This is a genomic window from Lentzea alba, from assembly GCF_047445655.1.
In the GTDB taxonomy this organism is placed as follows: Bacteria; Actinomycetota; Actinomycetes; order Mycobacteriales; family Pseudonocardiaceae; genus Lentzea; species Lentzea alba_A.
Window position 1 is genome coordinate 91,034 of sequence record NZ_JAJAEG010000027.1, and the last position, 56,787, is coordinate 147,820.

At 70.5% G+C, this 56,787-nt stretch carries 52 protein-coding genes (2 of these 52 only partly in view); 17 read left to right on the forward strand and 35 right to left on the reverse strand.

Annotated elements, in window-relative coordinates:
* The 11 genes from ppk2 to LFM09_RS36410 form a co-directional block, all read right to left on the reverse strand.
* A protein-coding gene (gene ppk2, locus LFM09_RS36360) for a polyphosphate kinase 2 (protein WP_414101138.1) crosses the window boundary here: on the reverse strand, positions 1–365 show its start. 457 nt of this gene lie to the left of the window's left edge; 365 of the gene's 822 nt are visible here — the first part of the coding sequence; it begins with the start codon at positions 363–365; its stop codon lies off the left edge, out of view.
* Positions 365–2,890, reverse strand: coding sequence for a cation-translocating P-type ATPase (locus LFM09_RS36365; RefSeq protein WP_414101139.1), 2,526 nt, complete (start codon positions 2,888–2,890; stop codon positions 365–367). The genes ppk2 and LFM09_RS36365 overlap by 1 nt, the downstream gene beginning before the upstream one ends.
* Positions 2,871–3,266 (reverse strand): HPP family protein, encoded by a 396-nt coding sequence (locus LFM09_RS36370; RefSeq protein WP_414101140.1) that lies wholly within the window; start codon positions 3,264–3,266, stop codon positions 2,871–2,873. Before LFM09_RS36370 ends, LFM09_RS36365 begins: the two co-directional genes overlap by 20 nt.
* Entirely contained in the window at positions 3,263–3,718 is a 456-nt protein-coding gene (locus LFM09_RS36375) for a universal stress protein (protein WP_414101141.1), read from the reverse strand. Before LFM09_RS36375 ends, LFM09_RS36370 begins: the two co-directional genes overlap by 4 nt.
* Before the next feature lie 23 nt (positions 3,719–3,741).
* The gene (locus LFM09_RS36380; RefSeq protein ID WP_414101142.1) at positions 3,742–6,336 is read right to left on the reverse strand and encodes a GNAT family N-acetyltransferase; all 2,595 of its coding nucleotides are present in this window, start codon (positions 6,334–6,336) and stop codon (positions 3,742–3,744) included.
* Between the two features lie 33 nt (positions 6,337–6,369).
* Complete coding sequence (locus LFM09_RS36385; protein WP_414101143.1) at positions 6,370–6,879, reverse strand: universal stress protein; 510 nt, start codon at positions 6,877–6,879, stop codon at positions 6,370–6,372.
* A 76-nt stretch (positions 6,880–6,955) separates the two neighbouring features.
* Positions 6,956–9,034: a DUF4010 domain-containing protein gene (locus LFM09_RS36390; RefSeq protein WP_414101144.1), complete on the reverse strand. Its 2,079-nt coding sequence runs from the start codon at positions 9,032–9,034 to the stop codon at positions 6,956–6,958.
* A 3-nt stretch (positions 9,035–9,037) separates the two neighbouring features.
* Positions 9,038–9,253, reverse strand: coding sequence for a DUF1918 domain-containing protein (locus LFM09_RS36395; RefSeq protein WP_414101145.1), 216 nt, complete (start codon positions 9,251–9,253; stop codon positions 9,038–9,040).
* Between the two features lie 182 nt (positions 9,254–9,435).
* A complete protein-coding gene (locus tag LFM09_RS36400) occupies positions 9,436–10,314 on the reverse strand; it encodes a universal stress protein (RefSeq protein WP_414101146.1) in 879 nt (292 codons plus the stop codon).
* The gene (locus LFM09_RS36405) at positions 10,314–10,883 is read right to left on the reverse strand and encodes an HPP family protein (RefSeq protein ID WP_414101147.1); all 570 of its coding nucleotides are present in this window, start codon (positions 10,881–10,883) and stop codon (positions 10,314–10,316) included. Before LFM09_RS36405 ends, LFM09_RS36400 begins: the two co-directional genes overlap by 1 nt.
* A gap of 25 nt (positions 10,884–10,908) precedes the next feature.
* The gene (locus LFM09_RS36410) at positions 10,909–11,601 is read right to left on the reverse strand and encodes a hypothetical protein (RefSeq protein ID WP_414101148.1); all 693 of its coding nucleotides are present in this window, start codon (positions 11,599–11,601) and stop codon (positions 10,909–10,911) included.
* Positions 11,602–11,728: 127 nt separating this feature from the next.
* On the opposite strand from LFM09_RS36410, the gene LFM09_RS36415 reads away from it, so the two are divergent.
* The 3 genes from LFM09_RS36415 to LFM09_RS36425 all read left to right on the forward strand — a co-directional run bounded on the left by LFM09_RS36415 (position 11,729) and on the right by LFM09_RS36425 (position 12,966).
* The gene (locus LFM09_RS36415; protein WP_414101149.1) at positions 11,729–11,998 is read left to right on the forward strand and encodes a DUF1876 domain-containing protein; all 270 of its coding nucleotides are present in this window, start codon (positions 11,729–11,731) and stop codon (positions 11,996–11,998) included.
* A complete protein-coding gene (locus tag LFM09_RS36420; protein WP_414101150.1) occupies positions 11,998–12,228 on the forward strand; it encodes an SHOCT domain-containing protein in 231 nt (76 codons plus the stop codon). Before LFM09_RS36415 ends, LFM09_RS36420 begins: the two co-directional genes overlap by 1 nt.
* A gap of 81 nt (positions 12,229–12,309) precedes the next feature.
* On the forward strand, positions 12,310–12,966 hold the full coding sequence (locus tag LFM09_RS36425) for a response regulator (RefSeq protein ID WP_414101151.1): 657 nt from the start codon (positions 12,310–12,312) through the stop codon (positions 12,964–12,966).
* On the opposite strand, the gene LFM09_RS36430 is transcribed toward LFM09_RS36425, so the two are convergent.
* Positions 12,963–14,639: a GAF domain-containing sensor histidine kinase gene (locus LFM09_RS36430; protein ID WP_414101152.1), complete on the reverse strand. Its 1,677-nt coding sequence runs from the start codon at positions 14,637–14,639 to the stop codon at positions 12,963–12,965. The genes LFM09_RS36425 and LFM09_RS36430 overlap by 4 nt on opposite strands.
* A gap of 140 nt (positions 14,640–14,779) precedes the next feature.
* Between LFM09_RS36430 and LFM09_RS36435 the strand changes: the two genes are divergently transcribed.
* Positions 14,780–15,784, forward strand: a complete 1,005-nt coding sequence (locus LFM09_RS36435; protein WP_414101153.1) for an Acg family FMN-binding oxidoreductase — start codon at positions 14,780–14,782, stop codon at positions 15,782–15,784.
* Between the two features lie 4 nt (positions 15,785–15,788).
* Here the strand turns inward: LFM09_RS36435 and LFM09_RS36440 are convergent, their stop codons facing one another.
* A complete protein-coding gene (locus LFM09_RS36440) occupies positions 15,789–17,162 on the reverse strand; it encodes an MBL fold metallo-hydrolase RNA specificity domain-containing protein (protein ID WP_414101154.1) in 1,374 nt (457 codons plus the stop codon).
* A gap of 153 nt (positions 17,163–17,315) precedes the next feature.
* On the opposite strand from LFM09_RS36440, the gene LFM09_RS36445 reads away from it, so the two are divergent.
* Genes LFM09_RS36445 through LFM09_RS36460 form a run of 4 tightly spaced genes read left to right on the forward strand, consistent with a single transcriptional unit; the run spans position 17,316 to position 20,232 of the window.
* The gene (locus LFM09_RS36445; RefSeq protein WP_414101155.1) at positions 17,316–18,008 is read left to right on the forward strand and encodes a universal stress protein; all 693 of its coding nucleotides are present in this window, start codon (positions 17,316–17,318) and stop codon (positions 18,006–18,008) included.
* Positions 17,956–18,558 carry a hypothetical protein gene (locus LFM09_RS36450; RefSeq protein ID WP_414101156.1) on the forward strand — a complete coding sequence of 201 codons (603 nt, stop codon included), beginning with the start codon at positions 17,956–17,958 and terminating at the stop codon, positions 18,556–18,558. The genes LFM09_RS36445 and LFM09_RS36450 overlap by 53 nt, the downstream gene beginning before the upstream one ends.
* On the forward strand, positions 18,555–19,442 hold the full coding sequence (locus tag LFM09_RS36455) for an ABC transporter ATP-binding protein (RefSeq protein WP_414101157.1): 888 nt from the start codon (positions 18,555–18,557) through the stop codon (positions 19,440–19,442). The genes LFM09_RS36450 and LFM09_RS36455 overlap by 4 nt, the downstream gene beginning before the upstream one ends.
* On the forward strand, positions 19,432–20,232 hold the full coding sequence (locus LFM09_RS36460; RefSeq protein ID WP_414101158.1) for an ABC transporter permease subunit: 801 nt from the start codon (positions 19,432–19,434) through the stop codon (positions 20,230–20,232). The genes LFM09_RS36455 and LFM09_RS36460 overlap by 11 nt, the downstream gene beginning before the upstream one ends.
* On the opposite strand, the gene LFM09_RS36465 is transcribed toward LFM09_RS36460, so the two are convergent.
* On the reverse strand, positions 20,222–21,331 hold the full coding sequence (locus LFM09_RS36465; protein ID WP_414101159.1) for a lycopene cyclase family protein: 1,110 nt from the start codon (positions 21,329–21,331) through the stop codon (positions 20,222–20,224). The genes LFM09_RS36460 and LFM09_RS36465 overlap by 11 nt on opposite strands.
* A gap of 107 nt (positions 21,332–21,438) precedes the next feature.
* On the opposite strand from LFM09_RS36465, the gene LFM09_RS36470 reads away from it, so the two are divergent.
* Positions 21,439–22,044 carry a hypothetical protein gene (locus LFM09_RS36470; RefSeq protein WP_414101160.1) on the forward strand — a complete coding sequence of 202 codons (606 nt, stop codon included), beginning with the start codon at positions 21,439–21,441 and terminating at the stop codon, positions 22,042–22,044.
* Position 22,045: 1 nt separating this feature from the next.
* Entirely contained in the window at positions 22,046–22,468 is a 423-nt protein-coding gene (locus LFM09_RS36475; protein WP_414101161.1) for a hypothetical protein, read from the forward strand.
* 88 nt (positions 22,469–22,556) lie between these two features.
* On the opposite strand, the gene LFM09_RS36480 is transcribed toward LFM09_RS36475, so the two are convergent.
* The 15 genes from LFM09_RS36480 to LFM09_RS36550 form a co-directional block, all read right to left on the reverse strand.
* Positions 22,557–22,958 carry a hypothetical protein gene (locus LFM09_RS36480; RefSeq protein WP_414101162.1) on the reverse strand — a complete coding sequence of 134 codons (402 nt, stop codon included), beginning with the start codon at positions 22,956–22,958 and terminating at the stop codon, positions 22,557–22,559.
* A 481-nt stretch (positions 22,959–23,439) separates the two neighbouring features.
* Positions 23,440–25,314, reverse strand: a complete 1,875-nt coding sequence (locus LFM09_RS36485; protein ID WP_414101163.1) for a PA domain-containing protein — start codon at positions 25,312–25,314, stop codon at positions 23,440–23,442.
* A 121-nt stretch (positions 25,315–25,435) separates the two neighbouring features.
* Entirely contained in the window at positions 25,436–26,326 is an 891-nt protein-coding gene (locus LFM09_RS36490) for an oxidoreductase (protein WP_414101164.1), read from the reverse strand.
* Positions 26,327–26,336: 10 nt separating this feature from the next.
* Complete coding sequence (locus LFM09_RS36495) at positions 26,337–28,439, reverse strand: DEAD/DEAH box helicase (protein ID WP_414101165.1); 2,103 nt, start codon at positions 28,437–28,439, stop codon at positions 26,337–26,339.
* A 108-nt stretch (positions 28,440–28,547) separates the two neighbouring features.
* Complete coding sequence (locus LFM09_RS36500) at positions 28,548–29,534, reverse strand: NAD(P)-dependent alcohol dehydrogenase (protein ID WP_414101166.1); 987 nt, start codon at positions 29,532–29,534, stop codon at positions 28,548–28,550.
* Positions 29,531–30,205 (reverse strand): DUF2306 domain-containing protein, encoded by a 675-nt coding sequence (locus LFM09_RS36505; RefSeq protein ID WP_414101167.1) that lies wholly within the window; start codon positions 30,203–30,205, stop codon positions 29,531–29,533. The genes LFM09_RS36500 and LFM09_RS36505 overlap by 4 nt, the downstream gene beginning before the upstream one ends.
* Positions 30,206–30,300: 95 nt before the next feature.
* Complete coding sequence (locus tag LFM09_RS36510; RefSeq protein WP_414101168.1) at positions 30,301–30,972, reverse strand: response regulator; 672 nt, start codon at positions 30,970–30,972, stop codon at positions 30,301–30,303.
* Positions 30,969–32,105, reverse strand: coding sequence for a sensor histidine kinase (locus LFM09_RS36515; protein WP_414101169.1), 1,137 nt, complete (start codon positions 32,103–32,105; stop codon positions 30,969–30,971). Before LFM09_RS36515 ends, LFM09_RS36510 begins: the two co-directional genes overlap by 4 nt.
* A 63-nt stretch (positions 32,106–32,168) precedes the next feature.
* Positions 32,169–32,816 (reverse strand): TetR/AcrR family transcriptional regulator, encoded by a 648-nt coding sequence (locus tag LFM09_RS36520; protein WP_414101170.1) that lies wholly within the window; start codon positions 32,814–32,816, stop codon positions 32,169–32,171.
* Positions 32,817–32,833: 17 nt separating this feature from the next.
* The gene (gene atzF / locus LFM09_RS36525; protein WP_414101171.1) at positions 32,834–34,510 is read right to left on the reverse strand and encodes an allophanate hydrolase; all 1,677 of its coding nucleotides are present in this window, start codon (positions 34,508–34,510) and stop codon (positions 32,834–32,836) included.
* Positions 34,507–38,106, reverse strand: coding sequence for an urea carboxylase (gene uca / locus LFM09_RS36530; RefSeq protein ID WP_414101172.1), 3,600 nt, complete (start codon positions 38,104–38,106; stop codon positions 34,507–34,509). Before uca ends, atzF begins: the two co-directional genes overlap by 4 nt.
* Entirely contained in the window at positions 38,103–38,783 is a 681-nt protein-coding gene (locus LFM09_RS36535; protein WP_414101173.1) for an urea amidolyase associated protein UAAP2, read from the reverse strand. The genes uca and LFM09_RS36535 overlap by 4 nt, the downstream gene beginning before the upstream one ends.
* Positions 38,780–39,598, reverse strand: coding sequence for an urea amidolyase associated protein UAAP1 (locus tag LFM09_RS36540; protein ID WP_414101174.1), 819 nt, complete (start codon positions 39,596–39,598; stop codon positions 38,780–38,782). Before LFM09_RS36540 ends, LFM09_RS36535 begins: the two co-directional genes overlap by 4 nt.
* Complete coding sequence (locus LFM09_RS36545) at positions 39,599–41,119, reverse strand: APC family permease (RefSeq protein WP_414101175.1); 1,521 nt, start codon at positions 41,117–41,119, stop codon at positions 39,599–39,601.
* Positions 41,120–41,276: 157 nt separating this feature from the next.
* Positions 41,277–44,624, reverse strand: a complete 3,348-nt coding sequence (locus LFM09_RS36550) for a diguanylate cyclase (protein WP_414101176.1) — start codon at positions 44,622–44,624, stop codon at positions 41,277–41,279.
* Positions 44,625–44,987: 363 nt separating this feature from the next.
* Between LFM09_RS36550 and LFM09_RS36555 the strand changes: the two genes are divergently transcribed.
* On the forward strand, positions 44,988–45,554 hold the full coding sequence (locus LFM09_RS36555; RefSeq protein WP_414101177.1) for a hypothetical protein: 567 nt from the start codon (positions 44,988–44,990) through the stop codon (positions 45,552–45,554).
* Positions 45,555–45,623: 69 nt separating this feature from the next.
* Entirely contained in the window at positions 45,624–46,193 is a 570-nt protein-coding gene (locus LFM09_RS36560; protein ID WP_414101178.1) for a dihydrofolate reductase family protein, read from the forward strand.
* 15 nt (positions 46,194–46,208) lie between these two features.
* Here LFM09_RS36560 and LFM09_RS36565 read toward each other — a convergent pair whose 3' ends face one another.
* On the reverse strand, positions 46,209–47,210 hold the full coding sequence (locus LFM09_RS36565; protein WP_414101179.1) for an RNA polymerase subunit sigma-70: 1,002 nt from the start codon (positions 47,208–47,210) through the stop codon (positions 46,209–46,211).
* A 31-nt stretch (positions 47,211–47,241) separates the two neighbouring features.
* Positions 47,242–47,472 (reverse strand): hypothetical protein, encoded by a 231-nt coding sequence (locus LFM09_RS36570; protein ID WP_414101180.1) that lies wholly within the window; start codon positions 47,470–47,472, stop codon positions 47,242–47,244.
* Positions 47,473–47,659: 187 nt separating this feature from the next.
* On the opposite strand from LFM09_RS36570, the gene LFM09_RS36575 reads away from it, so the two are divergent.
* Together LFM09_RS36575 and LFM09_RS36580 are read left to right on the forward strand one after the other, a co-directional pair.
* Positions 47,660–48,568: a hypothetical protein gene (locus tag LFM09_RS36575; protein WP_414101181.1), complete on the forward strand. Its 909-nt coding sequence runs from the start codon at positions 47,660–47,662 to the stop codon at positions 48,566–48,568.
* A gap of 42 nt (positions 48,569–48,610) precedes the next feature.
* Positions 48,611–48,787 carry a hypothetical protein gene (locus LFM09_RS36580; RefSeq protein ID WP_414101182.1) on the forward strand — a complete coding sequence of 59 codons (177 nt, stop codon included), beginning with the start codon at positions 48,611–48,613 and terminating at the stop codon, positions 48,785–48,787.
* A gap of 1 nt (position 48,788) precedes the next feature.
* Here the strand turns inward: LFM09_RS36580 and LFM09_RS36585 are convergent, their stop codons facing one another.
* The 3 genes from LFM09_RS36585 to LFM09_RS36595 are packed head-to-tail and all read right to left on the reverse strand — an operon-like array spanning position 48,789 to position 51,477.
* The gene (locus LFM09_RS36585; protein ID WP_414101183.1) at positions 48,789–49,448 is read right to left on the reverse strand and encodes a response regulator; all 660 of its coding nucleotides are present in this window, start codon (positions 49,446–49,448) and stop codon (positions 48,789–48,791) included.
* Positions 49,445–50,581, reverse strand: a complete 1,137-nt coding sequence (locus LFM09_RS36590) for a sensor histidine kinase (RefSeq protein WP_414101184.1) — start codon at positions 50,579–50,581, stop codon at positions 49,445–49,447. The genes LFM09_RS36585 and LFM09_RS36590 overlap by 4 nt, the downstream gene beginning before the upstream one ends.
* Positions 50,578–51,477 (reverse strand): alpha/beta fold hydrolase, encoded by a 900-nt coding sequence (locus LFM09_RS36595; protein WP_414101185.1) that lies wholly within the window; start codon positions 51,475–51,477, stop codon positions 50,578–50,580. Before LFM09_RS36595 ends, LFM09_RS36590 begins: the two co-directional genes overlap by 4 nt.
* A 42-nt stretch (positions 51,478–51,519) precedes the next feature.
* On the opposite strand from LFM09_RS36595, the gene LFM09_RS36600 reads away from it, so the two are divergent.
* From LFM09_RS36600 to LFM09_RS36610, 3 genes are all read left to right on the forward strand, one after another.
* Positions 51,520–52,128 carry a TetR/AcrR family transcriptional regulator gene (locus LFM09_RS36600; protein WP_414101186.1) on the forward strand — a complete coding sequence of 203 codons (609 nt, stop codon included), beginning with the start codon at positions 51,520–51,522 and terminating at the stop codon, positions 52,126–52,128.
* Positions 52,129–52,186: 58 nt separating this feature from the next.
* Positions 52,187–54,901, forward strand: a complete 2,715-nt coding sequence (locus tag LFM09_RS36605; RefSeq protein WP_414101187.1) for a BTAD domain-containing putative transcriptional regulator — start codon at positions 52,187–52,189, stop codon at positions 54,899–54,901.
* A gap of 171 nt (positions 54,902–55,072) precedes the next feature.
* Complete coding sequence (locus LFM09_RS36610; RefSeq protein ID WP_414101188.1) at positions 55,073–55,735, forward strand: hypothetical protein; 663 nt, start codon at positions 55,073–55,075, stop codon at positions 55,733–55,735.
* A gap of 10 nt (positions 55,736–55,745) precedes the next feature.
* Here LFM09_RS36610 and LFM09_RS36615 read toward each other — a convergent pair whose 3' ends face one another.
* On the reverse strand, positions 55,746–56,787 hold the 3' portion of the coding sequence (locus LFM09_RS36615) for a fatty acyl-AMP ligase (RefSeq protein WP_414101189.1). 812 nt of this gene lie beyond the right edge of the window; the window shows 1,042 of its 1,854 coding nt (coding positions 813–1,854); its start codon lies beyond the right edge, outside the window — the gene reads right to left on this strand; the stop codon is at positions 55,746–55,748.

Here is a 56,787-nt window from a genome sequence, read left to right on the forward strand (position 1 = left end):
AGGAACAGCCGGTGCTCCTCCGGCGTGCAGTAGCCCATCACGTGCTCGACGCCGGCGCGGTTGTACCAGCTGCGGTCCAGCAGCACGATCTCCCCCGCGGCGGGCAGGTTGGCCACGTAGCGCTGGAAGTACCACTGGGTGCGTTCCCGTTCGCTCGGCGCCGGCAGCGCCACGATCCGCGCGACACGGGGGTTGAGGTGCTCGGTGATCCGCTTGATCGCCGAGCCCTTGCCGGCGGCGTCGCGGCCTTCGAAGACCACCACCAGCCGCGCCCCGGTCTCCCGCACCCATTCCTGCAGCTTCACGAGCTCCGTCTGCAGCCGCAGCAGTTCCTGCTCGTACACCTCGCGGTTCAGCCGTTGCATCAGGCTCCCCTCCGCCTGCGGTGCCACCACTTCTCCAGCTCCACCAGGACGTACGACACGGCGCTCAGCGCCACCACCACGAGCCAGGGCTCCCAGCCGAGAGGCGCGGTGTGGAAGAGCGAGTTCATGAACGGCACGTACGTCAGCAGCATCTGCAGCCCGATCGTCAACGCGACACCGACGAGCAACCACCGGTTCGGTCCGGTGCGCGGCCGGAACCGCTCCAGCGACCGGCAGTTGGACAGGTAGGCGATCTGAGCGCCGACGAACACGTTCACCGCCACCGTGCGCGCGACGTCCAACGACGCGCCCGACGACAGCTGCCAGCGGAAGGCACCGAACGAGCACGCGAGCAGAATCGCCGAGACGAACAGGATTCGGCCGACGAGCTGCTTGGTCAGCAGCGGCAACGACGGCGGCAACGGCGGCCGGCTCATCACGTCCGACTCACGCGGTTCGAACGCCAGCGTCAGTCCCAGTGCGACGGCCGTGGTCATGTTGATCCACAGGATCTGCACCGGCAGGATCGGCAGCGCCGCGCCGAGCAGGATCGCCGTCAGGATCACCAGGCCCTCGGCCATGTTGGTCGGCAGCGTCCAGATGATGAACTTGCGCAGGTTGTCGAAGACCGCGCGCCCTTCCTCTACGGCAGCGCGGATCGACGCGAAGTTGTCGTCGGTCAGCACCATGTCGGCCGCCTGCTTGGCCACCTCGGTGCCGCCCTTCCCCATCGCCACACCGATGTCCGCGCGCCTCAACGCGGGTGCGTCGTTCACGCCGTCGCCGGTCATCGCGACGACGTCACCACCGGCCTGGATCTCCTTCACCAGTCTCAGCTTCTCCTCCGGCGCCACACGGGCGTGCACAGAGGTGATCCCGAACTCGGCCGCGATCGAGCGCGCTGTGGCCGGGTGGTCGCCGGTGATCATCTTGACCTCGATCCCCGCGGCCTGGCAGGCGCGCACCGCCTCGATCGCCTCTGGACGCGCGGGATCGTGCATCGCGACGACGCCCAGCAGCTCCACGTTGCCCTGCAGGGCTTCCTCGGACAGCTCCACGCCCGCCGCGCGACCGATCGCCAGCACTCGCAGGCCGGCGTGGGCCAGTTCCTCGGCCTCGGCGCTGTGGTCGAGCCCCGCCAGCGCGAGTACCCGTTCGACCGCGCCTTTCACGTACACCACGTCGTTCGCGTGCCGGGTCGCCATGAACAGGCGCTCCGAGCTGAACGGCAACGCGTCCACCCGCTCCGGCACGTCGGCCTCGGAGAGCCCGGCCTTGCGCGCCACCACCACGAGCGCGGCCTCGGTCGGATCACCGACCGGCAACCAGCGTCCGTCCTCCTCGACGATCCGCGCGTCGTTGCACGCCAGCCCCGCCAGCAGACACTCGCGCAACGCAGGAGTCACCGGCGGCGCAACGGTTCCACTCGGGTCGTACCCGATGCCGGACACCTCGTACCGCGTGTCGCCCGCGATGACCGTGCCGACAGTCATCGCGTTGGCCGTCAAGGTTCCTGTCTTGTCCGTGCAGATGACCGTGGTGCTGCCCAACGTCTCCACGGCGGGCAGCCGCCGGATGATCGCGTTGCGCCGCGCCATCCGCGCCACCCCGATCGCGAGCGTCACGGTGACCGCGGCGGGCAGTCCTTCCGGGATCGCGCCGACGGCAAGAGCGACAGCGGCGGTGACCATCTCGGCGAACGGTTCGCCGCGCAGCAGGCCGACCACGACGCTGACCGCCGCGAGCGCGAGGATCACCACGGTCAGCACCTGGCTGAAGTGCGCGAGCTTGCGGGTCAGCGGGGTCTGCACGGTCGTGGTCGTGCTCACCAGGCGGTGCACCCGGCCGATCTCGGTGTCCGCACCGGTCGCGACCACGACGCCACGTCCGCCGCCCGCGGTCACCAGCGTGCCGGAGTAGGCCATGTTGGCGCGATCGGCCAGTGCGGTGTCCGACGGCAGCGCCACCGGGTTCTTCGTCACCGGCACGGACTCCCCGGTCAACGTCGACTCGTCGACACGAAGTTCCTTCGTGGACATCAGCCGCAGATCGGCGCCGACCTGGTCCCCCGCCTCCAGCACGACCAGGTCGCCCGGCACGAGCTCCGCCGAGGGAACGCGCGCGGTGAGTCCGTCGCGCACGACGGTGACCTCGGTGCGCACCATCTCGGTCAGCGCGTCCAGTGCACGTTCGGCGCGCGCTTCCTGGACGAACCCGATGATGGCGTTCACCACGACCACGCCGAACACCACCGACGCGTCCACGACCTCGCCGAGGACGGCGGTGATCGTCGCGGCCGCGAGCAACACGTAGATGAGCGGGTGGTTCAGCTGCCCGAGCAGCCGCACCACCCAGCCCGGCCCTCGGCGTGCCGGCAGCACGTTGGGGCCGAGCTGGGCGAGCCGCTGCCGCCACTGGGCGGTCGAGAGCCCGGCGCCGGAATCGGTCTCGGCGAGCAGGACGACCTCGGCCACCGGCAGTCCGTGGTGGACGACGTCCTCGCGGTCAGGCGCGGTGACCGGCATGGTCCACCCTCAGGTGCGGATCGTCGTGGCTGAGCGCCCGCAGCACGTCGAGACGGGTGACCACGCCGACGACCTGTCGCTGGTCCAGGACCGGCACGCAGATCGCCTCGTAGCGGGTCATCGCGTCGAACAGCGTCTCGACGTCGAAGTCGGGCCCGACCGTCAGCTCCGGCTGCGACATGACCCGCTCGACCTTGGGAGCGTCCTCGTCGCCACGCCGGCAGCCGGCCTTGGTCACCACGCCGAGGAAGACGCCCTCGTCGACGACCGGCAGCATCGTGAGGCCGAAGTCGTCCATCAAGCCCTCGGCGTGGCGGGCGAAGTCGCGCGGCCCCACGGTGATGAGGGGTCGCGCGACCAGGTCTCGTGCCTTCATCGCGTGCTCTCCGCGTGCTCGCGGTCGGTCACCGGGATCACCACCACCGGAGCGTGCGCGTGGTGCACGACGTGCATGCTGGTCGAGCCCAGGATCATCTGCCGGATCCGGTGGTCGGTGTGCGAGGCGACGACCAGCATCGCCGCGCCCTCCGACGCCGCCTCCAGCACCTCGGCCGCGTCACCGCGCAGGCTGCGCCGCACGATCTCCGGCTGGTCGGTCCTGCCCTGCAACGCGCGCTGCAGCGCCTGCTCGACCAACTGCTCGGACGCGGCCTGCTCGCGCTGCGCGGAGGTCTCCGTCCAGTCGACCAACGCCTCGTACTGCCAGGCGTTGACGACGTGCAGTGGGCAACCGCGCGTGACCGCCTCGTCCACCGCCCACACGAGTGCGCGGTCCGACGCCGGCGTCCCGTCCACGCCCACCACGATCGGGTCTGATTTCGTGCTCATCTCGATCTCCTCGTCTCGTGTTGTCAGCTGGTCCGCAACCGCCGCAGGAACGGGTCGGTCGGCCGTGCCGGAGCGACGCGGACCCTGGCGTCCACCACCAGGCATCCCTTCTCCGACACGACGAGCGGGTTGATGTCGAGCTCGACGACCTCCGGCAGTGCCGCAGCGAGGGCGGCGACCCGCAGCAGGACGTCGCGCACGGATTCCTTGTCGGCGTCCGCCAGCGCGGCACCGGCCGCGCGGAAGCTGTGCAGCAGGCCGTCCGCGTCCGTTGTGGACAGTGGCGCCAGCGCGGCCGCCCTGTCGTCGATGACGTCGGTGTCCACGCCGCCCAGTCCCGTCACGACGAGCGGGCCGAACTTCTCGTCGGTGGCCACACCGACGAGGAGTTCCCTCCCGCCGTCGGCCATCGGCTGCACGAACACGCCGCGCAACCGGTCGCCGAAGCGTTCCTGAAATGCGTGGAACGCTTCCGCCACACCGGCGGCGTCGGCGACACCGAGTTCGACACCGCCACCCTTGCTCTTGTGCAGCAGGTCGTCGGCCACGGCCTTGAGCGCTACCGGGGCGTCGTACGCGCGTTGCGCCGACACCGCGTGCTCGGCCGTCGTGGTGAACGTGCCGCCGAGCACCGGCAGGTCGAACGCCTTGAGCAGCGTCACGACCTCGTCCGGCGTGAGCCACCCCTCGCCGCGGCGAGCCACGATCGCCTGCGCGGTGGTCAGGTCCACGCCGTCCAGCTCGGGGAACTCCGCGGGCCGGGCGAGCCATTCCGCGCGCTCGGCCAGCCTGGCGAGCGCGGCGGCCGCGCGGGCGGGTTCGGCGTAGCAGGGCACCTCGTCCGCGAGGCGTTCGGTCTGACCCGTGCGCACGGCCAGCACGGGCTTGCCCTCGACGCGGTGCACTCCCCCGGTGGGGTCGCCGAGCGCGGTCGGCACGGTCACCGTGATCACGGCGTCGACGGCGGGATCGGCTCCGATGACGTCCAGGCACCTGGCGAACGTCGCGTCGTCCACGACAGCGGTCGTGTCCACCGGGTTGTGCGCGCTCGCGGCCGGAGGCACCAGTTTTCGCAACGCGGCGACCGTCTGGTCGGAGAACTCCGCCACGTGCAGTCCCTCGCGCACACACGCGTCCGCTGCCAGGACGCCGAGCCCGCCGGCGTTGCTCAGCACGGCGACAGAGCGGCCTTCCGGCAGCGGTTGCCAGCTCAGGGCCATCAGCACGTCGGTGAGCTCCGGCACGCTGTCCACCGCGATCACCCCGGCCTGGCGGAACAGCGCGTCCCTGGTGACCGAGGGCGTCGCCGTCGAGGCGGTGTGCGAAGCGGCGGCGCGCTGTCCTGCCTCACTGGTGGCGGACCGGATCGCGAGCACCGGCTTCTCGCGGGTGACGCGCCGGGCCACCCGGCCGAACTTGCGCGGGTTGCCGAAGGATTCCAGGTACAGCGCCACGAACCGGGTCTCCTGGTCGTGTTCGCACCACATCAGCAGGTCGTTGCCGCTGACGTCGAGCTTGTCGCCGGTCGACACCAGGCTCGACAGCCCGAGGCCCAGGCGCCGCAGCTCCTCCTGCACGCCGATCGCGATGCCGCCGGACTGGGTGACCAGCGCGATGTCGCCCGCGAGGGTGCTGTGGGCGGCGAAGGTGGCGTTCATCCGGACCGCGGGCGAGCTCGTCGACACACCCAGGCAGTTCGGGCCGACCAGCCGCATGTCGTGGCCGCGCATGACCTTCATCAGCTCGTCAGCGTCCACACCGGACGAAATGACGACCAGGGCGCGCACGCCGCGGCGCCCGCACTCGTCGGCCACGCCGGGCACGGCCTTGGCCGGCACGCACAGCACAGCGAGCTCCGGTGGTTCGGGCAGCGCGGTCACCGAGGCGTAGCAGTCGACGTTGGCGACGGACTTCGCGTGCGGGTTCACCGCGTACAGATCACCGGTGAAGTTCGCCTCCACCAGGTTCCGCAGCACCGCGTGGCCAACCGAGTCCGGCGACCGGCTCGCGCCGACGACGGCGATGGATCCCGGGCGCAGCACGTGCGTGAGGCTCGCGACGTCGGCGACGGCCTCGCGTTCGGCGACGGCGTCGAGATAGCGGTCGCAGGCCTCCAGGCCGAGGTCCACGTGTACGACGTCGCCGTCCGGCACGACCGTCCACACCAGACCCATGTCGGTGAACACCCGCAGCATCCGGAAGTTCATCGCGAGGACTTCCGCCTTGAACCGGCGCACGCCGCGGCCGCGGGCCAGGGAGACCAGGTGTTCGAGCAGCAGCGTGCCGATGCCATGGGTCTGCTCGGTGTGCGACACGACCAGCGCGACCTCCGCGCAGTCGGTGTCGCCGAGCACGACGTAGCTCGCCGCACCCAGCAGCCGGTCGCCTCGCAGGGCGCCCAGCACCACGTGGCGCGGTACGTCAGGGGACACCATCCGCTGCACGAAGTCCTCGAGCTGTCGCGGTGAAGTGCTGAAGAACCGCAGGTACTGGTCCTCGACCGGCAACGACCGGTGCAGCTCCAGCAGCGCCGACACGTCCTCAGGCCCCAGCTCCCGGACGGTCACGGCTGTTCCGTTCGTGAGCAGTGCCCGCACGGGTGCCTGTGACGGGGTCATGTCGATCCTTCCTCGGCGGAGATCCGCGAACGGTCAGAGCAGGGGGCCGGGGGTGAGCGGCACGGCTTGCCGGGCTTGCGCGGGCTCGGTCTCGGCTTCGGCCTTGGGCGCGCGGATCACGACCACCGGGCACGCGGCGTGGTGCACGCAGTACGAGCTGACCGAGCCGAGGATCGCCTCGACGATCGGCCCGTGCCCGCGACTGCCCACGACCAGCAACTGCGCGTCCTCGGACGCCTTGACGAGCACGGTCCTCGGATCGCCCTCGACGAGCACCCGCAGGATCTCGACGTCCGCGAACCCCTCCACCGCGCCGTCCAGCACGGCCTGCTGGGCGGCCCGCCTGCTCTCCGGCGTGAGCTGCACACCGATCTCGGCGGGCATCGGGCCGACGATCATGCCGTAGTCCATGTGCCACGCGGAGACCGCTTCGACCCGGCAGCCACGCCGCCGGGCGTCCTCCACCGCCCACCGCAGGGCTTCCCGTGCGGCCGGGGATCCGTCCACGCCGACCACGACGGGCCGGGAATCCTTCTCGCTCATGCACTTCAGCCTCGCGGTCAGCGCCGCGGGCGGTGAGTGTCCGGGGTCCTCTGGCGTTCGGGACCTTCGACCTGGGCTACCACGCCATCCCGAGTGCCACCGCGGCGACGGCGGGGACAAGCCACGCGCCGAGCCGCAGCGCGAACCGCGGCCCGCCCGTCACGGTGGCGAGAACCAGCTTCACGACGGTGTTCGTGGCCAGCGCGGCGCCGCACGCGAGCACCGCGGTGTGCACCGGAATCGACTGCGGCGCAAGCGAAGCGGCCGCGATCGCCGCGGCGTGCGCGTCCGCTAGGCCACCGATCGCGCCGGCGGCCACCACTCCCCCGCCACCGAGCCATTCCGCCGCCGCACGGGTGGCCACGAGGAACAGCACCAGGATCGCCGCCAGCGACAGCGCCGCCTTGAGCGACATGGGCCTGCTCCCCACGGGCTCGTCGTTCCCCACGGGCCCGTCGTTCCCCACGGGCCCGTCGTTCCCCACGGGCCCGTCGTTCCCCACGGGCCCGTCGTTCCCCACGGGCCCGTCGTTCCCCACGGGCCCGTCGTTCCCCACGGGCCCGTCGTTCCCCACGGGCCCGTCGTTCCCCACGGGCCCGTCGTTCCCCACGGGCCCGTCGTTCCCCACGGGCCCGTCGTTCCCCACGGGCCCGTCGTTCCCCACGGGCCCGTCGTTCCCCACGGGCCCGTCGTTCCCCACGGGCCCGTCGTTCCCCACGGGCCCGTCGTTCCCCACGGGCCCGTCGTTCCCCACGGGCCCGTCGTTCCCCACGGGCCCGTCGTTCCCCACGGGCCCGTCGTTCCCCACGGGCCCGTCGTTCCCCACGGGCCCGTCGTTCCCCACGGGCCCGTCGTTCCCCACGGGCCCGTCGTTCCCCACGGGCCCGTCGTTCCCCACGGGCCCGTCGTTCCCCACGGGCCCGTCGTTCCCCACGGGCCCGTCGTTCCCCACGGGCCCGTCGTTCCCCACGGGCCCGTCGTTCCCCACGGGCCCGTCGTTCCCCACGGGCCCGTCGTTCCCCACGGGCCCGTCGTTCCCCACGGGCCCGTCGTTCCCCACGGGCCCGTCGTTCCCCACGGGCCCGTCGTTCCCCACGGGCCCGTCGTTCCCCACGGGCCCGTCGTTCCCCACGGGCCCGTCGTTCCCCACGGGCCCGTCGTTCCCCACGGGCCCGTCGTTCCCCACGGGCCCGTCGTTCCCCACGGGCCCGTCGTTCCCCACGGGCCCGTCGTTCCCCACGGGCCCGTCGTTCCCCACGGGCCCGTCGTTCCCCACGGGCTCGCCGTTCCCCACGGGCTCGCCGTTCCCCACGTCGGCCGGCTTCGTGCGCCACACCAGCCACGCGACCTCGGCCAGCAGCACCACCAAGCCCGCGCCGATCGGGGGCAGCAGGCTCAGGGCGGCCGGTGGACTCGCGATCGCGGTCACCGCGAGGATCTGTGTGAGCGTCGCGAGGTTCACCGCCACCGCTCCGGGAAACACAGCCGCACCAACGACCCGGTACTTCCGCGCCATCACGGCCGTTGTCGCCGAACCGGACACGAAACCGCCGGCGAACCCCGTGACCAGCAGCCCCCAGCGCTCGCCGAAGGCCCTCGCCGCGACGTAGCCGGCCCAGCCGATGACCGTGACCGCGATGACCAGCCACCACACCCGTGCGGGGTTCAGCACCCCATAGGGGCCGAGCGGCCGGTTGGGCAGCAACGGCAGCACGACGAACGCGACGACGAACAGCATCATCGCGTCACGCACGTCCTGATCGCTCACCACCTTGCGCGCGAACCGGTGCAACGGCCGTTTCGCCGCCAGCAACGCCGCGGCCGCCACTCCCACCGGGACCGCGAGCTCCGGGCGCGACCACGCGAGCGCGCCGAGCAGGAACGTCGCGATGGCGGCGATCTCCGTCGTCGCACCGGGTTCGGTGGTGCGCAGGTACCAGGCGATGACCAGAGCGCCCACCGCTGCCAGCGCGACACCGAGCGCGACCGGTGACACCGCGGCGCTCACCGCGCCGGCCACCGCGATCAGCGGAAACGTCCGCGACCCCGCAGGCCTGGTGGAATCCTTCGCGTTGTCGTGCTCGCGCTCCACCCCCAGCAACAGCCCGATCGCGAGCGCCGTCGCGAGGTGGCCGAGCGCGACAGCGGTGTCCACGGCTCAGCCCGCGTGGAGGCGCGCGGCCTCGTCTTCGGCCGTGACCACGTGCGCGTCCGGGCCGGGGAACACCAGCGCCTCATGGTCGGTGTCCAGCCATCGCACCACGTACGGCGGACTGCCGTCCTCGTGCCGCAGCCGCACGATCTGCCCGCGCCGTCCGCCGTGGTCCACCACGGGACCTTTGACGACCAGCCAGTCACCTGCCTTCGCCTTCATGACTTCCCGCCTTCCGCTCGGCTTCTTGCGATCGAGGGTTCGCCTCGCGCGTGCGCGGCAGCAGTGCGGATCGGCTCGCCGCCCTCGTGACGTTGGTCCCTGCCAGCGGTCCGCACGCGTCGATGAAGGGAACCTTCCTCCACCACGCCAGGTGGAAGAAGGTTCCCTTCATCGAGTTCCGGTCAGTCGGCCGGCCGCACGATCGCCAACGGGCACGGCGCGTTGTACACGAGCGCCTGGCTCGTCGAGCCGAGCAGCATGCCGGCGAACCCACCGTGCCCGTGGCTGCCCACGACCACGAGCTGGGCCTCGGCCCCGTACCGCATCAACGCGCGCACGGGCCGATCACGCAGGACAACCCGGTTGACCGCCACGTCCGGGTACTTCTCCTGCCACCCGGCGAGTCGCTCGGCCAGCACCCGGCGCTCGTCCTGCTCGACCTGCCCCCAGTCCACGGTGAACCGCGAGGCGGTGTACGCGCTCTCCACCATGAAGTCCTGCCAGCACATCAACGCGGTCAGCGGCGCACCGCGCACCGACGCCGTCTCGAAGGCGAACGCCAGTGCCGCCTCGCTCGTCGGAGACCCGTCGACACCGACCACGACCGGTCCGCCCGGCACCTCGGTGCCACGCACGACGACCAGCGGGCACTTGCCGTGGGACGCCAGAGCGAGCGCGGTCGAACCGACCAGCAGACCCGTGACGTTGCCGAGTCCCTGGGAGCCGACCACCATCAGCCGAGCATCGCGCGACTCGGCGATCAGCAGGGTCGTGCCGTACTCGCAGGACCTCTCGGTGGTCACCTCGACGTCCGGTGCGACGCCACGGGCGGCAGCGGCGGCCTCGGTGAGCCAGGCGTCGGCCTGCTCCTCGATCGCGTGCCGGATCTCGTTGCCCGTCATCACCATCTCGGGGTATCCGCGGGTCGGCAGCGAGTACCCGTGCACCAGCCTCAGCGGGGCGTGGTGGCGGGCGCACTCGGCGGCGGCCCACCTCACCGCGGCCAGGGCCGAGGACGAGCCGTCGACACCGACCACGACCGGAGCGGCGGGTCCCTTCATCACTTTCCTCCTGTCAGCACGCGCACGCGCAGCACGCCGTGAATCGACTTCGCGAGTGCGACGAGAACGTTCCTGGTCTCCTCATCGGCGTTCTCGGCCCCGATCGTCGCCTCGCCGTCCCGCACGACGACCGTCCACTTGCGACTGCCACCGCCGTAGATGTCGAGCACGCGCTGGACTTCCGCCGCGACGGTCGTGTCGGTCCTGGCCAGCGCGCGGACCAGGTCCCGCCGCGTCACGACGCCCACCACCTCCGAACCGTCCACGATCGGGAAACAGCGGACGCGGTCGTCGACCATCGCGCGCGCCAGCACCGATGCCTGGGCGTCGCCGTCCATGGCCACCGCGGGCGTGGTCATCACCTCACCCACACGGGAGCTGCCCGCCTCGTCGCCGTATCCGTTGCGCAGCAGGTCCGCCTCGGTCAGGATGCCGATCAGCCTCTTGTCGTCGTCGACGACCGGTAGCGCGGTGAAGCCGTGCGACACGAGCAACGCCGCGGCCCCGCGCACGGGTACCTCCGGTTTCACCGTGATCGCCGGGCTGGTCATGATGTCGCGAGCGCGCATGGCGTTCTCCCTTCCGCCTTCGACGCTAGGAACGCGCCGCGCCCGAGGACGCGGTCGTTGGTCCCGCCCCGTCCGGGTCCTTGGCACCCACGTGCAGAAGGGCCTGCGGGAAGCCCGCCAGCCCGTACTGCTCGATCAGGCCGGCCCGCCACTGCTGGCGGTGCATGAGGTGGACCACCGGCCGCACCCGCACCCCCGCCGAACGGGCCGCCAGGACCGCACCTTCCAGCGCCGCCCCGCCCCTCACGTGGTCCGGACGCCCGTCCCCCACCGTCACGACGACCAGCGTGTCCTCGGCGACGCGGTGCAGTTCGGTACCTGCCCAGCGGTTCGCCGCCACCAGGTCGCGCGCGTCGCCGTCGCCGGTGCCGCCGGGCAGCCGGATCGCCTGGTGCTGCGCGAGTTCCTCCGCGGCCGGAGGTTGCCGGCGGTCGGCCTTGACGACCGCGATCAGGTCCGGGTTCGCGTGGTCGGAGGGGAACACGACCTTCGCGTGCCAGCCCGCGACCCTGATCGCGAGCACGATGTGCTCCAGGGCGGCTCCGCAGGACAGCAGCCGATCCATGCCCAACGGGTCGTGCAACGACTTGTGCGCCACCTCGTACAGGTAGACCGATCTGCCGTGCAGCTCCAGCACCCACGGCCTGGTCCCGCTGTACACCGGCGCTTTCCGCGCCGCCTCAACGATTTCCGCTGCCTCTGCCGGATTCCAGCTCATGCCTCGACGATCCCGCCCGCCGTCTGCCCGCCAACAGGGCGGACCGGCACGCCCGGCACGGGCCCTTGGACTCTGCGCCCGCCCACCCACGACGCCGCAACCTGGAACCCCCGGACGAGGAGGATTCATGAGCACCGCCAAGAAGTGGAGCGTCGAGCTCCTCATCGACGAGCACGAGGGCCGGACCAGGGCCGAGGCCCGGCTGCACACGCAGGACCCGACCCACCTGGTCGGTGTCGGCACGGCCAGGCTCAACCCCGCGGACCGCGACATCCCGGAGATCGGCGACGAGCTCGCCGCCTCCCGTGCGCTGGCCGACCTCGCGCACAAGCTGCTCGACGCGGCCGCGAACGACATCGACGGCGTCAACCCGGCGGAACGAGTGAGGCTGACGTGATGTGGTACTACGGAGGCACCCCGATGGGGTGGGGCGGGATCGTCATGATGGCGCTCGGCATGATCTTGTTCTGGGGCACGCTGGTCGTGGTCGGAGTCCTGGTGCTCCGCAAGGTCAACGAGGGCGGGCGGAACGGCTCCGCGCTGCGTGTTCTGGAAGAACGGCTGGCCAGGGGCGAGATCGACACCGACGAGTTCGACCGCGTGCGCAAGACCCTGAGCACTCGTTGATCAGAGTCTTTGGACCCTGTGTGGGTGCGTCCGGCTGGAGGATCGTCCATTGTGTTGTCAGCGGACGAAAGGTGGTTAGCGGTGGTCTCGCGTGTGTTCCTGGTGGATGACCACGAGGTGGTCCGTGTCGGGATCAGGGAACTGCTCAGCGCCTCCGAGGACCTCGAGGTCGTCGGTGAGGCGTCCTCGGTCACCGAGGCGCTCACCAGGATCCCCGCGGTGGCGCCGGACGTGGCCGTGCTCGACGTGCGGCTTCCCGACGGCAACGGCATCGAGCTGTGCCGTGAGCTGATGTCCCGGCTGCCCGACCTCAAGTGCCTGATGCTCACGTCCTTCACCGACGACGAGGCGTTGTTCGACGCGATCATGGCGGGCGCGGCGGGGTTCGTGCTCAAGCGCATCGTGGGCAGCGACCTCACCAACGCGGTGAAGACGGTCGCGGCCGGGCAGTCCCTGCTGGACGCGCGGTCGACGGCGGCGTTGCTGAACCGGATCCGCCGCGAACGGGAGCAGGGCGACCCCGTGCGCTCGCTCACCGAGCAGGAGCGCACGGTGCTCGACCTGATCGGCGAGGGCCTGACCAACCGGCAGATCGCGGACAAGATGTTCCTGGCCGAGAAGACCGTCAAGAACTACGTGTCCCACCTGCTCGCGAAGCTCGGCCTGGAGCGCCGCACTCAAGCCGCGGTGCTCGCGTCCAAGCTCACCGCGCCGCCTGAGCCGCGCGAGGACGGCTAGTCCAGAGGGACCTGCCAGGTCACCCGTGTGCCGCCACCGGGTTCGTCCGCGACGGCGCACGTGCCGCCGTATCCCGCCGCGCGCTGCTCCAGGTTGCGCAGGCCGCTGCGCGCGACGTGCGGAGGCATGCCGACACCGTTGTCCACCATCGTGATGACCAGCGCGTCACCTGCCTCGACGGTGAGCGTGAGGTCGGTGGCGCGGGCGTGCCGCAGCGAGTTGCTGACCAGCTCGCGGACCACGGCCTCGGCGTGCTCGCCGATGTGGTCGGGCACGAGGTTGTCGATCGTGCCGCTCATCCGCACGGCGGGTGTCAGCTCAGCACCCTCGGTCAGTTCGGCGACGATGTCCAGCAACCGGCGGCGCAGACCCGTGTCGCCCATGTCGGCCTGCAGGTCGAAGATCGACGTCCGGATCTCCAGGACGGTCTGGTCGAGCTGGTTCACGGCCTTCTGCACCCGCTTGCGGGCCTCGGGGTGGTTCACCCAGGTCAGCGAGCCCTGCAGGCTCATCCCGGTGGCGAAGAGCCGCTGGATCACGTGGTCGTGCAGGTCGCGGGCGATGCGGTCGCGGTCGGCCAGCACGTCGACCTGACGGCGCGCCTTCTGGTTCTCGGCGAACTCCAGCGCCACCACCGCCTGGTCGGCCAGCGAGGCCAGCAACGGCATGAGATCGGCGTTGAACGGCGCGGCGCCCTTCTCCCGCACGCACACCAACAGACCTGCGACCGCAGAACCGACGCGCATCGGCACGATCACGCAGGCACCCACTTCGGTTCCGTCGGAGCCGAACAGTCCTTCGGCCTCCTCCGCAAGCGCGGGTGCCGCCGTCTGCAGCACCTCGCCCAGCAGGGTGCCCCGCGGGTCGAGCACACCGTCCACCAGCGCCACGCCGGCCTGGGCGGCGGCTCGCAGCTGTTCGGGCCCTTCGGTCAGCAGCACCATCGAGCTGGAGCCCGCGGTCAGCTCCACCGAGCGCTGGGCGATCAGGTGCAGGGCGTCGTCGGCCGACGCACCGCCCAGCAGCTGCGAGTTGATCTCCGCGGTCGCCTCGAGCCACCGTTCGCGCATCCGCGACCGTTCGAACAGGCGCGCGTTCTCGACCGCCACACCGGCCGCCGCCGCCAACGCCTCCAGCACCACCTCGTCGTCCGCGGTGAAGTCGCCGTCGTCCTTCTTCTCGGTCATGTAGAGGTTGCCGAACACCTCGTCGCGCACCCGCACGGGCACACCGAGGAAGCTGTGCATCGGCGGGTGGTTCGCCGGGAAGCCCACCGACGCCTTGTGTTCCGCGATGTCGTGCAACCTGATCGCCCTCGGCTCCTTGATGAGCAACCCGAGCAATCCCTTGCCCTCGGGCAAATGGCCCATCTTCGACCGGGTCTCGGGGTCGATCCCGACGTAGACGAACTGGGAGAGGTTGTCCCTCTGCCCGAGCACTCCCAGCGCGCCGTAGCGCGCACCGACCAGTTCAACAGCCGCCTGCACGATCCGCTGCAGGGTCGAGTCGAGCTCCAGCCCGGCGCCGACCGCGAGGACCGCGTCGAGCAGTCCCTGCATCTTGTCCCGGGTGGAGCCGATCTCGGACAGCCGATCGCGCATCTCGTCGAGCAGTTCGTCGAGGCGCAATCCACCGAGCAGGCTGCGCGCCCGGCTCTCTGCTGAACCACTCATGGATCACACTCTGCCCCACAGGTCGTTGCGGCGCCAAGCAGTCCCGGTCAGGTTGGGACCTTCGGCTGTGGGGTACTGCTCCCCCGATGGTGAAGGTGGATCGCATCACGATCGACCGGCACGACATTGAGGTGAAATCGATGACCGAGGTGACCTCGGCGCTGGGGTTGGATCCGGACCAGGTGCGGACGGTGCTCGAGTCCGCGTCGCTCGCGCCGTCGGTGCACAACTCCCAGCCGTGGCGGTTCCGGCTGCTGCCGGACCGCATCGAACTGCACGCGGACATGGAGCGCAGGCTCGTCGCGACCGATCCCGACGCACGTGAACTGCGGCTGTCCTGCGGGGCCGCCCTGTTCAACCTCCGGGTGGCGTTGCAGGGACTCGGGGTGCGCCCGCTGGTCACCCTCCTGCCTGGACAGGCCGCACCCGGCGCGCTGGCAACGGTTCGTCGGGGTGGGACGGTGCGCCCGGATGACGAGATGCGCGCGTTGCTGCGTGCCGTTCCCGCCCGCCGCACCAACCGCCGGCCGTTCTTCGAGTCCGGAGTGGACGGACGTCAGCGCCACGCGCTGGTGCGGGCCGCCGAGCTGGAACGCTCGTGGCTGCACATCGTCGCCACCCGCGAGGAAGTCGCCAGGATGAAGCACTTCGTCCGGCGCGCCCACCAGATCCAGCTGGCCGATCCGGAGGTCCAGGCCGAGCTGCGCTCCTTCACCGGCCACCGGCCGGGCGCGAGTGACGGTGTCCCACCCGCCTCCGCCGGTGTCCGCCCGGCGACGCAGGACGAGTGGGCGTTCCGCGACTTCCACCCCGGCGCGGACCACGACCGCCTGCCGGGCAAGGACTACGAGTCCAACCCCCTGGTCGTCGTCGTGTGCTCGCACTACAACGGTCCGCTCGGTGAGCTCCAGGCCGGTCAGGCGATGCAGCGGGTGCTGCTCACCGCGACCACGCTCGGGCTGTCCGCGTCGTTCCTCTCCCAGCCGATCGAGGTGCCCGGCGTGCGCGAGGAGCTGCGCCGCGAGCTCGGCGGAACGCTGGCTCCCCAGACCGTGCTGCGGATCGGCTTCAGCTCCCCCGTTCCCTCGACGCCACGGCGCTCCGTCGCCGAGCTGTTGCTGGAGCCTTCCACCTCGACGACCTGAGCACTCACACCAGCACCCGTTCGCCGTCGCGCGGAACCACGGCGGTCCAGCCGTGCTCGGTCTCCAGGCGTTCGGCCAGCGTCTCGGCGCCCTCCGGTTCACCGTGCACCACGTAGGTGGTGGCCGGAGGGGGTTCGGTGGCCGCCCACGCCAGCAGCTCGTCCGCGTCGGCGTGGGCGCTGAACGCGTCCAGCACCTGGACCTCGGCCTTCACCGGCACGTACCGGCCGTGGATCTTGATCTCGCGGGCGCCGCCGACCAGCTGACGTGACCGCGTGCCGACCGCCGCGTAGCCGACGACGACGATCGTGTGCCGGTTGTTGGGCAGCATCGACTTCAGGTGGTGCAGCACCCGCCCGCCGGTGGCCATGCCGGAGGCCGAGATGATGATGGACGGCTTCTTCGGGTCGTTGGCCTGCATCGACTGGGTCGCGGTGTGCAGCTCCGCGAGGTGTCCGGGGTCGAAGGCGTCCTCACCGTGCATCAGTTCGGGACGGATCTCCGGCCAGCTCTTCGCGACCGCCTCGCGGTAGACCCGCAGCGACGCGAGCGCCATCGGGCTGTCGACGAACACCGGCAGGTCGGGGATCTCGCCCGCGCGCACCAGCTTGGCCAGCTCGATCAGGATCACCTCGGTCCGGTCCACCGCGAACGCGGGGATCAGCACGCTGCCACCCCGCGCGGCCGTGCGGCGGATCGTGTCCGCGAACAGCGCGGTCGCCGCGGCGTCGTCGTGCCCGCGGTCGCCGTAGGTCGACTCGACCAGCAACGCGTCGCACGCCGGTCTCGGTTGCGGCGGCAGCAGCACCCTGTGTGCGGGTCTGCCCAGGTCACCGCTCACGACCACGCTGCGATCGCCCATCGTCAGGTGGGCCCACGCCGATCCGAGGATGTGCCCGGCGCGGCCGAACTCGAGGTCGACTCCGTCGGCGATGGCGCGGACCGCGTTGAAGTCGATCGGCCGGAACAACCGGATGGCGCGTTCGGCGTCGTCCGCGTCGTACAGCGGCAGCGCGGGCCGGTGCTTGGACCAGCCCGCCTCGTTGGCCTGGCGCGCCTCTTCCACCATCAGGTGCGCGCTGTCGGCCAGCACGATCGCGGCCAGGTCCGCGGTGCCCTCGGTCGTGAACACAGGTCCGCGCCAGCCGTGCCGCACGAGCACCGGCAGGTAGCCGCAGTGGTCGAGGTGGGCGTGGGTGAGCACGACCGCGTCCAGCCGGTCGAGGTCGAGCGGGGGCTGCTTCCAGTTCCGCCGCCGCAGCGGTGCGAGCCCCTGGAACAACCCGCAGTCCACCAGCACCTGCGAGCCACCGGTGTCGAACAGGTACTTGCTGCCGGTGACCGTGCCCGCGCCACCGAGGAACGTCAGGGTGCTCATCGTCTGCCTCCTCGTGCTCACCGAACACACGGTGCTTTCTTCGCGGCGTCGCACCCAGCGGCACGTGACCCTGCGGTATCGGGACCTTCGTCCCGGTTCAGCGCCCTGCTTTGCACTCTGTGCCAGGAGAAGGGGCCAGGCGACCGTGGAGGCATGGAACCTGTCGTGGTGATCGCAGACGGCTCCCCGTGGGACGAGGAGGCCGCGCGCTGGGCGCGTGCGCACGCCGAGCTGGTCGACGCCGAGGTGGAGACCCATCGGCTGCAGGACCACTTCCACGCCCAGCTCGTGGTCCTGGGCTACCAGGGCCGCAGCGGCTCCCCGCTCGGGCTCGGCAGGCACGTCCTTCCCGCGGTGTGCGCGACGTTCTGCGACACGGTCGTCGTGCGCGGCACGGCCGCCGCCCTGCGCGGCGAACACGGCCGCGTCACCGCACTCGTCAGCGGTGGTCCGGACGATGCCCTCGTGCTCGCCGCCGCCGCGGACTTCGCTCTGCGGCGTGGCGCCGCGCTGCGCGTGCTGCACGCCGCACCGTTGCCCGTCCTGCGCGAAGACCTCGACGAGGACCACAGCTGGGTCCTCGCCCGCTCGGCCGCGTCGCTCGGCGGGTTCCCGCACACCGCCGTTCTCGTGCGCCGGCAACCGCACGAGGCCATCAGCCGCTGCACCGACAGCGACCTGCTCGTCGTCGGACCTGGTGAGACCCGCGCCTGCGGGTCGGTGACCAGGGCCGCGCTCCACCACGCCCCGTGCCCCGTTCTCGTGGTGCACCGACCCGTACAGGAGGAACGCCGTGGCGCCCCTTCCGTCCCCGCTCCTCGCCGACCAGTTCGCACCTCGGTTTGAGTTCGGCCGCACCGACCACGTGGTCGTGGCCGCCGATCCCACCTCGGCGTTCCAGGCGGTGCACGACCTCGACCTGACCGACCTGCACGGCTTCCTGGTCACCGCCGCGGTGCGGCTGCGCGAGCTGCCCGAGACGTGGCGTGAGCGACACCGCCGGACACCCCGGCAGCGCACGCGTCTGACCATCAACGACCTGGCCGCGGGCTCGGACTGGGTTCTGCTGGGCGAGCAACCCGGCCAGGAGATCGTCTTCGGCGCGATCGGCAAGGTCTGGCAGCCGATCGTCAGGTGGGTGCCCGTGGAAGAGGCACGCGACTTCATGGACTTCGCCGAACCCGGCTACGCCAAGGTCGTCTGCTCGATCTCGGTGCTCCCGTACGGCCAGCGGCGCTCACTCGTGACCGCGGAGATGCGGGTCGTGCTCACGGATCCGCACGCGTGGCTCAACTTCCGCCGCTACTGGCGGATCAGCACGCCGTTCGTCGGGATCATCAGCCGCGCCGTCCTGCGGACCGTCAAGCACTCCGCCGAGACAGGGGGCCTGCGATGAACGTCATCAGCACACGTCAGCTCGCCAAGCGCTACGGCAAGACCACCGCCTTGCGCGACCTGAACCTGGAAGTGCGGCAAGGTGAGGTCTACGGGCTGCTCGGCCCGAACGGGGCGGGCAAGACCACCACGCTGCGCCTGCTCATCGACGTCATCAGGCCGACGCGCGGCAGCATCACGCTGTTCGGCGAGCCGATGTCGCCCCGGCTGCGCGGCAGGATCGGTTACCTGCCAGGCGAACTCGTGCTCTACGACCGGCTCACCGGCGCCGACTACCTGCGCTTCTGCGGGGCCCTGCGGGACCACGCGGACCTCGGCGAGGCGACCACCCTCGCCAAACGCCTCGACCTGGACCTGGACCGCCGCACGGGCGAGCTCTCCAAGGGCAACCGGCAGAAGCTCGGTCTCGTGCAGGCGTTCGCACACCGGCCCGACCTGGTGATCCTCGACGAACCCGCGTCGGGCCTCGACCCGCTCGCGCAACGGGAGTTCCACGCGTACCTGCGCGAGTACATCGACGGCGGCGGCACGGCGTTGTTCTCCTCGCACGTGCTGTCCGAAGTGGAGCACGTGGCCGACCGCGTCGGCATCCTGCTCGCCGGCAGCCTCGTCGTCGAGGACACCGTCGCGTCGCTGAAGGCGAACGCGTTGCGGGAGCTGACGTTCACCTTCGCCGAGGAGGTCGCGGCGGCGACGTTCAGCGGGATCCCCGGCGTGCAGTCGGCGCAGGCGAACGGCCAGGAGGTGCGGTGCCGCGTCACCGGCGCCGTCGGCGAGCTCGTGCGGACAGCCGCCCGGTTCCCGCTGGTCAACGTGACGAGCCACGAGCCCGACCTGGAGGACATCTTCGTGCACTACACCGAGGAGCGCGGCGATGACGACTGAGTTGATGACGAAGTCCCTGCGCGACAACCGGTCCGGCATCATCGGCTGGGGTGTCGCGCTCGTGGCGAGCGTGCTGCTGCAGCTCGCGGTCTACCCCGCCGTCCGCGACGCGGCCGGGGAGTTCGAGAAGCTGCTCGACTCCTACCCGGAGGCGTTCAAGGCGTTGTTCAACGTCCAGCAGTCCCTCGCGAGCGGTGTCGGGTACCTGCAGGGCGAGGTGTTCGGTTTCCTCGCACCGCTGGTGCTCCTCGGCATCACGATCGGTCAGGCCGCCAGGGCCACCGCGGCCGAGGAGCAGGAACACACGATGGACCTGCTGCTGGCCAATCCGCTCTCCCGCACCAGGCTCGTGCTGGACAAGGCCGCCGCCGTGCTCGCCGCGGTCGCGATCGTCACCGCCGCGTTCGCCGTCGTGCTCGTGGTCGGCAGTGGCGTCGCGGGCCTGGGAGTGCCGTGGCAGGACCTGCTGGCCGCGGTGCTGGCGAGCGCGGTGGTGGCGCTGCCGTTCGGTGCGACCGCCTTGCTCATCGGCGCGCTGACCGGACGGCGTGGCCTGGCGATCGGGGTGGCCGTGGGCCTGGCCCTGTTCGCCTATCTCCTGGACGCCCTGTCCGCGCTCGCTGAAGGGTTGCGGCCGTGGCGCGTGCTGTCCCCGTTCCACCACGCCGGGGTGAACGAAGCTCTGACCGGCGATCCGAACTGGCTGGGACTCGCCGGACTGGTGGTGCTCACCGGTTTGCTCGTCGTGGGCGCGGCGGCGGCGTTCGAACGCCGGGAGATCAGGAGCTGACCAGCCGGTGCCGTGCGGCGGCCAGATAGGTCGCCGCCGGCATCCCGGCGAACAGCCGCCACTCCTGCGGCGGCGTCGTGGCCTCGTCGAGGAACCGCAGGGCCGGTTCCGCGGTGCGATAACGGAACAACGCGCCGAACGCACGTTCCAGCTGGGCAGGTTCCCGCGTCACGACGTCCAGCAACACACCGTCGAACAACCGGAACCGCGCTGACTCCGCCGGCAACGCGAACGGGTGTCCGTACTCGTGCAACGACTCCGCGACGGCGGCGCTGTCCCGCTGGACGCGCTGGTAGCCGAATCCGGTGGACGCCTTGAGCAGTCCGCCCTTGGCACCGATCGTGAGCACGTTGCCATTCCTGCGCGGGGTTTGCCCGGCGCGCAACGGAAGCACCGCGTGCTCCTCGCATTCGATCTCGTAGGGGCCGATGTCCGCCAGGTACTCGGCAAGAGCTTCTCGTTGCGCTGCTTGATCAGTCGTCGCGTCCGGCGCCGTGAACGAGGTGTGCTCCACGAGTGCGTGGTGGGCGTCGTCCGGCAGCACGTACACGAAGCTCGCCGCGCGGGCCTGCGACGTCCGGAAGTCGAACAGCGTGGGAATCTCCGCGTCGAAAGCCGCCCGCTCGGCCCGCACACGCCATCCCCGGAACGACAGGAGTGCGTCCGCCGGCCGCTCCTGCGCCGGCCCGATCACACTGTCGAAGACCCACCGGGCCCGCAGGTGCTGTCCGTCCACAACCACGCCGTCGTCCTCGACCCGGTCCACGTGACCTTCGTGGAACGTGAAGTGCCGCAACGGATCGGTGATCCTCCGCACCACGGAGGCGAGGTCGTCGCCCCGCACCACCCGATACCGGTAGCGGCCGAGCCGCAACACCTTCGTGGTGCCGTTCACGTGCACCCGGATCCGGTCGAACCACCGGCAGGCAGCCGCGTCCAGCAGTCCGGGCCGATCGCTCCACGACGCCCAAGCCTTGGCGCTCAACGGATTGCGCCCGTCATCGACCACGATCACCGGGTGCCGGTGGTCCATCACCGCGAGGTGCGCCGCGAGACTCAGCCCGCTGAGGCCACCTCCTGCGATCACGATGCGCGTCATACCACCACTCTGTGCCGACATGTCCCTGTCCACCACGGCAAGGAGCACTCTCGACCTGAGGACCTTCGTCCCTGCGCCCGGCGCCGCCGATAGCGCAACGTTGAGGCATGAGCACAACGCTGACGACACGCGAGGTCTGGAAGACCTGGTTCGCCTGGGTGACCGCCGGGGAGTTCCTCGGCTTCCTCGCCCCGGCGCTCACCGGCGCGCTGACGTCGTCGGCACCGATGCTGGTCTTCGCCGGCACAGCGGAGGGCGCGATCCTCGGTGCGGCGCAGTGTCTCGTCCTGCGCCGCACGTTCCCCTCCCTCAGCGCACCTCGCTGGATCGGCGTCACCGCGCTGGCCGCCGGTTTCGCCTGGGCGGTCACTCTGCTCGCCGTGGACCACAGCCAACTGCTCGGCACCCTGCCATTCCCCGCACTGCTGGCGCTCGTGTCGGTCGCCGGCACCGGCGTCCTGCTGTCACTGGGCACAGGTCAGTGGCTGGTGCTGCGCCACCACGTCGCCGGGGCGCACCTGTGGGTGGGAGCCAACGCGGTGGCGTGGGCAGCCGGCCTGGTCGTGTTCACGGCGTTCACCACACCCCTCTGGCAACCCGGCCAGCCGGTGGCGCTGATCGCCCTGATCGGGGCACTAGGAGGCCTGGTGATGGCGGCCACGATGGCGGCGATCACCGGCTCCGCCCTCACCCGTCTCCTGAACCGGAGCTGACATGGACACCGACAGCTACATCGCCTTCCTGACCATCAGCACGCTGCTGGTCATCGCCGACGCCGCGATCATCACCATCAGCGGGCGCCACTACCTCGCCAACCGCGGCACGAGCATCGCCGCCAGCTGGCTGACCACCACGCTGTTCGTGCTGATCGTCCTCGGACTCGTCGCACTGATCTCCACTGTCGACGTGCCGGTCGACGGCCAGCTGCAGCAGCTCGTCACCAAACTCGGCATCGTGCTGCTCCTCCTGGCACTGGCGCACGCGATCACCATGAGGGTTCTCGCGAGTTACCGCGGTGAGGAGCGTCAGGAACAGCTGGCCGACCAAATGGCGGAGGAACACACCGAACGGGACCGGAACCACAGGCCTTCGGTCATGCAGTCGATCGAGCGCTCAGAGCCGTATTCGACCTCTTAGGCACGCGGCGAACCGCGCGCACACAACGACGCCCATGCGGCGGCAGAGGGTGGAGCGCAGTCCGAGTCGGCCTCGCAGGGCGACGACCTCAGCAGGTGACCTTGACGGTCGCGTTCGCCTGGAACGACACGTGCACGTGGTCCATGTGGTTGGCCGTGGGGCTACCGCGGTCCTCCATCGCCTTCCAGCCGCTGCCGTCGTTGATGCGCTGGCGCCAGATCACGTAGGTGACGCCGAACGCCTTGCGGTTGGCCAGCACGTAGTCGGCCAGGGCGTTGCCGGTGGCGGTGTTGACCATGAAGTCCAGGGCCAGACCCAGGGGATGGTCGCCGGAGCCGCCACGGCCGGCTGCGCCGCCGATGTCGTTGACGTCGAACTTGCCCGCGACGTGGTGGCCTACCTGCGCCGCGTGCGGTTTGACTCCGTCCAGGGTGGTTGGACAGGGCGGCGGAGGGGGTGGCGTGGTGGTCTGGGGTGGTGTCGTGGTCACCGGTGGCGGCGTCGTGGTCGCAGGAGGTTGCGAGGACGGGGCCGTGGTGGTCGATGACGTGGCAGACGGCAGTTCTTGGCTGACAGGGGTTGACGAGGCGGCCAGGTTGGCTGCCGCTCCGGTCGGGTCGACCGGCTGGTCGGAAGCTCGGACGACCCAGAAGGTCGCTACCAGGCCCGCGGTGAGAGTGGCGGCGACTGCGATGGGCAGCTTCCGGCTGGCTGTCTGCTGCGTTCTATGTCGGCCCGGCATTCGGGAGCACCTTGCGTTGGGGACAGGGCATGGTCACACGGCGCGCAACATTACGAAATGAACACGAGAACGTCACGGGCGAGTGTTCATGCTCACATCTCCGCTGGTGAGCGCATGGCTACAGAAAGTGAATGCACGGGCTCGGCCTGCGTATTAGCGGTCCGGACGTGGTTCGGCCCCCTTCGGCCAGATGTGTCGAAGAGGGCCGGCCACAGTCAGGAACCAGCGGTTATCCGTTGTAGCGGAACACGTAGAGGCCGAAGTCGCGGTCACTGCCGAGCACGTACTTCTGGCCGTTCTCGTCCTTCCACACCTCGACGCCCCAGAAGTTGTTGCCTCCTTGGTCGATGAAGGCGCCGACCTCCTGGATTCCACCCGGGCCGTACTCGACCACGCGGAATCCGCCGGCGTAGTACGAGATGTAGGCGATCTTGCTGTCGTCCGGGTCCATCGCCACCTCGTGCACCGACAGGTCACCGAACCCGCGGGCGTACGCGGGGTCCTGTGCCTCCGGGATGGAGTAGGTGTCGATCTGGCCGATCGAGCCCGTCTTGCCGGCCTGGTTCGGGATGTTCACGCCGAACAGCCGGACGTAGCCCCAGCCGTCGAACACGGCCTGGATCGTCGTGGAGACCACGACAGGAGCTGCCCCCGGCGTCACCGTCGTGCAGGCGGTGGCGTCGGTGACACCGGCGACGCCGAGCAGTTTCAGGCCGGTGGTGCGGTTGACGAACACGTACGGGATGGTGCCGGCCGCGAGCATGGTCAGGCCGTCGAGGCAGTCGTCCCGATGGTTCTGGAACACGATGCCGGCCGTGTAGCCCTTGGTCGTGATGGTGTCGAGCTTGAACTGGAACGTGCAGGTGCCGCGCTCGACCAGTGCGGTTCCCGTTCCCGCTGGGACCGCGGCCGGGTTGCAGGCGTCACCGACGAACGTCACGGGTCCGCTGATCGTGGTGTTCTCGTCGATGGGCGGGGTTTCGACGGCCTGCGTGGCGGTGTAGGTGTCGCCCGCGTACGGACCCGAGTCGATCGTGGCGGTGGCCCGGAACGGGTTGAAGTCCTCATCGGTGCCGAGGAGGAACTTCCTGTTCGGTGAGAGCTCGGACTGGTGTGCGTTGCCCTCGGGCGAGATCTGGTGGCCGCGGGCCAGTCGTTCCTCGTCCAGCAGCGCGTAGTCGCTCTCCGCGATCAACGTGACCTTGCCCGGCCGCGGGTCGGTCACGTCGAGCAGGACGTAGCCGCCGTCCCAGTAGTTCATGTTCATCACGTAGCGCTGGCCGACCTTCGTGATCATCATGTCGTGGCTGAAGACGGCCGTCAGGTTGTTCGGTGCCGCCTGGTCGACGCCGAACAGCTCGAAGAGATCGAGGCTGTCGTTGACCATCACCGGGTGGTACGGGTCGGTGATGTCCATGATGTCCACGTCGGTCAGTTCCTCGTCGTCGACGAGGACGACGTAGGTGCGCTTGTCGAAGCTGTTCGTCCACATGCGCATGCTGTGCGTCTGGTTCGGCGACGCTTCGAGCGTGCCGTCGGGGGCGGTGAAGTCGCCGGTGTGCAGCGATACCGGCTCGGGGTTGCGCGGATCGGTGACGTCCCAGAGCGAGATGCCGCCGAGGTTGGGGGCAGGCGGTGTCTCGCCGGGGCAGGTCTCGTTCTGGTGGGCGAGCAGGTCGCCCTGGAAGAAGGCGTTGTCGATGCGCAAGACCTGGATGCCCTCGCCGGCGTAGGAGCCGTCGCTGGTCGGGATGAACGCGCTGGTGACCTCGGCCGGGTGCGCCGGGTCGGAGATGTCCATGACGTGCACGCCGGTCTGCTCGCACGTCGGTTCCCGGAACGCGGTCAGGTAGGCGTAGTCGCCGAACGCGGTGACGTCCGCGACGCGGCCGGTGTTGCCGTCGCCGGACGGGTTGGTGACCTCGCCCTTGCCGACGAGCGTGACGTTGCGGTTCACCGGCGGGAGATGGCCCTCGTCGCCGTTGTGCTGCTTGTAGATTCCGTCGGCGACACCTTCGCCGGGAAAGTCCTCGCGGCCGCCTCCGTGGTCGGGATGGGCGGTCGCGAGCCCCGCGGTGAACCCGCTGAGTACCAGCGCGGTCACGCTGAGCAGGGAAATGCGTTGTCTTCGTTGACTCCGCATGGCTTGCCTCCGGGAGTAGGGCGGTCCCCCAGCGGCCGCACCCTACGTCCAGAATGCGCCATTCGGAAGATGCCGTTCGTCCTCACGTCCCATTCGGGAAGATCACCCCGGTGAGCCGCTCCGACGCCTCCCACAGCCGCCTCGCCAGCACCGGGTCACTGGCCGCCGCCGACCGGCCGACCAGCGTGGGATGGCCGTGCATCTCGAACCGTCCGTCCGGGCCGACGTAGCTCGCGCCCGGCAGGTCCTGGGTCGCCGCGTACAACGACGGCAGCGCGCCCTGCGTCTCGGTCTGCGCGAGGTAACGCCCGACCACGTGCACGATCTTCACCAGGTACGGGTTGCGGCCCTTGGTACCCAGGTTGGTCGCCGAGTAGCCGGGATGCGCGGACAACGCGCGCACAGGCGACCCGGCCTCACGGCAGCGCCGCTCCAGTTCCAGGGTGAACAGCAGATTCGCCAGCTTCGACCGGCCATATGCCTTCACCGGGGTGTAGCCGGAGCGGGCGAAGTCGAGGTCGTCGAGATCGAGCACGCCCGCCTTGTGCGCGCCGGAGGCCACGGTCACCACGCGGTCGGTGATCGAGGGCAGCAGCAGGTTGGTCAGCGCGAAGTGGCCGAGGTGGTTGGTGCCGAACTGCAGCTCGAACCCGTCCGCCGTGCGACCGAACGGGGTCATCGCCACCCCGGCGTTGTTGACCAGGACGTCGAGTTCACCCTGCCAGCCCTCGGCGAACGCGCGCACCGACGCCAGGTCGGCCAGGTCCAGTTCACGGACCTCCGTCTTGCCGGACATGGCGGCCGCGGCGCGCTCGCCGGCGGCGACGTCGCGCACCGCGAGCACCGTGCGCGCCCCAGCCGCGGCGAAGGCGGTCGCCGTGCCGCGGCCCACCCCGCTGGCCGCACCGGTCACCACGACGGTGCGCCCGGTCAGGTCGGGAAGATCGTCAGCGACCCACTGGCGCTTCGTCATGATCGCCAGCTTAGAGACCGAGGCGCTGCTGCTCGGCCTGCACCACCCGCTGCTCCACCGACACCGCTGAGTCCAGTGCGCTCGCGTGCGAGTGCTTCGTGTCGCTTTCGCGCGCGTAGTGGTCGAACAGCAGGGTCTTGTGGTCGCGGATCTCCTGCACCCGCGCGTCCACGCTGTCCTTGACCAGCAACCGGTGCACGTGGACCTTGCGAACCTGGCCCATGCGGTGACAACGGGCGATCGCCTGGTCCTCCGTGCTCGGCTTCCACTGCGGCTCGGCGATGATCACCACGGACGCGGCCTGGATGTTGAGGCCCACGCCGCCCGCCTCGATCTGGGCCACCAGCACCGCGTGGTCCTCGCACGCGGTGAACGCGTCCACCATTTGCTGACGGCCCTGCGCCGACGTCGCGCCGGTCAGGGGGCCGAAGACTTCGACGTGGTCCGCGACGACGTCCAGCACGTCGTGGAAGTACGAGAACACCACGACCTTCCAGCCGTTGTCCCGCGACTCCTCGATGATCTCCAGCAGCCGCTCCAGCTTTGCCGAACCGCGTGGCGTGCCCGGCGCGTAGGCGGCGCGGCGCATCGCCATCAGGTTGCCCTCGCGCACCGCTTCGCGGTACGCACCTCGGTCCTGCTTGCCGAACTCGACCCAGTCCTCCATCTCCAGCAGCTCCGGCAGCTCCCCCAGCACGTCCTCCTGGTTGCGCCGCAGGTACACCGGTGCGACCACGCGGCGGAAAGCCTTTGCTCCCACCACGGCGTCGACGGCGCCCGTGCGGGCCGCGACGCCCGGCTGGAGATAGGCGACCAGGTTGCGGAACTCCTCGACGCGGTTCTCCATCGGCGTGCCGGTGAGGAGCACTGCCCGTTCCGCGCGCTGCACGATCGTGTTGACCGCCTGTGAGCGTTGCGTCTCCGGGTTCTTCACGTAGTGCGCCTCGTCGACGACTACCAGCGTCGGGCGGAACCTCTTCGGCAGCACCAGTTTCGGCAACGTGCCGAACGTCGTCACGCCGACACCGCCCTGTGCCAGCCATTCGCCGACCGCGCCGTCGCGGCCCGCGCCGTGCATCCGGTGCGGCACGAGGTCGCTGTGCCTGGCGATCTCGTTGACCCAGTTGACGACGACGCTCGCCGGGCAGACCACCAGGAACCCGCGCCGCCCACCGGCGGCGAGGCTGGCCATCACCGCGATGGCCTCGATCGTCTTGCCCAGTCCCATCTCGTCACCGATGATGACGCGCTTGCGGGCCAGCGCGAACTTGGCCCCGAACACCTGGTAGCCGCGCAGCGACACCTTCAGCAGGCTGGTGTCCAGTGTGGTCGCGTCGACCTCGTGCTCGATGTCGGCCGGGACGAACCCCTTGGCGGCACTGCGATCCGGCATCGCGTCCGCGCCGGCGACATCGGCGAGGAGCGTGTTGTAGGCGGCCGCGTCGAGCTCGTAGTCGCGCCACAGCGCGCGGTGGTCCAGGTCCGGCACGCGCAACTGCGTGCCCACCGCGCGCAACGCCGCCACGTCGCGACTGGCCAGCAGGGCCTCGAGCCGGCCGAGCGCGTCGATGGCGGCCTGCCGGTTCTTCCGCAACGAGAAGAACATCCGCAGCCGGCTCCAGGCACGGGAGGCGGCGCGCACGTCGGCGTCGACCCTGCCCAGCACGTCTCCGAGCGGCTCGTACAGCGGACCGACGAGCTGGTTCGCCCTGCGCAGCTTGGACATCAGCTGCAACAGCTCGGTCTGGGCGCGGTCAGCGCGGTCGGGGTTCAGCCGCACAGTCGTGTCTCGCGCAACGCCCTCGACGACAGCGCGGGCGACCCGCACGATCTGCTCAGCGGACTGCCTGCCGACTCCCGGCACGCCGTCGAGCTGTTCCGGGCGCGCCCTGGCGACGTCGGCGACAGTCCGGTACCCGGCGGCCTTCAGCTTGCTCAGCCGCAGGTTCGCCTTCGTGTCACGGAGCTTCTCCAGCGGCATGGCGCGGATCTGGTCGGCCACCAGCGAGTCCCGGACCGCCTGGTACTTGGCCGCGGCGAGCGCGAGCAGCCGATCCGGTTCCTCGCGCACCCCTGCCGCGTCGGCGCGGAACGCCTTCGCTGCGGCCAGCACCGCGCGAGCATGCCTACCGACCTTCGACGAGTCGTCCACCCGTGTCCTTTCGTCAGGCGGTCCGAGGGTACCGAAACCAGGCCTGTCGTCGGTGGGCGGCACACGAGATCACACCGTGATGACGACCTTCGCGCGGGCGTGTTCGGTCTCGATGTAACGCACGGCATCGGGCACCTCGTCCAACGAGCAGGTGCGGTCGATCACCGGTGTGAAGCCTCCCGACTCGGCGAGGTGCCGCAGCGCCACGAGGATCTCCCGGTCGACTGTCGTCGTGAGCACCAGCAGCCGCTCGCGGACGAACGGGGCCATCAGCTTCGCCCTGATCATCAGCCACATCGGCCCGACGAGGCTGCCGCCGCTGAACACTCCCCCACCGGACAGCACGATCGTCCCGCCGGGCGTGCATGCGCGCCGCAACCAGGTCAGCGAGTGGTTGCCGACCAGATCGAAGACGAGGTCGTAGCGCGTGCCGTTCCTGGTGAAGTCGTTCGTGGTGTAGTCGATGACGTGATCCGCGCCGAGCGACGCCACCAGCTCGACGTTCCTCGTGCTGCACACGGCAGTCACCTTGGCGCCCAAGGACTTCGCGATCTGCACGGCGAACGTGCCCACGCCTCCGGACGCCCCGTTGACCAGGACGTGCTGTCCTGGCTGGAGCCTTCCGATGTCCCGCAGTCCCTTCAGCGCGGTGTGCCCGGCCAGTGGTATCGCGGCGGCCTGCTCGAACGTCAGGTCGGCGGGCTTGGCCTCCACGAGCTTCTCGGACACGCACACGTACTCGGCGAACGCACCGTCGGCGGCACCGAGGTCGCCGAACACCTCGTCACCGGGCCGGAAGCGCCGCACGTCCCGGCCCACCGCCTCCACCCTGCCCGCGAAGTCGCGGCCGCGGATCTTCCTCCTGGGAGCGGTGACTCCGAGCCCGGTGAGCCTGGCCAGGTAGGGGTCTCCGCGCATGATGTGCCAGTCGTACGCGTTGATCGAGGCCGCGTGCACCCGTACGAGAATCTCGTCACCGGAGGCCGCCGGCAGCTCCACGTCGCGGAACTCCAGCGTGTCCGGCGATCCGTACCGGTCCTGAACAACTGCCTTCATCGGGTCTCCTCGAGCGTGACTCGGACCTTGGCGGCCGCGCGAGTCGGCAGCGCCTGGCGGCGGATGATCCACTCCGCCACGGCGAGGTTGATGAGCCAGGCGGCGAGCATCAGCAACGCCTTGGCGAGCCGGTCGGGCGTGCCGACGGCCACGAGCCACGTGCCCAGCGTCACCGCTTGGGTGCCGCCGCCGAGCCCGATCGCGAAACCGCGGATCATCCAGGCGCGGTGCCCGGTGACGTCCCGGCGGCGGATGGCGGCGAACCCGAGGACGATGAACACCACCCACGCAGTGCCGAACACCAGCCGGAAGCCGGTGAGCAGAGCGCCCACGTCGGCGGGTTTGGGGTAGAACACGGTCATCCACAGACCTGTCAGCGCTCCCAGGAGTCCACAAAGGACCAGAAGCCGCCCTGCCGCCCGGTGCCATCCCGGTCTGCGGCGGCGGAAGCCCGGAGCGAACTGGAAGGCACCGAGGATGGTGTACACGCTGAGCGTGACGGCGTGCAGCACCACGGGCACCGGTGAGGCGAAGAACCGCGCGTTCTCCGGTGTGATCTCCGCGCCGCCGCCCAGCTCGGCCAGCCGCTGGGCGCCACCGAGCACCGGGATGACGCTGAACAGGATGATCGCGGCCGGGATGAGCTTGTCCCACTTGGTGGAGGAGGTCATGCGCCAGATCGTGCCGCGAGCGGCGGTGTCAACTCATCGGAAGATGGGCCGCGATCGTCCTGGCCGATGGTCCAGCCCGCTCGTCGTACTTTCGGCTACCGGTGCCGGAACCCACCCCGGACGCGCTTGGTCTCGTAGGCCCAGATGGCGATCTCGACCCGGTTCCTGGCCCCGATCTTGGCCATCAGGCTGGCGATGTGGCTCTTGACGGTGCTGAGCGTGATGTGGAGCTCCTTGGCGACCTCGCTGTTGGTGCTCCCTCCCGCGACGGAGGCGAGGACCTGCTCCTCCCGTTCGGTGAGCGGCTCGATCGGCTGCACCGCGCGACCGGCAGGCCCGGTGTCGGCGAAAGCCTCGATCAACCGGGCGGTGACGCTGGGGGCGATCAGGGCGTCGCCGGAGGCCGCGGCGTGGACGGCCTGGGCGAGCAGGGCGGTGCCGGCGTCCTTGAGCAGGAATCCCCTGGCACCTGCGCGCAGTGCGGCGTAGACGTACTCGTCGAGGTCGAACGTGGTGATCACGACGACGGCGAGCGGGTCGGCGACGCCAGGCCCGGCGAGCAGGCGGGTGGCCTCGATGCCGTCGATCCCGGGCATGCGGATGTCGAAGAGGCACACGTCCGGCCGCAGCCGGCGGGCCAGTTCCACGGCCTGTCGTCCGTCCGGTGCCTGCCCGACGACCTCGATGCCCGGCTGGGCGTCGAGGATCATCGCGAGTCCTGTGCGGACGATCTCCTGGTCGTCGGCGACGATGACCCGGATGCTCATGCGGGCGACCCGGTGAGCGGCAGCACGGCGGTCACGGTCCAGCCCCGGCCGGGGTCCGGGCCTGCCTCACAGCTGCCGCCGAGCAGGTCGGCGCGTTCCATCATGCCGATCAGACCGTGTCCCTGCGCCGAGGTGCCGCGGACGTTGGCGGTGTCGCCGTCGTCGCTCACCCGCAGGTGGACCGACGAGGCGCCGACGGTGACCCGCACCTCGATGCGGGTGGCGTGCCGGGCGTGCCGCCGCGCGTTGGTGACCGACTCCTGGGTGAGCCGGTAGATCGCGGTCCCCACCGACTTCGGCAGGTCGTCGACGGTTCCTTCGATGTGCACGTCGACCTCCGGTCCTGGCCGGCCGGGGCTGGCGAGCCGTTCGATGTCGGCAACGGTCGGGCTGGGTGCCAGGTCCGCGGGCTCGTTGTGGCGCAGGGCTCGTACCAGCGTGCGCATCTCGGCGAGCGCCCGCGACGCCTCCGACTCGATCAGGCCGAGCGCCTCGATCGCCGCCTCCGGCCGGGACGCCGCCGTCGCCAGCCCGGCCTGGGCCCGGATCGCCATCGCCGACACGTGGTGCGCCACCGTGTCGTGCAGGTCGCGTGCCAGCCGCTCCCGTTCCAGCAGCTTGACCTGTTCGAGGTCCCGTGCCCGTGCCCGCCCCCGGTAGCGCACCGCGGCACCGAGGGCGAACGCCGCGCCGAGAACAGCGCTTCCGCCCACGGCCTCCCCCACGCTGATGAACCCGAGCGCCGCCGACAACCCGACCTTGCCGAGCATGATCGCCAGCCCGATCACCGCCTCACGCCCGGAACCCCACCGGAACAGCGAGAACGGGAAGAGCACCAGGTAGACCATCACGTTGAGCTCGGGCTCGCCCCCGAACACGAGCGACGCGACCGCGGCGACGCCGAACGCGACGGCGACCGCGAACAGCGGTCGGCTCCGGCGCAGCAACAACAGCGGCAGGAGCCCCACCGCCACGATCAGCGAGCCGACCCGTGAGTTCAGGTCCGTCCGCAGCAGTGTCTCCAGCACCGCAGCCGCCAGGAGCACGGCGACAAGTGCCCAGTCCCACCACACCCGCGCCGCCGCACGCACCGGCCGGGGCTCATCCCACACCGACCGCAGAAGGGCGAACACGTCCTCATCGTACGAGAGCCCACGGCAGGACAGATCAGTCCAAAGTACGAGACCCCGGCCCCGCTACGTCAGGACCGCGGCGGCCCTGCGCGCAGCGGCGATCCCCCGCTGACCGACACCGCACACGCGCAGGCACGCTTCGGCGATGGCGTGGCAGTCGGACGTGTCGGGCACGCGGGTTCGCCGTTGCTGGATCACGACTTCGACGAGCTGGATCAGCATTTCGCCCCGGCGTGTGCCCGCGCCCGACGCCGGGTCGTCGCCGGCGATCCTCGCGCCGAGGCGGGCGTAGACGTCCTGCAGTGCCGCCCGATCCTCACGGAACAGGTCGTAACGCTCCAACTGCACCTCGGGTAGCAGGTAGAGCATCCCGATGTTGTGGGGTGCAGTCGCGAGCGTGTGCGCGTCGGCCACCGCCAGTGCGTACAGCGCGGGCTCCGCGGCGGCACCTTCCAGGGACCGGGCGATCTCCAGACTGGGCCGCACGGAGATGCGGAGCAGTTCCAGGAGGATCTCGTCCTTGCCGGCGAAGTGGTAGTAGAGCGACGCCTGCCTGATCCCCACGCTGTCGGCGATGGCGCGGGTGGAGGTGGCGGAGAACCCCTGGTCGACGAAGAGCGCGGCGGCCGCTTCGAGGATCTGTTCGCGTGGCGACCGGTCATCACCCTCGTCGGGCGCGTGGCGCGGGCGGCCGGGCCGAGGGCGGGTCACCGCGCCATTGTCCCCGATCATGCCCGTGCCGCGAGGTAGCCGCGCCACCCGCCGAACGCGGTGATGTCCTCGGTGCCTTCCAGGGCCCACGGTTCGGCGAGAAAGCCTGAAACGTGGGAACCGTCGGACAGCTCGACGGTGCCGATGACCATCGGTGGCGGCACCGCGGCGACGAAGGTGCCGAAACCCGCAGCGGGGAGCCGCCAGACCTCGCCCTCGACACCGGAACCTCCTTCCGGCACGCGGACCAGGCCGGGCTTGGGCGGTGTCGTGGCCAGTGCTCGCAGCCGGTACGTCTCGGCGGTCCGAGCCGGACTGACCAGGGAGCCGCCGGCCTGCACCAGTTGGTTGTTCAGAGGCTGGCCGCTGAGGTGCGCGCCCACCACGAACAGGTCGAGCGACGGTGCGAGCAGTCGCTCCGCGAGCGTGGCCAGGGCGCGGTCGCTGAACGCGGGACCGGTGAACATCACCCCGAACGGCAGTCCGTCGACGAATCCCGCCGGCACCGCGAGCGAGGCGAGGTCGAGCAGGTTGGCGAAGTTGGTGAAGCGGCCCAGCCGGCTGTTGACGCCGATCGGGTCGGCGGCCACCTCGTCCAGCGTGGGATGGCAGACCGTCGTGGGGGTCAGCAGCGCGTCGCACCCGGCGAGCAGGGTTCGTCCCGCCGCGCCGAGACGGGCGAGGGTGGCGGTGTCCTCGGCCCACTGCGCGGCCGACGGGGCCGCTCCCGCCACGATGATCGCGGCCACGGTGGGGTCGAGGTCGGTGCCGATCAGGTCGCGGTGCGACTCGACGTGGGCACCCACGGCGGCGTAGCGCTCGGCGACGAAAGCGCCGCCGTACAACAGCTTTGCGGCTTCCAGCAGTGGTGCGACGTCGACCTCGACGATCTCCACACCGCCGGCGGCCAGGCTCGCCACCGCGGCCGCGAAGGCCTCGCGCCAGCCGGGTGCCATGTCCGCCAGGTGTTCGCTCGTGGGGACGGCGACGCGCGGCCTCGGCGGGAGCACGACGTCCGCGCGGGCTTCGCGCGACAGCGGATCCGCGGTGTCCGGCCCGGACATGAGCTCCGCGGTCAGCCGCGCGAGGGCGAGATCGCGGGCGAAAACCGTGACGCAGTCCAAGGAGTAGCACGCGGGCACGACACCGGTGACGGGGACGAGGCCCTTCGTCGGCTTCACCCCGATGACACCGTTGAGCGCGGCCGGGACCCGGCCGGAGCCCGCGGTGTCGGTGCCCAGCGCGGCGTCGACGATGCCGAGCGCGACGGCGACCGCGGAGCCCGCGGACGAACCGCCGCTGATCCTGGCGGGGTCCCAGGCGTTGCGGACCGCGCCGTACGGGCTCCTGGTGCCCACCAGTCCGGTCGCGAACTGGTCGAGGTTGGTCTTGCCGATCACGACGGCGCCCGCGGCCCGCAGCCGCGCGACCGCGGTGGCGTCGGCGTCCGGCCGGTAGAGGTAGGAGTGCGCGGCCGCGGTGGTCGGCAGCCCCGCCACGTCGATGTTGTCCTTGACCGCGATCACCTTGCCCGCCAACGGGAGGTCTTCGCCCGCGGCCAGCCGTGCGGCGATCTCCTTCGCGTCGGACACCGCGTCTTCGCGGTGGCGCCGCGTCACCCAGATCTCGGGCCGGTCGACCGCGTCGATCCGGTCGTAGGCCGCCTCGACCGCGGCGACGGGATCCGGCGTCACGGCCGCACCGCCGCGAGGATCTGACCCGGATCGACCTGGTCGCCGGGACGCACGTAGAGCTCGACCAGCCTGCCCGTGACGGGTGCGGTCACCTTGGCCTCCATCTTCATCGTTTCCACGGTGAGGACCGGATCTCCTTCTCCCACCAGCGTTCCCGGCTCCCCGACGAGCCGCCAGACGGTCGCGGTGAACGGTGCGGTCACGGCGACCGCGCCGGCGGGAAGCGTCACCTCCGGCGCGGTGACCTCTGCCGGTTCGTCGTGCCGGTCGAACTCACCGGCAAGGCGCCAGCGTTGTTTCTCCGCTTCGAAGGCAGCCGTCTGACGCGTGCGGAAAGCCGCGATGTCGTCCGCGTTGTCGTCGAGGAACCGGACGTGGTCGGCGATCGAGAACGTTCCGTCGACCGTCTCGAAGTCGCCCCGTCCGGCGTCGGTCTCGGCGCGGAGCTCCAGCAGTTCGCCGGCTTCGACCGGGTACCACTCGATCCGGTCGAAGAAGCGCAGCGCCCAGGGGTGTTCGGCGAACAACCCTCCACGGCGGTAACGGTTCCACACCTGCACGGTGCGGCCGACGAACTGGTATCCGCCGGGCCCTTCCATGCCGTAGACGCACAGATAGGCGCCGCCGATGCCGACCGAGTTCTCCGCCGTCCACGTCCGCGCGGGGTTGTACTTCGTGGTCACCAGCCGGTGCCGGGGATCGAGCGGCGTCGCCACCGGGGCGCCGAGGTAGACGTCACCGAGGCCCAGCACCAGGTACGAGGCGCCGAACACCGTCCGGTAGACGTCGTCCACCGACTCCAAACCGTTGATGCGGCGGATGAACTCGATGTTCCACGGTGTCCACGGCGCGTCCGAGCGCACTCCGGCCATGTACCGCTCGATCGCCAGTCTCGTGGCCGGGTCGTCCCAGCTCAGCGGCAACCGGACCGTGCGGGACGGCACCACGAGATCTTGCGTGGGCGGCACCTCGGACTCGAGCTCCTGCAGCAACCGTGCGACGTCCGAGGCCTTCAAGCGCGAAGGATCGGTGTGGACCTGCAACGAACGGATGCCCGGGGTGACGTCGAGGACGCCCTCCGGACCATGTGCCGCAAGGGTTTCCTGGAGCGCGTGCACCCGCATGCGCAGGGCGAGGTCGAGGGTCATCGGCCCGTACTCGACGAGCACGTTGCCGTCGCCGTCGCGGCGATAGGTCACGGACGGCCGATCCTCGGTCTCCTCAAGGCGACCCAGCACACCGTCGTCACCGTCGCCGCCCGAGGTGAGCACGTGCGGGACGGCTCGCCGGTCGAGGACGCCATCGGCCTCACGCACGCGCACGAAGCGCACCGCGTCGCCGGGACGCAGCTGCCCGAGCTTCCAGAGGTCACCGCTCGCGACCACGGCCGGGCAGACGAACCCGCCCAGGGACGGGCCGTCCGGGCCGAGGACGACCGGGGTGTCGCCGGTGAAGTCGACGGCACCGACGGCGTAGGGCGTGTCGTGGATGTTCGAGGGGTGCAGTCCCGCGTCACCACCGTCCGGCCGCGCCCAGGCCGGTTTCGGGCCGATCAGCCGGATTCCCGTGCGCGCCGAGTTGTGGTGCACCTTGAAATCGGCCGCGTAGAAGGAATCCAGGTCCACGCGGGTGAAGAACTCCGGTGCCCCGTGCGGTCCTTCGGTGACCGCGATCTGCCAGCTGCTGGTGATCGCGGGACGGCGGTGCGCCGGCGTCGGGCCACCGATCGTGGTCAGTCCCGGGTTCTCCGCCGCGTCCGGTGAGCCCAGGCGCAGCACGTCACCGGCGAGCAGCGCACGGCCGGCGTGACCGCCGAACCCGCCCAGGGTGAACGTCGCGGCGCTGCCGAGGTAGGCGGGCACGTCGATGCCACCGCGCACCGCGAGGTAGGTGCGCAGTCCGGGACCGGCGGCGGTGCCGATCCTCAGGGTGCCGCCGGCGGGAACGTCGACCGGCTCCCACTGCGGAATGAGCTCGTCGTCCACAAAGGACTCCACGGGCGCGCCGGTGAGGCAGACGACCGACGGCACCGAGAACCGCAGTGTCGGTCCGGCCGCCGTGATCTCCAAGCCTGGTGCGGTGGCGGGATTGCCGACCGCGAGGTTCGCCTCCGTCAGCGAAACCGGGTCGAACGGACCGCTGGGCGGCACACCGACCTGCCAGTACCCGACCCGGCCCGGCAGGTCCTGCACCGTCGTCATCGTCCCCGGCACGAGGACGTCGACGCGAGGATCGGGATCGGTGGTGCGATCAAGGGTGGACGTCGAGTGCACGGCGGCCCGCACGTCGTCGGAGCCGGTGAGTGCGCGCAACAGCCCCAGGTTGGTGACGACGCCGTCGACGCGGGATCCGTCCAGCGCCTCGCCGAGGAGGTCCAGCGCGGCGTCCCTGGTGGGTCCCGCGGCGATCACCTTGGCCAGCATCGGGTCGTAGTGGGGCGAGACCTCCAGCCCGGTCTCGATCCAGCCGTCGACCCGGACCCCGGCGAGATCGTCGGGGAAGACCGCCCGCGTCACCAGGCCCGGCGACGGCAGCGACTCCTTCGCGGGATCCTCGGCGTAGACACGGGCTTCGACGGCGTGCCCGTCCGGCACCCACGCGGAGTCGAAGACGCTGTCCGGCAGACCGTCCGCGCCGTCCCTGGCCAGCCGCAGCATCAGCTCGACCAGGTCGACGCCGAATACCAGCTCGGTCACCGGGTGTTCGACCTGCAGCCGCGTGTTGACCTCCAGGAACGACGCCTCCTGACGGACCGGGTCGTAGATGAACTCGACGGTGCCGGCACTGCGGTAGCGCACCGACGCCGCCAGGTCCCGCGCAGAGGTGTGCAGCAGCGAGCGAACGTGATCGGGCAGAGCCGGAGCGGGTGCCTCCTCGACGACCTTCTGGTTGCGGCGCTGCAACGAGCAGTCGCGGTCACCGATCACCGCGACGCGGCCGAGACCGTCACCGAAGAGCTGCACCTCGACGTGCCGAGCCGGGCGCACCAGCCGTTCCAGGAACACCCCGGCGGCGCCGAAGTTCTGCTGCGCCAGCACGGCGACGCGGTCGAACGCCTCGCGCACCTCGTCGGTGGTGGCGCAGGCCTGCATGCCGATGCCGCCGCCTCCCCCGGTCGCCTTGACCATGACGGGCAGCCCGATTCGTCCGGCCTCGGCAACGGCCTCGTCAGCGGACGACAGCAGACCGGTCCCGGCGAGCATGGGCACGCCCGCGCGTTGCGCGAGCTCCCGAGCGGTGTGCTTCTCCCCGAACGCGGCGATCTGCTCGGACGCCGGGCCGACGAACCGCAGGCCCGCCGCCTCGACATCACGAGCGAACGTGACGCTCTCGGACAGGAACCCGTAGCCGGGGTGGATCAGCCCGGCGCCGCTGTCGAGCGCGGCCTCGATGATCGCGTCGGCGCGCAGGTAGGAATCCCGCGCGGGAGCGGGACCGAGCCGGATCGCGGTGTCGGCCTCCCGCACGTGCGGCGCGGCGCGGTCGGCATCGGAGTAGACCGAGACCGCCTTCATGCCCAGCGCGTGCGCGGTGCGGATGATCCGGCGCGCGATCTCGCCCCGGTTGGCGACGAGCACGACGTCGAAGGACGTCATGGCGCCACCACGATCATGCGCAGCGGCGTCGGGTTGAAGTCGTTGCACGGGTTGTTCATCTGGGGACAGTTCGAGACCAGCACGAGCACATCCATGTCGGCACGGATTGCGACCCGCTTGCCGGGCGCCGACATCCCGTCGACGATGCCGAGAGCGCCGTCCGCCTCGACCGGGACGTTCATGAACCAGTTGAGGTTGGACACGAGGTCGCGCAGGCCCAGGCCGTGCTTCTGGCCCTCGGACAGGAAGTTCTCCCGGCACCCGTGGTGGAACATGACGTGGTGGCCGTACCGCAGCGTGTTGGACTCCTTGGAGCAGGCGCCGCCGATCGTGTCCTGGCGGTCGATCTCGTTGCCGACGACGGTCATCAGCGGGTTGCCCAGGTTGCTGCGCAGCACCGTGCCCGTGCGGACGTAGGCGTTGCCCTGCCAGGCCAGCGTGTCCGGCACGCTGTACCGCTCCTCGGTGTCCGCCGCGTTGTAGATCAGGCAGTCTCCCGACTGGTTGCCGCCGACGTCCACAATGGTCAGAACGTGGCCTGCCTCCACCACAGCGGACCACGAGGCATTGGGAGCGACCCGTTCATCCAGCACGACCTCGCCGGGGACGAGCGGTTCCGACCAGTCGAGGGGCGAGCCGGGGGCGAACGTGGCGCCGACCGGAACTGAACTGGTCACAGTCCTCGTGCCTCCGCGTAGTCGATGGTGTTGAGGTAGGCCCGGTTCGCTTCCGGCGTGGCCTGGAAACGGTCGTCGTCCGGTCCCGTCGGCGCAGTGCGCCAGGCGTGCACGCGCAGTGGCCCGACCGCGTAGTCCGGGCGAGGGTCCAGCGGGTGCGGCACGTTGGCCACGAGGATCAGCAACGGCAGTTCGGCCAGCAGTTCGACCGAGACGCCCTCCCCCGCCGATCCCCGCCACACGAAGGTTCCGTCGGCGTCGACCTGGACTCCTTGGAAGAAGGACACACTTGGTGGGAGGTCGCGCGGCGTGAGTCCGTGTTTGGCCGCGGCCTTGACGAACAGCGAACGGCCTGCCGGGGACGGCCCTTCCGGCCTGGCGTCGCCGTACTTGCGCTGGTTCCAGGCCTCGGTGCTCGTTCCGCAGAACGCGTCGTGGTGGCCGGACGTGTCTTCGACGATCGTCGCGAGCACGCGGCCGTCACCCGACAGCAACGGGTGCCCGGCACCGAGGTACGCCTGCCAGGGGATCTTCACGGTGTCGGCGACGTTGAGCCGCTCGACCGGTTCCAGCGCGTTGTAGACGATCACGTGCGCGCAGGCGTCGCCGGTGGGGTCGTCGAACCGGATCCGCGTTCCCCTGGCGAGCACCTTGTGCGCGTATCCGCCCGGGGCAACGGTTTCCGCCCAGGTGAGTGTTTCCACCCCTGCAGGCCGGTACGGGCTCGACGACGCCGGCAGGTACGGCATCCAGTCGCTCGTCTGCCCGCCTCGTGCGCGAGCGTCCGCCCTGGCGTTGAGAACGGAGTCGGTCACTTAGTCCTCCTGTGCGCTGTGCGGGACGTGGCGCAGCTCGATCCGGCCGTGCAGCCGGTGTTTGAAGAGGAGGTACCCGGCGCCCGACGCGAGGCTGAGAGCGACCACGAGCAACGCGCTCCAGCGCAGCCACCAGGTCTCGCCGGTGAGGTCGTAGATCTCCGGGCGCGGCCACAACAGGTTGACCGCCATGCCGATCTGGTAGACGACGGCGAGGGCGTTCAGCGGAAGTCCCCAGGCCCCCAGGCTGAACAACGGTTTCCCTTGCTCGTCAACGCCTCTGGGCCAGGTCTTGCGAAACCGGGTGACCAGCATCGGCAGTGTCACGCCGAGGTAGGCGAGGTAGAGCATCGCGATGCAGAGGCTCGACAGCGCGGTGAAGATCGCGGACTGACCGATGTTGACCACGAGCGCGATCGCCGCACCGACGCCGACCACGATCGAGGCGCCGACCGGGGTGCCGGTGCGCGGAGAAACCTTGCTGAGCTGCCGGTGGAACGGGAAAGCCTTGTCCCTGGCCATCGAGTAGATCATTCGCGCGCCGGCGGTCTGGATCGCCAGTGTGCACGCGAACACCGCCACGGCGACGCAGCACAGGAACAGGCGACCGAGGACACCGCCGAGGCGTTCGGTGAGCACCCACGAGAGCCCGCCGGTCGCCAGGTTGCCGTCGGTGAGGCTCGGCGCGGCCATCAGCGCGCCGATGATGAGCAACGCACCACCGATGGCGGACGCGATGAGCGCGTGCAGGATGGTCCGCGGGGTCGTCCGCCGCGGCGAGTGGGTCTCCTCGGCCAGCTCGCCCGCCGAGTCGAACCCCACCATCACGTACGCGGCCATCAGCGCCGAAGCGAGGAACGCCGGGAGGTAACTGCCTTCGCCGGCCCAGCCCTCGTGCGTGAACACGACCCCAGGACCACGTTCGGGCAGGACGAACAGGGCGAACACCAACGCGACGACCGCGACGATCTCGATCGTCACACCGACGCTCGTGGCCGCGGCCATGTGCCGGATCCCGGCGATGTTCACGATCGTCGTGATCACGAGCAGGATCACGCCGAGCAGCACCGCGTTCTGCGCACCGGTCGGCGAGGACACCGCGGAGTCCGCACCTGGCCCTCCGACGATCTGGAACCCGGACCAGATGCTCGGCAGGACGACCTGGATCGCGATCGCGGCGGCCGCGACGGTGAGGATCTGACCGATGACCATGACCCAGCCGGCGAACCAGCCCGCTGTCGTCCCCGCCAGGCGGCCCGACCACTGGAAGATCGCGCCCGAGACCGGCCAGCGCGCCGCGAGCTCGGCGAAGCACAGGGCCACCAGCAGCTGCCCGGCGAAGACCAGCGGCCAGGCCCAGAAGAACGAGGCGCCACCGAGTCCGAAGCCCAGCCCGAAGAGCTGGAACACGGTGGTGAGGATCGAGACGAACGAGAACCCCGCCGCGAAGGAAGAGAACGTTCCCACTCCCCTGCGCAGCTCCTGGGCGTATCCCGGGGTGTCACTGAGAGACGTGCTCATGAGTCCTCCGAGAGGCCGGGGCGGAATATCTGTCGATCGACAGGTATGACGGTCGCGCTCCGGTATTTCGCGGATCGATGGCACTGCGTAAATTCGCGGTAAACCGTGCTTGCACCGTCCCACAACGGGCAAGCGCTTTCCGCGAGAACGGTCAGACTCAGGCGAACACAGCCGGGTCCACCTCGAAGGCGTGGGCGACCAGCGCGTCGAGGTCCATCGCGGCTCCGTCGGCCATCGCGGCATCCAGTTCGGCATCGGTGAGCACGGCACGGATGCGGCGCAGCGTGCCTTCCCGGACGGCACGCTGGTGCTTGGTCATCGGCAAGCCGTCCTGCTCGCGGATCACCCCGACCGCGCCGAGCATCCTGGCGGCCGACGCGGCGTCCACCGTGCTGAGCAGGTCGACGAGCGAGCTGAGCGTGTAGAGGACCGCGAACCGGTCGCCGAACCCGTGGTGGATGCGGATGGCGGCGGTGTAGAGGCGGTAGGCCTCGACCGGATCGCCTTCCAGCCTGGTGAGCCGGCCGAGGATGTGGAAGGCGTAGGCCTCGCCGCCCATGTCCCCGATCTGCCTGCTGGTCTCGACGGCTTCGGTGAGCAGCGGGCGAGCCGCGGCGGCGTCGCCGAGGTCCACGCAGACGTCACCGAGACCGACGAGGTCCAGTGACAGCGTGCGGAGGTTGCCGGCCACGCGGTCCGCCGCGACGTTGTCCCGCATCAGGTCGCGCGCGGTGTGCAGATCGCCCTCGAAGCGGGCGATGATCGACAGGTTGCCGCGCGCCGCGGCCAGGACGTTGGCGCGTTTCCCGTGCGCCTGCTCGATTTCGACGCACTCGCCGAAGCACGCACGGGCCTGGTCCAGGTCACCGCGCTGCCTGGCGACGAGACCGACGATGTTGAGCGCTTGAGCCACCAGGTCGTGGTCGCCGAGCCGGCGGCCGATCTGCAGGCTCTGCTCGCCCAGCGACAGGGCGGTCGCCTGGTCGTCCTGCTTGATGGCGAGGAACGCGGCGGACTCCATCACCCTGCCGCGGACACCCTCCGGCAGCCGGTCCACCGTGTCCGCGAGCAGGCGGCGGTGCCATTCCCTGCCTTCGCGGATGTGCCAGCCCTTCTGCCAGAACCTGTTGATTCCGAGGACGATCCGGGCGGCGGTGAGCGGATCCCGGTCTGCGATCGCCTGGGTGTGCGCCGCGCGCAGGTTGAGGTACTCGCTGCTGACCCGCGCGTACCAGGCCGCTCCGTCGTGGCCGCCCAGTCCGCGGTCCGCGCGTTCGGCGAACTCGGCGAAGTAGGCCGTGTGACGCGCGGTCACTTCCCCGTCCGACAGCCGTTCGCCCGCGTAGGCCCGGATGGTCTCCAGCATCGTGTACCTGAGCCCGTCCTCGGTGTGCCGCGCGCCGAGGAGGTTGCGGTCGACCAGCCCGGTCAGCCGCTGGGTGATGCTCTTGTCGCTCGTCTCGGAGGGCAGGCAGATCGCGGCGACGGCGTCGGCCGTGCAGCCACCGGCGAACACCGCCAGGCGGGTCAGCAGCTCCTGGTCGTCGGCGTCGAGCAGTTCGAAGCTCCAGTCGATGGTGGCGCGCAGGGTCTGTTGCCGCGCCGGCAGGTCCTGCGGCCCGACGGCGGGCAGCTCCGACCGTTCGTTCAACTGGGCGAGGATCTCGGTCGGCGAAAGGACATCGCAGTTCGCCGCGGTGAGCTCGATGGCCAGTGGCAGCCCGTCCAGCCGGATGCACACCTCGGCCGCGGCACGCAGGTCGTCCGCGGAGAAGGTCAGCCCGTACACGGCCTCGGTGGCCCTGGACACGAACAACGCCAGCGCCGGCCAGGACGCCAGCGCCTCGTCGGTCTCCTCCGGCCGCGACGGCAGGCGGTCGAGGTCGGGCACCGGCAGCGGCGGGACCGGGTAGACCTGCTCGCCGCTGAGCCGCAGCCGCTGCCGGGTCGTGGTCAGCACCCGCACCCCCGGCGCCGCGGCCAGCAGCGCGGACACGAACGAGCCGGCGCTCAGCACGTGCTCGAAGTTGTCCAGCACCAGCAGCAGTTCGAGCTCGCTCAGCGCCCGGATCACCGCGTCGGTCAGCGGCTCGTTCGTGCCCTCCGGCACCTCCAGCACCGCGGCGACCGCGGAGACCACCATCTCCGTCGTGGTGGCCTCGGCGAGCGACACGAACACGGCCCCGTCCGCGAACTCGTCCGCCACCGCCCCCGCGACCGCCAGCGCCAGCCGGGTCTTGCCGATGCCACCGGCGCCGGTCAGCGTGACCAGCCGCCGTTCGGAGAGCAGGTCGGCCATCCGCGAGACGTCCCGCGCCCGGCCCACCAGGCTGCTGACCGCCGCGGGCAACCGTCGCCGGGCGTTGTCGGCGCGGGCTATCGCCTCCGCGGACACGCCCCAGTCCCCGTTGCCGCCCTGCTCCAGGTCGCCGCGGTCGGCGAGCTGCGTCAGCCCGCGCTCGGCCTGGGCGATGAAGCCGCCACTGCGCCGGGCCAGCCAGTGCACCAGTTCCCGCGTGGGCTCACCGTGCAGGGTCGTGCGCAGCCACACGTGCAGCGCCGAATCGGACAGCGGCGCCAGCACCGCGGTGTCCAGCAGCGGCAGCACCTGCGGTACCGGCCCAGCGGGATCGTGCATCGCCTGGACCAGCCCCACGACCCGCGGACCACCGGAGCCGGCCAACCGCCGCACCCGCCGTCCCACGTCCGCGATGTCGGCGTCGGTGTCGACGAGCACGAGCACCCGCTCGGCGTGCCGCGCCGGTTCCACGGCCCCGTCGACCACCTCGAACCCGCGCAGCCCGGCCAGTTTGCCGACCTCGGCCAGGAACCTGGTGTGCCCGGCGCCGCGCTCGCCCGCCACCCTCAGCGCGCCGCGTCCGGACACGTCCAGCCGCACGAGGAAGTCACGCACGACGGCCAGTGCCGCGTCCCGCTCCAGCAACCTCTCAGACGACCGCCGCCCGCTCGCCTGCAGGTCATCGCCCACCGCACGGCCCCGCCCGCGGCGCTTGGCCAGGTAGTTGCGTCGATCGGCGAGCTCGATCAGCGACTGGCGGTCCGCCGCGTCGTCCGGGAAGGTGGCCAGTCCGAGGCTGATCGACACCGACAGCGGTGGATTACCCGCGAACGGCTTGGTGCCGATGGCGTCCACCAACCGCGTCGCGACCTGCAGCGCCTCCACCGCGCCCGTCTCCGGCAGCACCAGCACGAACTCGTCCCCGCCGTAGCGCACCAGCACGTCCGCATCGCGGACCACACTCTCGGCCCGCTCGACGATCGCCCGCAGCACCGCGTCACCGCGGGCGTGCCCGTACGCGTCGTTGACGGTCTTGAAGTGGTCGACGTCGAACACGAACACCGAGCAGCAACCGCCGATGTGCCGCGCCCTGGCGATCGCGCCGTCGAGGCAGCCGTTCAGACCCCTACGCGCGAGCGCACCGGTGACCACGTCGGTGAGCAGTGTGCGCAGCACACCGCGGTCGAGATCGGGAGGATCGGTCACGACGCTCCGTTAGAGGTTGGGACGACCGCATTCGTAAGCCGCGTACCGTAACCGACAGCGGCTGTTGGACGGTACCCAACGACTACCACAACCAACCGCCGCAATTCTCAAATCATTCATGTCCGATCAGTTGTGGCGACACAGGTGGGATCATCCCCGCAGGCGGTCCATCGCTCCCTGATCCATGCGCGTTCCGCGCCGGCTTGCATGTCGCTTGTGGACAGGAAGGCCGGCGGCTTTCCCACGAGGTCCAGTCAGCGGACCGGACTCTGGCCATCCGAACGGTTCTTCGAGATCGTCTGCACGTTCACGTCGACAGGTGATCATCCGATGACGGGAACCGATCCAGGAGGGGGATCTGCGGTGGGGATTCGTGCGAGGTTGTGCCGCTCGGCCGTCGCCGGGGCGGTGTCGGTCGCACTGCTGCTGGCAGGCGTGGGAACGGCCCAAGCAGGGGTGCGGTCGTTCCAGGACGGATTCGAGTCGAATCCGGCAGCGAAGTGGACCGTGCAGACCATCGGCGGTGGACAGGCCGGATTCGACTACAACATCAACGCCGGCCGGTCGGGCCAGAACAACGGCTGGCTGCATTCCGGCTACAACGCCCCCGCGGGCACCGCGGCAGCCATGGGGGTCTGGGTGTCCACCGGCACCGGCGGTACCAGTGACTGCATCGCACAGATCTACGTCAACCCGCTCAACGACCGCAGCACGTCCGTCAACGTCGAGATCTTCGACTCGGCCGGGACCAAGATCACCGGCGCCTCGCGGAACCTCACGTTCACGGGGTACCAGGCCGTCCAGTCCGACTGGTTCCAGCTGAACGGCTACCGGTCGGTCTTCGCTCGATTCATGGTCGTCGACAAGGGTCGCGGCCACGACGGTGAGTGGCTGCGCCTCGACGACTTCGCCTTGCACTGTTACTACTGACGGCTGCACAGATCAGGTTTCCGCGCCACGCCCGTCTGTACGTGTGAGATCAGCTCACAGGAGGCAGGCATGGCGCGGAAACTGATCTTCGGCATGAACGCGACCCTGGACGGCTACACCGCCGCGACCGGCGACGACATCGGCTGGAGCGGGCCGCCGAGCGACGAGCTGTTCCAGTGGTGGCTCGACCACGAGCGGGCGAACGATCTGATGCTGTACGGGCGCAAGCTGTGGGAGACGATGAGTTCCTACTGGCCGACCGGCGACCAGCAGCCCGACGCCACCCCGGCGCGGATCGAGTTCGCGCGGAACTGGCGGGACACGCCGAAGGTGGTGTTCTCCTCGACGATCGACGAGGTCGACTGGAACACCCGCCTGGTCACCGGTGACGCGGTCGCCGAGATCACCCGGCTCAAGGCCGAGGACGGCGGACCGATGGGCATCGGCGGCGCAACGCTCGCCGGGGCGGCCGTGCGAGCCGGGCTCGTCGACGAGTACGCCGTGGTCACCTACCCGGTCCTGGTGGGCGGTGGCACGCCGTTCTTCGCGGCGCTGGACAGCTGGGTGAACCTCGACCTCGTGGAGACGCGGACGTTTCCCGGCGGCGTGGTGCTGACCCGCTACGAGACGAGGCAATGAGGGAACGTCCCCTGGTCACAGGGTCGGGGGCAGGTCCAGCCACGGTTTGTCGGCGGTGTCGAATCCGGTGAGTTCGGCGATCTTGCCGTCGACGATGTGCAGGACCGCGATGGCGAACAGCCGGTACTCCGGGTCGTCTGCGGTGCGGAGGTACAGCACGGCGGCAGGCATGAGGTTGACCGTCGTGGCGATGCAGCGCCAGTCGTCGTGGCCGCGCTGGAAGAGCCCGCCGGAGACCCAGCCGTCCACCGCGTCCTCGGCCGTCGTCATCACGGTGCCGGGGTCGGGCAGCATCGCGAAGCGCAGGTCGTCGCGCAGCAGGGACGTCAGCGCGTCGAGGTCGTTGCGCTCGTGGGCGTCGATGTACGACTTCACCAGGCCGCGCTCGTCGTTCGACAGCTCGTGGGTGGCTGGGCTCCGCCAGTCGAGGCGGCGGTCGGGGAGCTGCTCGCGCATCGTCACGCGCGCCCGCTGCAGTGCGCTGGTCACCGACGCGACGGTCAGCTCCAGGGAGTCGGCGGCCTTCGACGCCGGCCAGCCGAGGACGTCGCGCAGGATGAACACCGCCCGCTGGCGCGGTGGCAGGTGCTGGACCGCGACGATGAACGCCAGCTCGATCGTCTCCCGCGACACCACCGATTCCTGCGGGTCCTCGGGGAGCATGTGGTCGGGATACGGCTGCAGGTACGGCAGCTCGGAGACCGGCAGATCGGACAGCACGGGTGTGCGGTCGTTGCGCTTCTCCAGGAAGTCGAGGCAGGCGTTCGTCGCGATCCGGTACAGCCAGGTCCGCAGCGTGGCGTGGCCCTTGAACGACTCCCGCTTGTTCCACGCCCGCAGGAACGTCTCCTGCGTCATGTCCTGGGCGTCCTCGTAGTTCGCGAGCATCCGGTAGCAGTGCACCCGCAGCTCACGCCGGTGGCGCTCGGTGATGAGCGCGAACCGCGCCGGATCGCCTGAGCGGGCCGCCTCGATGAACGCGGCCTCGTCGGTGCCCGGCGGTCTGGCGTCGGTCATGGTCGTCGATCCTTCCACCGGTGCGAGGGAGCTACCAGAACCGACGGCGTGGCGGACGATTTCTGATCGGTGCCTGGCGACGCTTGTAGTTGCGGAGCAGGAAGAACGAAAGGGTGAACATACCCAGAATCGCCACCAGGAGAATCGTGACGCGCAGCCACTCCGCGGACGCGAGGTAGGAGATCGGTACCAAACTCATGGAAATGACCAGAAACGCCATGAGGGCGCCGTTGCCGTCCGTCTCGGAGTTGTTGTTCGCCATGGTGGCGATGGTAGAGCAGAGCGGCCGGGACGCCGCAATACTGCCCAGGTTGTACCTCTGAATTACTGCGCTGGTTGGACGTGATCGGCGAGCCTCGGCGTTACCGTCGGCAGGCCTAGTTCGAGCAAGTTCATTGGGGAATCAGTTAATGCGTATTCGCTCGATCGCAAGTTTTGTGGTGCTGGCCATGGTCGCGACCGGAGCCGGCGGTTCGCCGGCGTGGGCCGAGGGGGCGAGAGGCGATGTTCCGAGCGTCTCCGCGGTGCTGAACGACGCTGCGGCTGCTGTGGCCGCCGCTGGTCAGCCGCAGGCAGGTGGTCTGCGGGAGGGCGTGCGGGTCGACCTGCCGCAGGGATCGGACCGGACGGTGGAGGTCAGCGGGAAGGACCTTCCGGCGACGGCTCTCGGCCTGCCGGGCACGTCTGCCAGTGCGGCCGTGCGGGTTCAGGACAAGGCCGTGGTCCGCAGCGATGACCAGGGCTTCGCCGTTGTCGCGGAGCCTGTGGAGACCGGTGTTCGCGGCCTGGTCACGATCTACGACAGGACCGCGCCGACCCGCTACGACTTCACGCTCGGGTTGCCCGACGGCATCACCGCGACGCCGCGCGCCGACGGCGGTCTGACGTTGCAGGCACGCGATGGCGTCCAGGTCGGCGAGATCGCCCCGTCCTGGGCACGGGACGCCAACGGCGACGCCGTGCCGACGCACTACGAGCTGACCGGTTCGACGTTGACCCAGGTCGTGGAACACCGGAACAGCGCAGCCTACCCCGTGGTCGCCGATCCCAAGCTCACCTGGGGCTTCGGTGTCTACCTCAACCTCTGGGGCTGGGAGGCGAATGCCATCGGCGCCGCGCTCGGCATCGGAGCGGCGGCAAGTGGCGTCGCGTTGTGCACGGCCAGCAACATTCCGTCGGCCGCCACCAGGGTGGTCAAGCTGCTTTGCAGTGGTGGCGTGTCGGCGGCGTCGTTCGAACTCCTGAAGAATCTCGGGAACTACGTCAGGTCCGGCACCTTCAACAGCAACACCTGCTACCAGTCCAAGATCGGTGGCAACGGACAATGGGTCGGTGTCGACGGCAAGAACTGCGAGTGACAACCGGTTGTCGCCCTTGAACCCGCAGGAGGCTGTGTCTCGATGAAGAGGCTGCTGGGCATTACCGAAATGATCCTCTACATCGCCATCGGGGTTGTGCTGACGGCGTTCTCGATGCCCTGGTGGGCTCGAATCCTCGTCATCGTGATGGTCCTGGGTGTCGAGGTGGCCGCAACCAGGCGGACCCGGTTGGCTCTCCAGGAGACAGCTCGGACGTAGATCAGTCGGTGCCGCGGGCGGGGATCACGAGCCCGGCCTCGTAGGCGGCCGCGACGACCTGGGCACGCGAGGTCAGGGCGAGCTTGGCCATCAACCGGTTCACGTGCGTCTTCACCGTGGTCGGCGCCAGGTACAGCTTGTCCGCGATCTGGTTGTTGGACAGGCCGCGCGCGACCAGCACCATGATCTCGTTCTCGCGCTTGGTCAGCTCCGCGAGGTGCGCGGGGCTGACCGGCGCGGCGGTGAACTCGCGGATGAGCCGCTTGGTCACCGTCGGCGCGAGCAGGGCCTCACCGCTCGCGATCACGCGGACGGCCGCGACGAGGTCCTCCGGGCTGGTGTCCTTGAGCAGGAAGCCGGACGCTCCCGCGCGCAACGCCGCGTAGACGTACTCGTCGAGGTCGAACGTGGTGAGGACGAGCACCGCCACCTCACCGCCGAACGCCTCGGTGATCTGCCTGGTCGCCTCGATGCCGTCGGCCTGCGGCATCCGGATGTCCATCAGCACGACGTCCGGCCGGTGTTCGGTCGCGGCGGCCACCGCGGAGATGCCGTCCGCGGCCTCCGCGACCACCTCGATGTCCGGCTGGGCCCGCAGGAAGGCGGCGAAACCCGCCCGCACCAGCGCCTGGTCGTCCGCGACCACCACCTCGATGCTCATGCCGCCAGCTCCCTCGGCAGCGTCGCGACCATCCGGAACCTGCCTCCTGGCAACGGTCCCGCGTCCAGCGTCCCTCCACACACGACTGCCCGCTCGCGCATGCCGACCAGGCCGTGCCCGTTCCGGTCGGCATGAGGGAGCACGTGGTCGTTGAGCACCTCGACGCTCATGTGGTCGTCGAGATAACGCAGGCGCACCTGCACTTCGGCGTGGCCGGCGTGCTTGAGCACGTTCGTGAGCGCTTCCTGGACGATGCGGTACACAGCGAGCTCCCGCCCGGCGGTGAGTGGATACGGCTCACCTTCGGTGTGCACAGTCAGCGAAAGCCCGACGTCGCGCATCGTCTGGAACAGGTCATCGAGCTGGTCCAGCGTCGGCTGCGGCCGCAGCTCGGCGTCGAGCGGCTCCGGAGCGCGCAACGCTCCGAGCAGGTGCCGCATCTCCGACAACGCGTCCTTGCTCGTCGCCTCGATCACCTGCAACGCCTCGCACGCCTGTTGCCGATCGTCCGGCATGGCCCGTGCGACACCGGCCTGCACCGCGATCACGCCGAGGCTGTGCGCCACGATGTCGTGCAGCTCGCGGGCGATGCGGGTGCGCTCCAGCAGTGCCGCTTCCGCTTTGAGCTGCTCACGTGCCTGTTCGAGCTGGCTCACCACCTCGCGCAGCTGTGCGGCCCGCTGCCTGCTCCGCCGCGTGACCAGGCCCAGCCCGATCGCCCCGCCGAGCAGCACCACGTCCAGCACCGCCACCACGGGGTGGAAGTCGGCGTTGGCGGCGTAGCTCGTCACGGCCGCGGCGAGCGTCAGTGCCGCCGCCACCGCCGTGCTGAGCAGCGGCGAGTTCACCGCGATCGTGTAGAGCGCGACCTGCAGGGCCAGCCCGACCCCGCCGCCGGGATGGCCGCCGAGTGCGAGTGTCATCGCGGCCGCGAGCACGATCAGGAACACCGGCCAGGTCGCCCGGCGGCGCACCAGCAACGGCGCGATGCCCACGACTCCGACCACGGCCGCGCCCCAGCTCGGCAGCCACCCGGTCACCTGGTCGCTCACCTCGCGCACCACCAGCAGGTGCACCGCGATGAGGGCGATCACGATCAGCGAGTCGACGACGAGCGGGCGTTTGACGGTCACGACGAGTGATTGTCCCCGTCACGCACCGCCGCCGCTCGGTGTTGCGGGCATTGGGCGGTTTCGCCGCTGAGGCACTCACCACAGTGGACTCGCGTGATCCAGTCGATGACGGAGGAGGTGACGAGTTCGGGGTCGTCCCACATGGGAACGTGGCCGGTCCCGGGCAACAGCCGGAACTCCGCCCCGGGAATCTCACGGCGGTAGCGGGTGGCGGCCGTCGCGGGAGGGAGCACCCAGTCGCGCTCGGCCCACGCCAGCAGGACGGGCACGGCGATCTTGTCCAGGTGCCGCGGCAGTGCGTCCTCGCCGGACCGGAGCGCGCGAGCCAGGAGTGGCACGTGGTCGAAGCGCGCGGCGGCGCGCAGGATGTGCACGGCCTCGCGCGGGGTGGTCCGTTCCCCGTGGCGGGCGATGTGCCGGAACGCGCTTCGGCGGGCGCTCGCGGCACGGAAGACCAATGGCGCCAAGGGAAGCGCCCGGCGCGAGCTCTGCCCGGACTTCTCGAAGAACCGAGCGACGTGCTCGGCCACGGGATCGCCCGCATCCCACCCGCTCGCCGGGGACAACGCGACCACGCCGCGCGCCCGGCCACGCGTGGCGAGAACGATGCCGAGCGCCCCGCCCAGTGAGTTCCCGACGATGTCGACGGACCCGATCCCGAGCTCGTCCAGCTGCCGCTCGAGCGTGTCGGCGATGTCGGAGAGAGTGCGCACGCCGTGGGGAAGCGGCGGGCCGCCGTAGTGCCCGGCCAACGTCGGGGCGATGACCTCATGGCGCGCACTCAGCGCCGGCAGCACCGGGTTCCAGTGCTGCCACGTGCCCGTGGCGCCGTGCAGCAACAGCACCTGCGTGCCTTCTCCTGCCCGGTACAGCGCAGGTGAATTGCTATATGCCATCCGGGTAAGTTACCGTGCGGTCATATCGATGGGAAGGACGACATGACCGCGGTCGCAGGGACGAAGGGAATGCCCCGCGCCGAGCGTGAGGCGCTGATCCTCGACGCCGCCACGGTCCTGTTCGCCGAACGCGGCTACGTCGCGACCTCGCTGTCGGACGTCGCCGCCGCGGCCGGGATCACCAAGCCCCTCGTCCACAGCTACTTCGGCCCCAAAGACGACCTGTTCGCCGCGTGTCTCGCCCGCGCGAGCGCCAACATCGTGACCCACGTCGAGGACGCGCTCGTCGACGTCGCGCCGGGGCTCGACGCGGCGTTCGTCGTCTTCGAGGCGCTGTTCACGGCGCTGGCGCCACGGCCGCAGGACTGGTCACTGCTCTACGACACCCACGTCCCGCCCGGCACCACCGCCGCCGAGAAGCTCCGCGAACACCGGAGACTGGTGGCCGCGCCCGCGATCACCGGTGTGCGCCAGGGCGCCCTCGCCAACGGCCTCACCGACGCCGACGACATCACCGCGGCGACCGAGGTCTGGCTCAGCGTTCTCTCCGCCCTGGTGCGGTGGTGGCTCACGCACCCCGACCAGACCGTTGCGGACATGCTCGCCCGCTGCCACCGGCTGTTCGCCGCTCTCACCGGCCAGGAGCTGTAGCGGCATCGCTGCGTACCTCACTCGTAACGGTCCGTGACCGCCTGGGTAGGGTGATCGCGTGGGTGGTGGCAAGACGCGGTTCGCGGTGCTGGGGGCCATTGAGGCGTACGCGGGCGACGAGCCGCTCGATCTGGGGCCCGCGATGCAGCGCAAGGTGCTGGCGGTGCTGCTCGTGAACGCGGGGCAGACCGTGTCGTCGAACCAGATCGTCGAAGCGGTGTGGCACGACACCCGCCCGCACAACGCGTTGAACACGCTCTACACCTACATCGCCCGGCTGCGGCAGGTGGAGGGCTTGGAGATCGCACGGCGACCGGGTGGCTACCTGTTCGACGCCGAGCCGGAGTCCGTTGACCTGCAACGCTTTCGGACGCTGTTGCGGCGAGCGCGCGACCTGCCGGACGACGACGCCGCCGACCTGATCGGGGAAGCGCTGGGCCTGTGGCGCGGGGAGCCGTTCGACGCCGCCGACACGCCCTGGTTCGTGCAGCAGCGCGCCGCGCTCTCAGAGGAGAGGTTCGCCGCCCGGCTGCGGTACACGGACATCGCGTTGCGGTGTGGCAGGCACGGCGCGCTGGTGCCGGAACTGACCGCGGTGGCCGCCGAGCACCCGCGTGACGAGCGGGTGGCCGGTCAACTGCTGCTCGCGCTCTACCGCGACGGGCGGCAGGCGGAGGCGTTGCGCTACTACGAGGACCTGCGTGTCCGGCTGGCCGAGGAGCTGGGCGCGGATCCGAGTCCCGAACTGCGGCTGCTGCACCGGCAGATGCTCACCGGCGACCCGGCGCTCACGCTGCTCACCGGGCAGGCGGTGCCGTGCCAGCTGCCCGCGCCGCCGCCGGCGTTCGTCGGGCGTGCGGGTGTGCTGGCCGAGCTGGACGGTGCGGCGAGCGGGGTGGTGGTCGTCGGTGGTCCTGGCGGAGTCGGCAAGACCGCGCTCGTGTTGCGCTGGGCGCACGACCACGCGAGCCGGTTCCCGGACGGGCAGCTGCACGTGAACCTGCGCGGGTTCGACCCGTCCACGCCGCCGGCTCGGGCCGCCGTGGTGCTGCGCGGCTTCCTCGGTGCTCTGGGTGTGCTGCCGGAACGGACGCCGGACGACCTCGACGCGCGCAGCGCGCTGTTCCGCGAGCGGGTCGCCGGGCGGCGGATGCTGGTCGTGCTGGACAACGCGCTCGACGAGGACCAGGTCCGGCCGCTGCTGCCGGGCGGGAGCACCTGCCTGGTCGTGGTGACCAGCCGCAACCGGCTCACCGGGCTGGTCGCGTCCGAGCAGGCCCGGCCGGTCACGGTGCCGATGCTCACCGATGACGAGGCGATCGCGCTGCTGACCCACCGGCTCGGCAGTGCGCGGCTCACGGACTCCGACGCGCTGCACGACCTCATCCGGCTCACCGCGGGCCTGCCCCTGGCGCTCGCCGTCGTGGCGGCCCGCGCGTTGACGCATCCCGCTTTTCCTCTGGACGCGCTCGTCAAGGAGCTGCGGGACGAGCGCAGCCGCCTGGACGCCCTGGACGCGGGCGAACCGGCGTCGAACGTGCGGGCCGTGACGTCGTGGTCCTACCACCGGCTCTCCCCTGCGGCCGCCCGGTTGTTCCGGCTGCTCGGCGTGCACCCCGGCCCGGACATCGATCTGGTCGCGTCCGCCGCGCTCGCGGGAGCCGAGCCCGCGCAGGTCCGCCGGCTGCTCGCCGAGCTGACGAGAGCACACGTCCTGGACGAACCCGCTCCCGGCCGGTTCGCTTCCCACGACCTGCTGCGGGCGTTCGCTCGCGACGAAGCGACGCCGGGGGAGGCGCGGGAGGCACTCGGCCGGGTGCTCGACCACTACCTGCACACGGGATTCGCCGCGGAACGTCAGCTCTCCCCGCACTGGCCGCCGATCGACCTGGCTCCACCACGCCCCGGCGCGTTCCCGCTCCAGGCCGGGACCTACGACGAGGCCGTCGAGTGGTTCACGGCGGAACGCGCAGCGTTGCTCGCGTGCGCCGACCTGGCCATCCGTGACGGCTGGGACGTCCACGCCTGGCAGCTGCCGTGGGTGTTGTCGACCTATCTCACCCGCAGCGGCCACTGGGACGACCGCGCGGCCTCCCAGCGTGCCGCGCTCACCGCCGCACGCCGCCTGGGCGACCACGCGGCGCTCGCCGAGGTGTTGCTGCTGCTCGGCCGCGGGCACAGCGTCCTGGGCGACCAGCCACGCGCCGTCGACGAGCTCACCGAGGCGCTCATGTCCTACCGCGCCATCGAGAACCGCACCGGTGAGGGCATCGCCCACTTCTCGCTCAGCGTCGCCCATGCCAGGCGCAGCGACCCCACGACAGCGCTGGAGCACGCCCAGCAGGCGCTGGCGCTGTTCCGCCGCGCCGGCGACCGCGCGTGGGAGGCGTTCAGTCTCGCCGCGGCAGGCTGGTACCACGCGCAACTGGGCGAGGCCGACCTCGCCATCGACACCAGCACCGCCGCCCTGCGCCTGCTGCGCGACGTGGGAGACCGGGACTGCGAGGCGCACACCCAGCGCACCCTCGGCGTCGTCCAGCAGCAACGCGGTGACCACGCCGCGGCCGTCGGCCACCACCGGCGCGCCAGCCGGCTCTTCCGCGACCTGGGCGACTCCTACAGCGAGGCCGCGACCGCGGATCAGCTGGGCGACTCCCTCCACGCCCTCGGTGAGTCCTCCGCCGCGCACGAGGCGTGGAAACGCGCGGAGGCGTTGTTCGACGCCCTGGGGTTGCCGGAGGCCGACACGGTGCGGGCGAAGCTGGCCGACTGATCTCGAAACGGCAGCGGCAATGCTCACCCGACTTCTTTCACAGACCTTGAATTCGCAGGTCAGCAGCCCGAGAACCGAAGTGAAACCCTCGCTACCATTTACTCACATTGATGAGTGATCCAACAGCACGCGCGGCATTCACGCGCGGGGTGAAACAGGGGGCTGTAAAGGATGGGGAACAGGAACGCTTGGCTGAGCACGTTTTTCTTGTTCGGCGGATTCCTGCTCATCGGTGTGCTCGCCGACAAGTTCGGCGACCGCCTGGGGCTCCCTTTCCCGTTCTACGTCACGGGAGTCGGCCTGGTCCTCCTCGCCCTCGCAGGGTTGCTGAGGCCGATCTACAAGGACGTCCCGATCGATCCCAAGCTCGGCAACCCGTTCTACGTCGCCCTGTTCTACGCCGGCGGCGGAGCCTGGTTCTGGATGGCGACCGGGTTGATGTCGATCGGCGTCACCGGCTGGCTGGCATTTCCCGGGGTCATCTTCCTCGCAGGCGTGGCACTGCTCGCCATCGGAAGCGTCTGGCGGTTGGAGACGCTCGCGGTCATCGGGCTGGGTCTGGTGCTGGTCTTCAGCCTGGTGTGCATGATCGTTGGTGCGGTCCTCGTGTTCCCCCTCGGCTGGGGATGGTTCGTGCTGTACCTGATCGGCGCCGTGATCGCTCTGCTCGCACTCAGCGGGGTGACGGTGTGGTCCCAGGGGCGAATGGTCCCGCAGGCGGCCCGACCCGCGACATCGTCGGCCGGGCCGGCCGCACGGAGGCTGCCGGACGGGCGCGTGGTGGTCGGCCGTCGTGTGGTCAGGCAGCGACCGGAGGCGGACGGCCGACGATAGGCCTCCGCACCTACGCGCGTGGTACCTGCCCGGCGCGGAGCTTCCCCTCGGTGTAGGCGTCACGACACCCGGCCCGCAGCAGTTTGCCGCTGGCGCTGCGCGGCAACGTGCCCGGCTCGAGCAGCACGACGTCGTCCACCCGCACGCCGTGTCCGGTGTGGACGGTGCGGCGCACCGCCTTCGCGACTTCGTCACGGTCGACGTCGCCGAGCACTTCCACCAGCACGACGACCTGCTCGCGCTGACCGTCTTCAACCCCGAGCGCACAGCACCCGAGCACCGCTCGGTGCGCGGTCTCCGCTGTCGCCTCCAGGTCGTGCGGGTGGTGGTTCGCGCCGGCGACGATGATCACCTCCTTCGCGCGGCCGGTGACGAAGAGCTCGCCGTCCCAGCGAAAACCCGTGTCGCCGGTGCGCAGGAACGGGCCGCGCCTGCCGGGCAACTCGGCGTGGAAGACGTCGTCCGGGCGGTTCCAGTAGCCGGTGCCCACGCTCGGGCCCTGCACGAAGATCTCGCCCACCTCGCCTTCCGCGCACTCCTGCGAGGTGTCCTGGTCGGCGACCACGACCGTGATCGACGGCGGGACGGCTCCGCAGCTCACCAGGCGCCTGCCGCCGGGAGGACTGGTCGGTCGGACTCGGCCCTTGGTCAGCGCTTCGGGGTCGCAGCGCAGGGTCAACGGCCCTTCTCCGACGACCGCGCTGGTGACCATCACGGTCGACTCCGCGAGGCCGTAGCCCGGCACCAGCGCGCCCCGGCGGAACCCTGCGGGGGCGAACACCTCGCAGAAGCGGTCGAGCGTCTCGGCCCTGACCGGTTCGCCCCCGATCAGCGCCATCTCCCAGCCGCTCAGGTCGAGGCCCGCGAGCTGGACCTCCGCGATGCGCCGGACGCACAGGTCCAGCGCGAAGTTCGGCGCGCAACTGTCGGCCCGGCCCACCTGCGAGATCAGCCGCAGCCAGCTGATCGGGCTGCGCACGAAGACGCCCGCCGGGAACAGCAGGGCGGACCTGCCCGCGTACAACGGGTCGAGCACGCCGCCGATCAGGCCC

What these genes read in the sequence shown, in the direction of transcription:
- LFM09_RS36435 (WP_414101153.1), top strand. Translation starts at nt 14,780, where the DNA reads ATGACCGAGGTGACCTCGGCGCTGGGGTTGGATCCGGACCAGGTGCGG.
- LFM09_RS36575 (WP_414101181.1), top strand. Translation starts at nt 47,660, where the DNA reads ATGGTCGCGACCGGAGCCGGCGGTTCGCCGGCGTGGGCCGAGGGGGCG.
- LFM09_RS36470 (WP_414101160.1), top strand. Translation starts at nt 21,439, where the DNA reads ATGAGCACAACGCTGACGACACGCGAGGTCTGGAAGACCTGGTTCGCC.
- LFM09_RS36500 (WP_414101166.1), bottom strand. Translation starts at nt 29,534, where the DNA reads ATGAAGGCAGTTGTTCAGGACCGGTACGGATCGCCGGACACGCTGGAG.
- LFM09_RS36410 (WP_414101148.1), bottom strand. Translation starts at nt 11,601, where the DNA reads ATGAGCTGGAATCCGGCAGAGGCAGCGGAAATCGTTGAGGCGGCGCGG.
- LFM09_RS36380 (WP_414101142.1), bottom strand. Translation starts at nt 6,336, where the DNA reads ATGACCCCGTCACAGGCACCCGTGCGGGCACTGCTCACGAACGGAACA.
- LFM09_RS36465 (WP_414101159.1), bottom strand. Translation starts at nt 21,331, where the DNA reads ATGACGCGCATCGTGATCGCAGGAGGTGGCCTCAGCGGGCTGAGTCTC.
- LFM09_RS36565 (WP_414101179.1), bottom strand. Translation starts at nt 47,210, where the DNA reads ATGACCGACGCCAGACCGCCGGGCACCGACGAGGCCGCGTTCATCGAG.
- LFM09_RS36400 (WP_414101146.1), bottom strand. Translation starts at nt 10,314, where the DNA reads ATGAAGGGACCCGCCGCTCCGGTCGTGGTCGGTGTCGACGGCTCGTCC.
- LFM09_RS36600 (WP_414101186.1), top strand. Translation starts at nt 51,520, where the DNA reads ATGACCGCGGTCGCAGGGACGAAGGGAATGCCCCGCGCCGAGCGTGAG.
- LFM09_RS36365 (WP_414101139.1), bottom strand. Translation starts at nt 2,890, where the DNA reads ATGCCGGTCACCGCGCCTGACCGCGAGGACGTCGTCCACCACGGACTG.
- LFM09_RS36395 (WP_414101145.1), bottom strand. Translation starts at nt 9,253, where the DNA reads ATGAAGGCGAAGGCAGGTGACTGGCTGGTCGTCAAAGGTCCCGTGGTG.
- LFM09_RS36490 (WP_414101164.1), bottom strand. Translation starts at nt 26,326, where the DNA reads ATGACGAAGCGCCAGTGGGTCGCTGACGATCTTCCCGACCTGACCGGG.
- LFM09_RS36570 (WP_414101180.1), bottom strand. Translation starts at nt 47,472, where the DNA reads ATGGCGAACAACAACTCCGAGACGGACGGCAACGGCGCCCTCATGGCG.
- LFM09_RS36430 (WP_414101152.1), bottom strand. Translation starts at nt 14,639, where the DNA reads ATGAGTGGTTCAGCAGAGAGCCGGGCGCGCAGCCTGCTCGGTGGATTG.
- LFM09_RS36475 (WP_414101161.1), top strand. Translation starts at nt 22,046, where the DNA reads ATGGACACCGACAGCTACATCGCCTTCCTGACCATCAGCACGCTGCTG.
- LFM09_RS36405 (WP_414101147.1), bottom strand. Translation starts at nt 10,883, where the DNA reads ATGCGCGCTCGCGACATCATGACCAGCCCGGCGATCACGGTGAAACCG.
- LFM09_RS36375 (WP_414101141.1), bottom strand. Translation starts at nt 3,718, where the DNA reads ATGAGCACGAAATCAGACCCGATCGTGGTGGGCGTGGACGGGACGCCG.
- LFM09_RS36455 (WP_414101157.1), top strand. Translation starts at nt 18,555, where the DNA reads ATGAACGTCATCAGCACACGTCAGCTCGCCAAGCGCTACGGCAAGACC.
- LFM09_RS36460 (WP_414101158.1), top strand. Translation starts at nt 19,432, where the DNA reads ATGACGACTGAGTTGATGACGAAGTCCCTGCGCGACAACCGGTCCGGC.
- LFM09_RS36440 (WP_414101154.1), bottom strand. Translation starts at nt 17,162, where the DNA reads ATGAGCACCCTGACGTTCCTCGGTGGCGCGGGCACGGTCACCGGCAGC.
- LFM09_RS36370 (WP_414101140.1), bottom strand. Translation starts at nt 3,266, where the DNA reads ATGAAGGCACGAGACCTGGTCGCGCGACCCCTCATCACCGTGGGGCCG.
- LFM09_RS36505 (WP_414101167.1), bottom strand. Translation starts at nt 30,205, where the DNA reads ATGACCTCCTCCACCAAGTGGGACAAGCTCATCCCGGCCGCGATCATC.
- LFM09_RS36595 (WP_414101185.1), bottom strand. Translation starts at nt 51,477, where the DNA reads ATGGCATATAGCAATTCACCTGCGCTGTACCGGGCAGGAGAAGGCACG.
- LFM09_RS36610 (WP_414101188.1), top strand. Translation starts at nt 55,073, where the DNA reads ATGGGGAACAGGAACGCTTGGCTGAGCACGTTTTTCTTGTTCGGCGGA.
- LFM09_RS36385 (WP_414101143.1), bottom strand. Translation starts at nt 6,879, where the DNA reads ATGAGCGAGAAGGATTCCCGGCCCGTCGTGGTCGGCGTGGACGGATCC.
- LFM09_RS36420 (WP_414101150.1), top strand. Translation starts at nt 11,998, where the DNA reads ATGTGGTACTACGGAGGCACCCCGATGGGGTGGGGCGGGATCGTCATG.
- LFM09_RS36415 (WP_414101149.1), top strand. Translation starts at nt 11,729, where the DNA reads ATGAGCACCGCCAAGAAGTGGAGCGTCGAGCTCCTCATCGACGAGCAC.
- LFM09_RS36545 (WP_414101175.1), bottom strand. Translation starts at nt 41,119, where the DNA reads ATGAGCACGTCTCTCAGTGACACCCCGGGATACGCCCAGGAGCTGCGC.
- uca (WP_414101172.1), bottom strand. Translation starts at nt 38,106, where the DNA reads ATGACGTCCTTCGACGTCGTGCTCGTCGCCAACCGGGGCGAGATCGCG.
- LFM09_RS36560 (WP_414101178.1), top strand. Translation starts at nt 45,624, where the DNA reads ATGGCGCGGAAACTGATCTTCGGCATGAACGCGACCCTGGACGGCTAC.
- LFM09_RS36585 (WP_414101183.1), bottom strand. Translation starts at nt 49,448, where the DNA reads ATGAGCATCGAGGTGGTGGTCGCGGACGACCAGGCGCTGGTGCGGGCG.
- LFM09_RS36445 (WP_414101155.1), top strand. Translation starts at nt 17,316, where the DNA reads ATGGAACCTGTCGTGGTGATCGCAGACGGCTCCCCGTGGGACGAGGAG.
- LFM09_RS36580 (WP_414101182.1), top strand. Translation starts at nt 48,611, where the DNA reads ATGAAGAGGCTGCTGGGCATTACCGAAATGATCCTCTACATCGCCATC.
- LFM09_RS36510 (WP_414101168.1), bottom strand. Translation starts at nt 30,972, where the DNA reads ATGAGCATCCGGGTCATCGTCGCCGACGACCAGGAGATCGTCCGCACA.